The sequence below is a fragment of the Citrobacter sp. MGH106 genome, from assembly GCF_001037495.1.
Lineage (GTDB): Bacteria > Pseudomonadota > Gammaproteobacteria > Enterobacterales > Enterobacteriaceae > Citrobacter > Citrobacter murliniae.
In genome coordinates this window covers 3,621,667-3,679,337 of record NZ_KQ089822.1, presented here as the reverse complement: position 1 = coordinate 3,679,337, position 57,671 = coordinate 3,621,667, and the positions used below count along the sequence as shown (strand labels likewise).

The window sequence follows — 57,671 nt, the reverse complement described above, 5'->3', positions numbered from 1 at the left end:
GATGAGCCGCGTAAGCCAAAACCAGGACTCACACGCATTAAACGTAATCTGTATCGTCGCGGTATTCTCAGCCGCAGCTAAGTCTCCTCTGCAGTATGCGCCGGTAGGATACCCTTCTGGCGCTATCAAATATCAATTATCAGAAATAACCTCATTATAATTAAGAATATTCTTTAGAATTATCTGAAATTCATTTCTTAATTACCTCGATTTAAAATACTGCCGTCTGTTTTTGGGTTATTGATACGTAACGACGCGTTACTGTTGTATTATTTTGTTACATGCTTGTGTGGAATTGCCGAATTAACAAACACTTTGCTTCTTTATTGCAGATAATTCTCGTATATCTCTGTCGTACGGGGCGTACAGACCGATTAACTGGCACTGTTATCTCGCTGCATATTGTCCTAAAATGCCGCTCGCGTCGCAAACTGACACTTTATATTTTCTTTAGATGATATTGAGTTGTTTTAAACAGTGATGAGTTGTTGGATCTTTTTCTTACAAATATTCATGACGTTAATTTGCTTCGTTTGCTGTACGAAATCTGTTCAACGCTGATATTAGCCGTAAACATTGGGTTTTTTGCTCCGCTAAGCGCCGTGACTTGCTTGACAAGGTTTTCCTCCGCTCCGTAAACTCCTTTAAGTGGGAATTTGTGGGATAAAGTGGTAATCGGGGGTGAGGCTGGCATGTTCCGGGGAGCAACGTTAGTTAATCTCGACAGTAAAGGGCGCTTATCTGTGCCTACCCGTTATCGGGATCAACTGCTCGAGAGTGCTGCCGGTCAAATGGTTTGTACCATTGACATCCATCACCCGTGCCTGCTGCTGTACCCCCTGCCTGAATGGGAAATTATCGAGCAGAAGTTATCGCGCCTGTCGAGCATGAATCCGGTTGAGCGCCGCGTACAGCGCTTACTGTTAGGGCATGCCAGCGAATGTCAGATGGACAGCGCTGGTCGATTACTGATCGCTCCCATTCTGCGACAACATGCAGGGTTGACGAAAGAAGTGATGCTGGTTGGGCAGTTCAATAAGTTTGAGCTGTGGGATGAAACGACCTGGTATCAACAGGTCAGGGAAGATATCGACGCTGAGCAGTCTGTTACTGGCGCGCTGTCGGAACGATTGCAGGATTTGTCTCTATAAGATGATGGAAAATTATAAACATACAACGGTGTTGCTGGATGAAGCCGTAAACGGCCTGAATATTCGTCCAGACGGCATCTACATTGACGGGACATTTGGTCGCGGTGGTCACTCACGTTTGATTCTCTCGCAGCTCGGCGAAGAGGGACGTTTGCTGGCAATCGATCGCGATCCGCAGGCTATTGCCGTTGCCCAGACCATTAACGATCCCCGTTTCTCCATCATTCATGGACCTTTCTCTGCGCTGGCTGAATATGTAGCCGAGCGCGGACTTACCGGCAAGATCGATGGAATCCTCCTTGATCTTGGCGTGTCTTCACCGCAGCTTGACGATGCTGAACGCGGCTTTTCATTTATGCGTGATGGTCCATTAGATATGCGTATGGACCCAACACGTGGTCAGTCTGCCGCCGAGTGGCTGCAAACCGCCGATGAAGCTGATATTGCCTGGGTGATTAAAACCTTTGGTGAGGAGCGCTTTGGCAAGCGCATTGCCCGCGCCATCGTGGAGCGTAACCGCATTGAACCGATGACTCGTACTAAAGAGCTGGCGGAAGTGATTGCGGCGGCAATGCCGGTAAAAGACAAATTTAAACATCCCGCGACCCGTACCTTCCAGGCGGTGCGCATATGGGTGAACAGTGAACTGGAGGAGATAGAGCAGGCGCTAAAAAGCTCGCTCAGCGTGCTGGCACCAGGTGGTCGGCTTTCAATCATCAGTTTCCACTCGCTCGAAGACCGTATTGTAAAACGCTTCATGCGTGAACAAAGCCGCGGTCCGCAGGTTCCGGCTGGAATACCGATGACGGAAGCGCAGATCAAAAAGTTGGGCGGCCGTGAGTTGAGAGCACTAGGCAAGTTGATGCCGGGTGAAGAAGAGGTAGCTGAAAATCCTCGTGCCCGTAGTTCAGTTCTGCGTATTGCAGAGAGGACGAACGCATGATCAGCAGAGTGACAGAAGCCCTCAGCAAAGTTAAAGGATCGATAGGAAGCAACGAGCGCCATGCCTTGCCTGGCGTGATCGGTGACGATCTTTTGCGGTTTGGGAAGCTGCCACTCTGCTTGTTCATTTGCATTATTTTGACGGCGGTCACCGTCGTAACAACAGCGCACCATACGCGCTTACTGACCGCGCAACGCGAACAACTGGTTCTGGAACGAGATGCGCTGGATATTGAATGGCGCAACCTGATCCTTGAGGAGAACGCGCTCGGCGACCATAGCCGTGTTGAACGGATCGCAACGGAAAAACTGCAAATGCAGCATGTTGATCCCTCACAAGAAAATATCGTAGTACAAAAATAAGGATAAACGCGACGCATGAAAGCAGCGGCAAAGACGCACAAACCAAAACGCCAGGAAGAACAAGCCAACTTTATCAGTTGGCGTTTTGCGTTACTGTGCGGTTGTATTTTGCTGGCGCTGGGGTTCCTGCTGGGGCGCGTTGCCTGGCTGCAAATCATCGCGCCTGACATGCTGGTGCGCCAGGGCGACATGCGCTCTCTGCGCGTCCAGGAGGTTTCCACATCGCGCGGTATGATTACCGACCGTTCAGGACGTCCGTTGGCGGTGAGTGTGCCGGTTAAGGCTATCTGGGCTGATCCAAAAGAAGTGCATGATGCGGGCGGCGTTAGCGTTGGTGAACGCTGGAGAGCGCTTTCGACTGCGTTGAACATTCCGCTTGATCAACTGGCCTCCAGAATTAACGCTAACCCGAAAGGGCGTTTTATCTACCTCGCACGTCAGGTCAACCCTGACATGGCTGACTACATCAAGAAACTGAAGCTACCGGGGATCCATCTGCGTGAAGAATCCCGTCGTTACTACCCTTCCGGGGAAGTGACCGCTCACCTCATTGGTTTCACCAACGTCGACAGCCAGGGGATTGAAGGCGTTGAGAAGAGTTTTGATAAATGGCTCACCGGTCAACCTGGCGAGCGTGTGGTGCGTAAAGATCGCTATGGCCGTGTTATTGAAGACATCTCGTCGACCGATAGCCAGGCGGCGCATAATCTTGCATTAAGTATTGATGAGCGCTTGCAGGCGCTGGTCTACCGCGAACTGAACAACGCTGTTGCCTTTAACAAAGCAGAATCGGGCAGCGCCGTGTTAGTCGATGTTAACACGGGTGAAGTGCTGGCGATGGCGAATAGCCCTTCCTATAACCCAAACAACCTCACCGGTACGCCGAAGGATGCAATGCGTAACCGTACCATCACTGACGTGTTCGAGCCGGGTTCTACCGTCAAACCGATGGTGGTGATGACGGCACTGCAGCGCGGTGTGGTTCGCGAAAATACCGTACTGAACACTATTCCCTACCGAATTAATGGTCACGAAATTAAAGACGTGGCGCGTTATAGCGAATTGACCCTCACAGGGGTCTTGCAGAAGTCGAGTAACGTCGGTGTTTCCAAGCTGGCGTTAGCGATGCCGTCCTCAGCGTTAGTAGATACTTACTCACGTTTTGGGCTGGGAAAAGCGACCAATTTGGGGTTGGTCGGAGAACGCAGTGGCTTATATCCTCAAAAACAACGGTGGTCTGACATAGAGAGGGCCACCTTCTCTTTCGGCTATGGGCTAATGGTAACCCCGTTACAGTTAGCGCGAGTCTATGCAACCATCGGCAGCTATGGCGTTTATCGTCCGCTGTCGATTACCAAAGTTGATCCTCCTGTTCCGGGCGAGCGTATCTTCCCGGAGTCGACCGTACGCACCGTGGTGCACATGATGGAAAGCGTCGCGCTGCCTGGCGGCGGCGGCGTGAAGGCGGCGATTAAAGGCTATCGCATCGCTATTAAAACCGGTACGGCGAAAAAAGTAGGGCCGGATGGCCGCTACATCAATAAATACATTGCTTATACCGCAGGTGTTGCGCCTGCGAGTCAGCCGCGCTTCGCGCTGGTTGTTGTTATCAACGATCCGCAGGCGGGTAAATACTACGGTGGCGCCGTTTCCGCGCCGGTCTTTGGTGCCATCATGGGCGGCGTACTGCGTACCATGAACATCGAACCGGATGCGCTGGCAACGAGCGATAAAAATGAATTTGTGAATAATCAAGGCGAGGCAACAGGTGGCAGATCGTAATTTGCGCGACCTTCTTGCTCCATGGGTGCCGGGTGCACCGGAGCGAGCACTGCGGGAGATGACACTCGACAGCCGTGTGGCTGCATCGGGGGATCTCTTTGTGGCAGTGGTAGGTCATCAGGCGGACGGGCGTCGATATATCCCGCAGGCGATAGCGCAAGGTGTAGCTGCCATAATTGCAGAGGCAAAAGACGAGGCAACCGACGGTGAAATCCGTGAAATGCACGGTGTGCCTGTAATCTATCTTAGCCAGCTTAATGAACGTTTATCTGCACTGGCGGGTCGCTTTTACCACGAGCCATCTGAGAATATGCGCCTGGTCGGTGTGACCGGGACCAACGGTAAAACCACCACCACCCAACTGCTGGCGCAATGGAGTCAGTTGCTTGGTGAGACCAGTGCAGTGATGGGCACGGTAGGCAATGGTCTGCTGGGCAAAGTGATCCCGACCGAGAATACCACCGGTTCAGCTGTTGACGTTCAGCACGTGCTGGCGGGACTAGTTGAGCAGGGTGCAACGTTTGGAGCAATGGAAGTCTCGTCCCACGGTCTGGTTCAGCATCGCGTGGCGGCTTTGAAATTTGCCGCATCGGTATTTACCAATTTAAGTCGTGATCACCTCGACTATCACGGCGATATGGAGCATTACGAAGCGGCTAAATGGCTGCTGTACTCCACCCATCATTGCGGTCAGGCCATCGTCAATGCCGATGATGAAGTTGGTCGTCGCTGGCTGGCAAAACTGCCGGATGCGGTTGCCGTTTCGATGGAAGACCATATCAACCCTAACTGTCACGGACGTTGGTTGAAAGCAGTAGACGTGAATTACCACGACAGCGGCGCGACAATTCGTTTCACTTCTTCGTGGGGCGACGGTGAAATTGAAAGCCGCCTGATGGGGGCATTCAACGTCAGCAACCTGCTGCTGGCGCTGGCAACGCTGCTGGCGCTCGGGTATCCGTTAGCAGAATTACTGAAAACGGCTGCGCGCCTGCAACCGGTTTGTGGACGTATGGAAGTGTTCAGCGCGCCGGGCAAAACCACGGTGGTGGTTGATTATGCCCACACGCCGGATGCGCTGGAAAAAGCGTTGCAGGCAGCACGTCTACACTGTGCCGGTAAACTGTGGTGCGTCTTTGGCTGCGGCGGCGATCGTGACAAAGGTAAACGCCCGCTGATGGGGGCTATTGCAGAGCAGTTTGCTGATGTAGTCGTGGTGACGGACGACAACCCGCGCACCGAAGAACCACGCGCCATCATTAACGACATTCTGGCAGGTATGCTGGATGCCGGGCATGCGAAGGTGATGGAAGGGCGCGCTGAAGCGGTGACAAACGCCATCATGCAGGCGAAAGAAAACGACGTGGTGCTGGTGGCAGGGAAAGGTCACGAGGATTACCAGATCGTCGGGTCTCATCGCCTTGACTACTCTGACCGTGTTACGGCAGCCCGCTTGCTGGGGGTGATCGCATGATTAGCGTAACCCTCAGCCAACTGACGGAGATCCTCCGCGGCGAACTGAAAGGGGCCGATCTGACCCTGGATGCAGTTACAACCGATACGCGTAAAGTCACGCCGGGCTGTTTGTTTGTGGCGCTGAAAGGCGAACGCTTTGATGCTCACGATTTTGCTGAACAAGCAAAAGCGAGCGGGGCTGGCGCACTGCTGGTTAGCCGTCCGCTGGAAATCGATTTGCCGCAATTGATTGTGAAGGATACGCGACTGGCGTTCGGTGAGCTGGCAGCGTGGGTTCGCGCGCAAGTTCCGGCTCGCGTGGTAGCGCTGACCGGTTCATCCGGTAAAACGTCTGTCAAAGAGATGACCGCTTCTATTCTGAGCCAGTGCGGAAATACCCTGTACACGGCTGGCAACCTGAATAATGACATTGGCGTACCAATGACGCTGCTGCGGTTAAACAACGATTATGACTATGCCGTGATTGAACTTGGCGCCAATCATCAGGGTGAGATCGCGTGGACTGTCGGTCTGACGCGTCCAGAAGCTGCGCTGGTTAACAATCTTGCTGCGGCTCACCTGGAAGGGTTTGGTTCGCTTGCGGGTGTGGCCAAAGCCAAAGGCGAAATCTTTACCGGTCTGTCGGCGAACGGCATTGCCATTATGAATGCTGATAACAACGACTGGCTGAACTGGCAGAACGTTATTGGCGATCGCAAAGTCTGGCGCTTTTCCCCGAATGCGGCCAACAGCGATTTTTCTGCAACCAACATTCATATCACCTCGCACGGTACTGAGTTTTCTCTGCAAACGCCTGTGGGCAGCATTGATGTCCTGCTGCCATTACCGGGCCGCCACAACATTGCCAACGCATTGGCTGCGGCCGCGCTCTCAATGGCAGTTGGCGCTACGCATGAGGCAATTAAAACCGGTCTGAAGGATCTGAAAGCAGTGCCGGGGCGTCTGTTCCCGATTCAACTTGCTGAAAATCAGCTGCTGCTGGACGACTCCTATAACGCGAACGTTGGTTCGATGACCGCGGCGGTACAGGTTCTGTCCGAAATGCCGGGCTACCGTGTGCTGGTGGTGGGGGATATGGCAGAGCTTGGTGCGGAAAGTGAAGCATGCCACGTACAGGTAGGTGAAGCAGCGAAAGCGGCAGGCATTGACCGTGTACTGAGTACAGGGAAACTGAGCAAGGCAATTAGCGATGCCAGCGGGGTTGGCGAGCATTTTGCGGATAAAACCGTGCTGACCGCGCATCTTAAAACGCTGATTGCAGAGCATCAGGTAATGACGATTTTAGTGAAGGGTTCACGTAGTGCCGCTATGGAAGAGGTAGTACGCGCATTACAGGAGAATGGAACATGTTAGTTTGGCTGGCCGAACATTTGGTCAAATATTATTCCGGCTTTAACGTCTTTTCCTATCTGACGTTTCGCGCCATCGTCAGCCTGCTGACCGCGCTGTTCATCTCTTTGTGGATGGGCCCGCGCATGATTGCCCGTCTGCAAAAAATGTCTTTTGGTCAGGTCGTTCGTAACGACGGCCCGGAATCACACTTCAGTAAACGCGGTACGCCGACTATGGGCGGCATTATGATCCTCACCGCGATTGTCATCTCCGTTCTGCTGTGGGCCTATCCATCGAATCCTTACGTCTGGTGCGTGTTAGTGGTTCTGATTGGCTACGGCATTATCGGTTTCGTAGATGATTACCGCAAAGTCGTGCGTAAAGACACCAAGGGTCTGATAGCCCGCTGGAAGTACTTTTGGATGTCGGTGATTGCGTTAGGTGTTGCGTTCGCGCTGTATCTGGCGGGGAAAGATACTCCGGCAACTGAGCTGGTGGTGCCGTTCTTTAAAGATGTGATGCCGCAGTTGGGTCTGTTCTATGTCCTGCTGGCGTATTTCGTCATTGTTGGTACCGGTAATGCGGTTAATCTGACCGATGGTCTGGATGGTCTGGCGATTATGCCTACCGTGTTCGTCGCGGCCGGATTTGCGCTGGTGGCGTGGGCGACCGGTAACATGAACTTTGCCAGCTATCTGCATATTCCCTATTTGCGCCATGCCGGTGAACTGGTGATCGTCTGTACGGCGATTGTGGGCGCGGGCCTTGGCTTCCTGTGGTTTAACACCTATCCGGCTCAGGTCTTTATGGGCGATGTCGGTTCGCTGGCACTGGGTGGCGCGCTGGGCATTATTGCTGTGCTGCTGCGTCAGGAATTCCTGTTGGTGATCATGGGTGGCGTATTTGTGGTAGAAACCCTGTCGGTTATTTTGCAGGTTGGTTCCTTCAAGCTGCGTGGACAGCGCATCTTCCGAATGGCGCCGATTCATCATCACTATGAATTGAAAGGCTGGCCGGAGCCGCGCGTGATTGTGCGCTTCTGGATTATTTCGCTGATGCTGGTGCTGATTGGCCTGGCAACGCTGAAGGTACGTTAATCATGGTTGATTACCAGGGTAAAAAAGTCGTCATTATCGGTCTGGGTTTGACCGGGTTGTCCTGCGTAGATTTCTTCCTCGCGCGTGGTGTAACGCCGCGCGTAATGGATACCCGTGCGACACCGCCGGGCCTGGATAAATTACCTGAAGCAGTTGAGCGTCATGTCGGCAGTCTGAATGATGACTGGCTGCTGGCTGCGGATTTAATCGTCGCCAGCCCTGGTATTGCCCTGGCGCATCCTTCGTTAAGCGCTGCCGCGGATGCGGGTATTGAAATTGTCGGCGATATAGAACTGTTCTGCCGTGAAGCGCAGGCACCGATCGTCGCGATTACTGGCTCCAATGGTAAAAGTACGGTTACCACATTAGTTGGCGAGATGGCGAAAGCGGCCGGTGTGAACGTGGGGGTGGGTGGCAACATTGGTTTACCCGCACTCATGCTACTGGACGCTGAACGTGAACTGTATGTTCTGGAGCTCTCCAGCTTCCAACTGGAGACAACCTCCAGCCTGCAGGCCGTGGCAGCAACCATTTTGAACGTTACTGAAGATCATATGGACCGCTATCCGTTTGGGTTGCAGCAGTATCGTGCCGCCAAACTGCGCGTCTATGAGAACGCGAAAGTCTGCGTCGTAAACGCAGATGATGCGTTAACCATGCCGGTTCGTGGCGCCGATGAGCGTTGTGTGAGCTTTGGCGTCAATATGGGCGATTATCACCTTAACCGTCAGCAAGGGGAGACCTGGCTGCGGGTGAAGGGTGAAAAAATATTGAACGTGAAAGAGATGACTCTTTCCGGTCAGCATAACTATACCAACGCACTTGCGGCGTTGGCGCTGGCTGATGCAGCGGGTCTGCCTCGCGCCTCTAGTCTGAAAGCGCTGACGACATTCACCGGTCTGGCGCACCGCTTCCAACTGGTACTGGATCATAACGGCGTGCGGTGGATCAACGACTCGAAAGCCACCAATGTGGGCAGTACTGAAGCCGCGTTGAATGGACTACATGTTGATGGCACTTTGCATCTGCTCCTCGGTGGCGATGGAAAATCAGCAGATTTCTCTTCACTGGAGCGTTATTTGCACGGTGATCGTGTGCGTCTGTACTGCTTTGGGCGAGATGGTGGACAGCTGGCGGCACTGCGTCCGGACATCGCCGAACAGACTGAAACGATGGAAGAGGCGATGCGTTTGCTCGCTCCCCGCGTGAAGCCGGGTGATATGGTGCTGTTGTCGCCAGCTTGTGCCAGCCTTGATCAGTTCAAGAATTTTGAACAACGAGGCGATGTCTTTACCCGCCTGGCGAAGGAGTTGGGTTGATGCGATTATCTCTCCCTCGTCTGAGAATGCCGCGCTTACCAGGATTTGGTGTCCTGGCGTGGATCTTCGCGGCACTTAAAGGCTGGGTGATGGCTTCGCGTGACAAAGACGCGGATAGCCTGATCATGTACGACCGTATGCTGTTGTGGTTGACGTTCGGTCTGGCAGCGATCGGTTTTATCATGGTCACATCTGCGTCAATGCCTGTGGGGCAACGTCTGGCGGGCGATCCCTTCCTGTTCGCCAAGCGTGATGCACTGTACATTTTTCTGGCGTTCTGTCTGGCCATGGTTACGCTGCGTCTGCCTATGGAATTCTGGCAAAAGTACAGCACCACAATGCTGATCGCGTCGATCATCATGTTGCTGATCGTGCTGGTGGTTGGTAGCTCCGTTAACGGGGCATCACGCTGGATCGCACTGGGACCGCTGCGTATTCAGCCTGCGGAATTTACTAAGCTGTCTCTGTTTTGTTATCTCGCCAACTATCTGGTGCGTAAAGTTGATGAGGTACGTAACAACCTTCGCGGCTTCTTAAAACCGATGGGCGTGATTCTGGTGCTGGCCGTGCTACTGCTGGCACAGCCTGACCTCGGAACGGTAGTGGTGCTATTTGTCACTACGCTGGCGATGTTGTTCCTTGCCGGGGCTAAGTTGTGGCAGTTCATTGCCATCATCGGTATGGGGATTTCGGCGGTGGTGCTGCTGATCCTCGCGGAGCCGTATCGTATTCGCCGTGTAACCTCTTTCTGGAACCCATGGGAAGATCCGTTTGGCAGCGGTTACCAGCTGACGCAATCTTTGATGGCTTTCGGACGTGGTGAGATTTGGGGTCAGGGGCTGGGTAATTCAGTACAAAAACTGGAGTATTTGCCGGAAGCGCACACTGACTTTATCTTCGCCATTATTGGGGAAGAACTGGGTTATATCGGTGTGGTACTGGCACTTTTAATGGTATTCTTCGTCGCTTTTCGCGCGATGTCGATTGGTCGTAAGGCGCTGGAAATTGACCACCGTTTTTCAGGTTTCTTAGCCTGCTCCATTGGGATCTGGTTCAGTTTTCAGGCGCTGGTCAACGTCGGCGCGGCAGCAGGTATGCTGCCAACGAAAGGTCTGACGCTGCCGCTGATCAGTTATGGTGGTTCCAGTTTGTTGATCATGTCGACAGCCATCATGTTTTTGTTACGTATTGATTATGAAACGCGTCTGGAAAAAGCCCAGGCGTTTACACGAGGTGCACGATGAGTGGTCAACCGAAGCGGTTAATGGTGATGGCGGGCGGTACCGGCGGGCATGTGTTCCCGGGGCTGGTAGTCGCCCACCATTTAATGGCCCAGGGCTGGCAGGTTCGTTGGCTCGGCACCGCCGATCGTATGGAAGCGGACTTAGTGCCGAAGCATGGCATTGAAATTGACTTTATTCGCATCTCCGGTTTGCGTGGAAAGGGCATTAAAGCATTGCTGGCTGCGCCATTACGTATTTTTAATGCCTGGCGTCAGGCTCGCGCCATCATGAAGCAGTTTAAACCTGACGTGGTGCTCGGTATGGGCGGTTATGTGTCAGGTCCCGGTGGGCTGGCAGCCTGGTCGTTAGGTATTCCGGTGGTGCTGCACGAACAGAACGGCATCGCGGGATTGACCAATAAATGGCTGGCGAAGATTGCAACGACGGTCATGCAGGCATTTCCTGGCGCCTTCCCTAAAGCGGAAGTGGTGGGTAACCCGGTGCGGACCGATGTGCTGGCGTTACCGTTACCCCAGGTTCGTCTGGCCGGACGTGAAGGCCCGGTTCGCGTGCTGGTTGTTGGTGGATCTCAGGGCGCGCGAGTGCTGAATCAGACGCTGCCGCAGGTTGCCGCAAAACTTGGTGACGCGGTGACTATCTGGCATCAGAGCGGCAAAGGCGCACAGCAAACCGTTGAACAGGCTTACGCCGAAGCGGGGCAGCCGCAGCATAAGGTCACCGAGTTTATTGATGATATGGCCGCAGCCTATGCGTGGGCGGATGTCGTCGTGTGTCGTTCTGGTGCACTGACGGTGAGTGAGGTTGCTGCTGCAGGTTTACCAGCGCTGTTTGTGCCGTTTCAACACAAAGACAGGCAACAGTACTGGAATGCGCTTCCACTGGAAAAAGCGGGCGCAGCAAAAATTTTAGAGCAGCCGCAGTTTACTGTGGATGCCGTCGTAAGCACCCTTTCCGGGTGGTCGCGAGAAACTTTATTAACCATGGCAGAACGTGCACGCGCTGCATCCATACCGGATGCCACTGAGCGTGTGGCAAATGAAGTCAGTCGGGCTGCCCGGGTGTAATTGTGGTGATGCCTTTTGCATCACAGGATATTTCGAAGTTAATGGCGTAAAGAATGAATACACAACAATTGGCAAAACTGCGTTCCATCGTGCCCGAAATGCGTCGCGTTCGGCACATTCACTTTGTCGGCATCGGTGGTGCTGGTATGGGCGGTATTGCCGAAGTTTTGGCCAATGAAGGTTATCAGATTAGCGGTTCTGACTTAGCGCCGAATCCGGTTACTCAACAGCTGACGAACCTGGGGGCCACCATTTTCTTCAACCATCGTCCGGAAAACGTGCGTGATGCGAGCGTGGTAGTAGTTTCCAGCGCAATTTCTGCAGATAACCCGGAAATCGTTGCGGCACACGAGGCACGTATCCCGGTGATCCGCCGTGCAGAGATGCTTGCAGAGTTAATGCGTTTTCGTCACGGCATCGCCATTGCCGGGACGCATGGTAAAACCACGACGACCGCGATGGTTTCCAGTATCTATGCGGAAGCGGGGCTGGATCCAACCTTCGTAAACGGTGGTCTGGTGAAAGCGGCGGGCGTGCATGCGCGTCTGGGGCATAGCCGCTATTTGATTGCGGAAGCGGATGAGAGCGATGCGTCATTCCTGCATTTGCAGCCGATGGTGGCGATTGTCACCAATATCGAAGCTGACCATATGGATACTTACCATGGTGACTTCGAAAATTTAAAGCAGACCTTTATTAATTTCCTGCATAACTTGCCGTTTTATGGTCGTGCGGTGATGTGCGTTGACGATCCGGTGATCCGCGAATTGTTACCACGCGTAGGTCGCCAGACAACGACCTATGGTTTTAGCGATGACGCAGACGTACGCGTTGAAGATTATCAGCAGATTGGCCCACAGGGGCACTTCACGCTGATGCGTCAGGGGATGGCCGATCTGCGCGTGACGTTGAATGCGCCAGGGCGTCACAATGCGCTGAACGCGGCGGCAGCTGTTGCCGTGGCAACGGAAGAGGGCATTGAAGACGAGGCGATCCTACGCGCGCTGGAAAGTTTCCAGGGAACCGGACGTCGTTTTGACTTCCTTGGTGAATTCCCACTTGAACCGGTAAACGGTAAAACAGGGACCGCGATGCTAGTGGATGACTACGGGCATCATCCAACGGAAGTGGATGCAACGATTAAAGCTGCACGTGCAGGCTGGCCGGATAAAAATCTGGTGATGTTGTTTCAGCCGCACCGCTTCACGCGTACCCGCGATCTGTACGATGACTTTGCCAACGTACTGACTCAAGTAGACACGCTGCTGATGCTGGATGTTTATGCTGCAGGTGAAGCGCCGATTCCTGGTGCTGACAGTCGTTCACTGTGCCGTACTATCCGTGGTCGCGGTAAGATCGACCCTATTTTAGTGTCCGATCCGGCTCAGGTGGCGGAAATGTTGGCACCGGTATTAACCGGAAACGATCTGATTTTGGTGCAAGGCGCTGGAAATATCGGCAAAATCGCGCGTTCCTTAGCTGAAATCAAACTGAAGCCGCAAAACCCGGAGGAAGAACAACATGGCTGATAAAATTGCGGTCCTGTTGGGAGGAACCTCCGCAGAGCGAGAAGTATCGCTGAATTCTGGTGCAGCTGTACTGGCCGGATTACGTGAAGGTGGTGTGGATGCACACCCGATTGACCCAAAAGAGATTGATGTCACTCTTCTGAAATCTATGGGCTTTCAGAAGGTGTTTATTGCGTTACATGGCCGTGGCGGTGAAGATGGCACCTTGCAGGGCATGTTGGATCTGATTGGCCTGCCGTACACCGGCAGTGGGGTCATGGCTTCTGCTATCTCGATGGACAAACTGCGCAGTAAGTTGCTGTGGCAGGGCGCAGGCTTACCCGTTGCGCCGTGGGTCGCATTGACCCGCGCTGAGTTCGAAAAAGGGCTTGGTGATGAAGTGGTTACGAAAATCTCTGCGCTAGGTTTACCGCTTATTGTTAAGCCAAGCCGCGAAGGCTCCAGCGTGGGGATGTCAAAAGTTGAAGAAGAAAATGCTTTGCAGAGTGCATTAGCATTGGCTTTTCAGCATGATGAAGAAGTACTGATCGAAAAATGGCTAAGTGGCCCGGAATTCACAGTTGCGATACTTGGCGAAGAAATTTTACCGTCAATACGTATCCAACCGGCGGGAACCTTCTATGATTATGAGGCGAAGTATCTGTCTGATGAGACACAATATTTCTGTCCCGCTGGTCTGGAAGACGAACAAGAAGCGGCTTTACAGGCATTAGTCCTGAAAGCATGGACTGCGTTGGGCTGTAAAGGTTGGGGACGCATCGACGTCATGCTGGACAGCGATGGTCAGTTTTATCTGCTGGAAGCGAATACCTCTCCGGGTATGACCAGCCATAGTTTGGTGCCCATGGCGGCGCGTCAGGCGGGCTTAAGTTTCTCGCAGTTGGTGGTACGAATTCTGGAGTTGGCGGACTGATATGTCGCAGGCTGCGCTGAACACGCGAAACGGTGATGAAGAAGAGGTTCTCTCCTCACGCCGCAATAATGGAACGCGTCTTGCAGGAATACTGTTTCTGCTGACAGTGCTGTGCACCGTGTTTGTGAGCGGCTGGGTGGTGTTGGGATGGATGGAAGATGCGCAGCGTTTGCCTTTGTCGAAGCTGGTATTGACCGGTGAACGGCATTACACGCGCAATGACGATATTCGTCAGTCCATTCTGGCGCTAGGCGCACCTGGAACCTTTATGACTCAGGATGTGAATATCATCCAGAGTCAAATTGAACGCCTCCCCTGGATTAAACAGGCGAGTGTCAGAAAGCAGTGGCCCGATGAATTGAAGATTCATCTGGTTGAATATGTGCCGATAGCGCGTTGGAATGACCAGCATATGGTGGATGCTGAAGGAAATACGTTCAGTATACCGGCTGGTCGAGCTAACAAGCAGGTATTACCTATGTTGTATGGCCCGGAAGGCAGCGCAAATGAAGTGTTGCAAGGGTTCCGCGATATGGGGCAGGTGCTGGCTAAGGATAGATTCACCCTGAAGGAAGCGGCGATGACCGCTCGTCGTTCCTGGCAGTTGACGCTGAATAACGATATTAAGCTCAATCTGGGCAGGGGCGATACGATAAAACGTTTGGCTCGCTTTGTGGAACTTTACCCGGTTTTACAGCAGCAGGCGCAAACCGATGGCAAACGGATTAGCTACGTTGATTTGCGTTATGACTCAGGAGCGGCAGTAGGCTGGGTTCCCTTGCCTCCTGAGGAATCTAATCAGCAACAGAATCAGGCACAGGCAGAACAACAATGATCAAGGCGACGGACAGAAAACTGGTAGTTGGACTGGAGATTGGCACCGCGAAGGTAGCCGCTTTAGTAGGGGAAGTTCTGCCCGACGGTATGGTCAATATCATTGGCGTGGGCAGTTGCCCGTCGCGAGGTATGGATAAAGGTGGGGTGAACGACCTTGAGTCAGTGGTGAAGTGCGTACAGCGCGCCATTGACCAGGCTGAACTGATGGCGGATTGCCAGATTTCTTCGGTGTATCTGGCGCTTTCAGGTAAACATATTAGCTGTCAGAATGAAATTGGTATGGTGCCGATTTCCGAAGAGGAAGTGACCCAGGAAGATGTGGAAAACGTTGTGCATACGGCAAAATCCGTACGCGTACGCGATGAGCATCGTGTTTTGCACGTTATTCCACAGGAATACGCCATTGATTACCAGGAAGGTATTAAAAATCCGGTAGGTCTTTCCGGCGTGCGTATGCAGGCAAAAGTTCATCTGATTACCTGCCACAACGATATGGCGAAGAACATTGTTAAAGCCGTTGAACGTTGTGGTCTGAAAGTTGACCAACTTATATTTGCCGGGTTGGCAGCCAGTTATTCTGTTTTGACGGAAGACGAACGTGAGCTGGGTGTCTGCGTGGTGGATATCGGTGGTGGTACAATGGATATCGCCGTTTATACTGGCGGGGCATTGCGTCATACCAAAGTAATTCCTTACGCAGGGAATGTGGTAACCAGCGATATCGCGTACGCCTTTGGTACGCCGCCAAGTGATGCTGAAGCCATCAAAGTTCGTCATGGCTGCGCACTGGGTTCTATCGTTGGTAAAGATGAAAGCGTTGAAGTGCCAAGCGTGGGCGGTCGTCCGCCGCGCAGTCTGCAGCGTCAGACCCTGGCAGAAGTGATTGAGCCGCGTTATACCGAGCTGCTTAACCTGGTCAACGAAGAGATATTGCAATTACAGGAACAGCTTCGCCAGCAGGGTGTGAAACATCACCTGGCGGCGGGGATTGTGTTAACCGGCGGTGCTGCGCAAATTGAAGGCCTTGCAGCCTGCGCTCAGCGCGTGTTCCATACGCAGGTACGTATTGGCGCACCGCTGAATATCACCGGTCTGACAGATTATGCCCAGGAGCCGTATTATTCAACGGCTGTGGGGCTGCTTCACTACGGGAAAGAATCCCATTTGAGTGGTGAGGCTGAAGTTGAAAAACGCGTTACGGCATCGGTTGGCTCGTGGATCAAACGACTCAATAGCTGGCTGAGAAAAGAGTTCTAATTTTTATGAGGCTGGCAAATATTACGGCCTCAGGCGACAGGCACAACGGAGAGAGAAACTATGTTTGAACCTATGGAACTAACCAATGACGCGGTGATTAAAGTCATCGGCGTCGGCGGCGGCGGCGGTAATGCCGTTGAACACATGGTGCGCGAGCGCATCGAAGGTGTTGAATTCTTCGCGGTGAATACCGACGCTCAGGCGTTGCGTAAGACGGCGGTTGGACAGACCATTCAGATTGGTAGCGGCATCACCAAGGGTCTGGGCGCGGGTGCAAACCCGGAAGTCGGTCGCAATGCGGCAGATGAAGATCGTGAAGCTCTGCGTGCAGCGCTTGACGGCGCAGACATGGTGTTTATCGCAGCAGGCATGGGTGGCGGTACCGGAACCGGTGCAGCGCCAGTGGTTGCTGAAGTAGCAAAAGATTTAGGTATTCTGACCGTTGCTGTCGTCACCAAGCCTTTTAACTTCGAAGGCAAGAAGCGTATGGCATTCGCGGAGCAGGGGATCACTGAGTTGTCCAAACATGTGGACTCTCTGATCACCATCCCGAACGATAAACTGCTGAAAGTGCTGGGACGCGGTATTTCTCTGCTGGACGCGTTTGGTGCAGCGAACGATGTGCTGAAAGGCGCAGTTCAGGGTATCGCCGAACTGATCACCCGTCCGGGTCTGATGAACGTTGACTTTGCAGACGTGCGCACAGTGATGTCCGAAATGGGCTACGCGATGATGGGTTCCGGTGTGGCGAGCGGTGAAGACCGTGCAGAAGAAGCGGCTGAAATGGCTATCTCTTCTCCGCTGCTGGAAGACATCGATCTGTCGGGTGCGCGTGGCGTGCTGGTCAACATTACTGCGGGCTTCGACCTGCGTCTGGATGAGTTCGAAACTGTAGGTAACACCATCCGTGCATTTGCATCGGATAACGCGACCGTGGTTATCGGTACCTCTCTGGACCCGGATATGAACGACGAACTGCGCGTCACCGTTGTTGCCACTGGAATTGGTATGGACAAGCGTCCTGAAATCACTCTGGTGACCAACAAGCAGGTACAGCAACCAGTAATGGATCGTTACCAGCAGCACGGTATGGCACCGTTGACGCAAGAACAGAAACCGGTAGCAAAAGTGGTAAACGACAATACGCCGCAGACCACCAAAGAGCCGGATTATCTGGATATCCCCGCATTCCTGCGTAAGCAAGCTGATTAAGAATTAGCTGGAATTTGGGAATTGTGCCTCTTTGTGCTAAACTGGCCCACCGAATGTATAGTACACTTCGGTTGGATAGGTAATTTGGCGAGATTATACGATGATCAAACAAAGGACTCTTAAACGTATCGTTCAGGCGACTGGCGTCGGTTTGCATACCGGCAAAAAAGTCACCCTGACATTACGCCCTGCGCCGGCCAACACCGGGGTCATCTATCGTCGCACCGACTTGAATCCTCCGGTAGATTTCCCGGCCGATGCCAAATCTGTGCGTGATACCATGCTCTGTACGTGTCTGGTCAATGAGCATGATGTACGGATTTCAACCGTTGAGCACCTGAATGCTGCTCTGGCGGGCTTAGGTATCGATAACATTGTTATTGAGGTTAATGCCCCGGAAATCCCGATCATGGATGGCAGTGCTGCTCCGTTCGTTTACCTGCTGCTTGATGCTGGTATTGAAGAACTGAACTGCGCCAAAAAATTTGTACGCATCAAAGAGACTGTTCGTGTCGAAGATGGCGACAAGTGGGCTGAATTCAAACCGTACAATGGTTTCTCGTTGGACTTTACCATCGACTTTAACCATCCGGCGATTGACTCCAGTACACAGCGCTATGCGATGAACTTCTCTGCGGATGCGTTCATGCGCCAGATTAGCCGCGCGCGTACTTTCGGTTTCATGCGTGATATCGAATATCTGCAGTCCCGTGGCCTGTGCCTGGGCGGCAGCTTCGATTGTGCCATCGTTGTTGACGATTATCGCGTATTGAACGAAGACGGTCTGCGTTTTGAAGATGAATTCGTTCGTCACAAAATGCTCGACGCGATTGGTGATTTGTTCATGTGTGGTCACAATATTATTGGTGCATTTACCGCGTATAAATCCGGTCATGCATTGAATAACAAATTGTTGCAGGCCGTCCTGGCAAAACAGGAAGCCTGGGAATTTGTGACCTTCCAGGACGATGCAGAACTGCCGTTGGCGTTCAAAGCACCTTCGACCGTACTGGCGTAACGACACAAGCTGTCGTATAAATTCGACTGGTAAATCTGGCACTCTCTCCGGCCAGATGAGCCAGTCGTTTTTTTATTGTATTGATTGACCACTACCTTTCCCGATGCAATTTTTTCTCTGTCACGACATTAAAATACAGTGCGTTCGCTGCTTTCTTAAGCATATTTAGCTGTGACTTATCGTCATTACTGCTGTGGAGCGTACACTTTAATGATAAGATTTGTGCGCAAAAAAAGTTTTGAATTCATAACCCCAAATTCAGGGTATATCAGGTGGCAATAACGTGAGTGGAATACTGACGCGATGGCGACAGTTAGGCAGACGGTACTTCTGGCCGCATCTCCTGTTGGGGATGGTCGCGGCGAGTTTTGGCCTGCCTGCGCTCGGTAATACTGCTGAACCTAATACTCCCGCAAAAGCGACAGCCAGTAATCACGATCAATCAGCTAAGGTTAACTTTAGCCAGCTCGCATTGCTGGAAGCGACTAATCGTCGTCCGAATTTTACCGTCGATTATTGGCATCAGCATGCTATTCGTACGGTCATTCGCCACCTATCTTTTGCCATGGCCCCTCAGGCGCTTCCCGTTGCCGAAGAGCCCTTGCCAATTCAGGCGCATCATCTTGCTTTGCTGAATACGCTCAGCGCGATGCTGACGCAAGAAGGCCGACCGCCAGCGACCGTAAGTCGCGTGACGTATGCACATTTTACTTCTCAAGCCGCGTTTAGCATCCCTGTCTGGATAAGCCAGCGACAGGGGATCCGCGCTGGCCCCCAACGCCTCAGCTAAAAAAGAACCTTCCAACTTATAATTTTTGACTCCGCACCGCGGGGCGTTTGAGATTTTATTATGCTAATCAAATTATTAACGAAAGTATTCGGTAGCCGTAACGAACGTACGCTGCGTCGTATGCGTAAAGTGGTTAACGTCATTAATGCGATGGAACCGGAGATGGAAAAACTCTCCGATGACGAACTGAAAGCAAAGACCGCCGAATTCCGTGCGCGTCTGGAAAAGGGCGCAAGTGTTGAAAGCCTGATCCCTGAAGCGTTTGCTGTTGTCCGTGAGGCGAGTAAGCGCGTGTTTGGCATGCGCCACTTCGACGTCCAGTTGCTGGGCGGTATGGTCCTCAACGATCGCTGCATCGCCGAAATGCGTACCGGTGAAGGTAAAACTTTGACCGCAACGCTGCCCGCTTACCTGAATGCGTTAAGTGGTAAGGGCGTACACGTTGTCACCGTCAACGACTATCTGGCGCAGCGTGACGCCGAAAATAACCGCCCGCTGTTTGAATTCCTCGGCATGACCGTGGGTATCAACATGTCAGGATTACCTGCACCTGCTAAGCGTGAAGCTTATGCGGCAGATATCACCTACGGTACCAACAACGAATACGGCTTTGACTACCTGCGCGACAACATGGCATTTAGCCCGGAAGAGCGTGTTCAACGTAAACTGCACTATGCGCTGGTGGATGAGGTCGACTCCATCCTGATCGATGAAGCGCGTACTCCGCTGATCATTTCCGGCCCGGCAGAAGACAGCTCGGAAATGTACAAAAAAGTGAACAAAATCATCCCGCATCTGATCCGTCAGGAGAAGGAAGATTCTGATACTTTCCAGGGCGAAGGCCACTTCTCTGTCGATGAGAAAGCACGTCAGGTGAACCTGACGGAACGTGGTCTGGTACTGATTGAAGAACTGCTGGTGAACGAAGGCATTATGGATGAAGGTGAGTCACTGTACTCTCCGGGCAACATTATGCTGATGCATCACGTGACTGCTGCTCTGCGTGCGCACGTCCTGTTCACTCGCGATGTGGACTACATTGTGAAAGACGGTGAAGTTATCATCGTCGATGAGCACACCGGTCGTACTATGCAGGGGCGTCGCTGGTCCGATGGCCTGCATCAGGCTGTCGAAGCGAAAGAAGGGGTGGATATCCAGAACGAAAACCAGACTCTAGCTTCCATCACATTCCAGAACTACTTCCGTTTATACGAAAAACTGGCCGGTATGACCGGTACAGCAGATACCGAAGCGTTTGAATTCAGCTCTATCTACAAACTTGATACTGTTGTCGTGCCGACGAACCGTCCGATGATCCGTAAGGATTTACCGGATCTGGTGTACATGACTGAAGCTGAAAAAATTCAGGCAATCATTGAAGATATTAAAGAGCGTACCGCTAATGGCCAGCCGGTGCTGGTGGGTACTATCTCCATTGAAAAATCTGAAGTGGTCTCTAATGAGTTGACCAAAGCGGGTATCAAGCACAACGTTCTTAACGCCAAGTTCCACGCTAACGAAGCGGCGATTGTCGCGCAGGCGGGCTATCCGTCAGCCGTGACGATCGCAACTAACATGGCGGGGCGTGGTACGGATATCGTGTTGGGTGGTAGCTGGCAAGCCGAAGTCGCTGAGCTGGAAAACCCAACTGAAGAGCAGATCGCGAAGATTAAAGCTGACTGGCAGGTTCGCCATGACGCAGTATTAGCATCTGGCGGGTTGCACATTATTGGTACTGAGCGTCACGAGTCACGTCGTATCGATAACCAGCTGCGCGGTCGTTCTGGTCGCCAGGGGGATGCGGGTTCCTCTCGTTTCTACCTGTCGATGGAAGATGCGCTGATGCGTATTTTTGCCTCTGACCGTGTGTCTGGCATGATGCGTAAACTGGGTATGAAGCCGGGTGAAGCGATTGAACACCCGTGGGTAACTAAAGCGATTGCTAACGCCCAACGCAAGGTTGAAAGCCGTAACTTCGATATTCGTAAGCAACTGCTTGAATACGATGACGTCGCCAACGATCAGCGTCGCGCAATTTACAGCCAACGTAACGAGCTGCTGGACGTATCCGACGTAAGCGAAACCATCAACAGTATCCGTGAAGATGTCTTCAAAGCGACAATTGATGCGTACATTCCGCCTCAGTCACTGGAAGAGATGTGGGATATTCCGGGCCTGCAGGAACGTTTGAAAAACGACTTCGATCTCGAAATGCCGATCTCAGAGTGGCTGGATAAAGAGCCTGAGCTGCATGAAGAAACGCTGCGCGAACGTATTCTGGCGAATGCCATTGAAGTTTATCAGCGTAAAGAAGAAGTTGTGGGCGCTGAAATGATGCGTCATTTCGAAAAAGGAGTGATGCTGCAAACCCTCGATTCCCTGTGGAAAGAGCACCTTGCCGCGATGGACTACCTGCGCCAGGGTATTCACCTGCGTGGTTACGCACAGAAAGATCCGAAGCAGGAATACAAACGCGAATCTTTCTCTATGTTTGCTTCAATGCTGGAATCACTTAAATATGAAGTGATCAGCACCCTGAGTAAAGTTCAGGTGCGTATGCCTGAAGAGGTGGAAGCGATGGAGCAGCAGCGTCGCGAAGACGCTGAGCGTTTAGCGCAGATGCAGCAGTTGAGCCATAAAGATGACGAGTCTGCTGTTGCAGAAGAGCTGGCAGCGCAAACCGGCGATCGTAAAGTCGGTCGTAACGATCCTTGCCCTTGCGGTTCTGGTAAAAAATACAAACAGTGCCATGGTCGTCTGAGCTAAAAAAATAACTTACTGAAAAGGCGCAGAATTCTGCGCCTTTTTTATGGACGTACAATATGAAAACACTGCAAATCGCTGTTGGAATTATTCGTAATCAGCAGAATGAGATTTTTATTACTCAGCGCGCCGCTGATGTTCATATGGCTAACAAGCTGGAATTTCCCGGTGGGAAAATTGAATCAGGTGAAACACCTGAACAAGCTCTGATTCGTGAGCTACAGGAAGAGGTTGGGATTACGCCAATTCAGAGACGGTTGTTCGAAAAACTGGAATATCAGTTTCCGGATCGGCATATCACATTGTGGTTTTGGCTGGTAGACAGTTGGGAAGGCACGCCGTGGGGAAAAGAGGGACAACCGTCTCAGTGGATTGCGCAAAACGCGCTGAATGCGGAAGATTTTCCGCCGGCAAATGAACCCGTTATTACGAAGTTAAAGCAAAATATGTAGTTCTTATGCCGGATGAGGCGACGCTGCCATCCGGCATAAAGCATGTATACCTGATGGCGCGCGGGTTTAAGTCTTACTATTCTTTTTCTTCGCTCCAGTCATCGCTTTCTGACAGATCGCCGGAACTGGGGATACGTTTCTCTTCTGCTGCCCACTCACCTAAATCAATTAGCTGGCAGCGTTTGCTGCAGAATGGGCGAAACGGACTGGTTTCAGCCCACACGACAGGCTTTCCACAGGTTGGACAGTTGACGATAGTTTGTTCAGACATATTCATTCCTTAACAGCATGCCAGGTCAAAATCGAGACGCTCGGGTACCTGGCCATTCTCACTATCCAGTGGCATAAAGCGGATGGCAAAACGGCTTTTATGGCCAGATATTTGCGGATAAAGCTGCGAATCAAGCGGCAATTGCAAACGCAGCAAATCTGCATCTTCGCCATTATCCTGATAAAATCCGTTCAAACTGGTCTGTTTGCGAAACGGTGCAGAATTACGGATTAAATCAAGAACCAGCGTCAGCGCCTGATTGAGGGGCTCCAGGCTGGCAATCCAGCGCCCGACCTGTTCGTCACGCTGCGCCTGCGATGAGTGCAACCAGATATGCAGAGTTGGTAAATCAAAACTGCAACACCCACCAGGAATACTTAAACGCTGGCGAACCAGACCAATTAAGCGATCTTCACGCAATGTTTGTCCGATGCGCGGGGCCGAAATTAAAATACTGCCTGCGTTTTTTAACTGCTGGCGCAGAGAGTCAATTCGGTTTTGATCGACGCCGGGAACTTCAACCCAGGCCTGAAGTTTACGCTGTTGTCGCTCCAGTTCTTTGAGGAGTTCGGTACGCACTTCACCCCGTTCAAAGACATCCAGTAAATCCCCAATGTTGCGGAAAAAATGCAGTGCATCTGCATGGTCTGCAATGGGTAAATTAACGGAGAGTTGCTGAGTTAGAAATTCAATGCGCAGCCATGTACGCATCTTCTCATTGAGAGGGTGTTCAAAAAGGACCTGGGTGTGCATTACGGTTTTTCCTGTGAGACAAACTGCGACGCGCATTGCAAATAGAGCGCGTGCAGGCGGGCAACATCCGAGACGATGGCATCCGGTGCGCCATTATTATCAATAACATCGTCTGCCACGGCAAGACGCGCTTCACGCGAGGCCTGGGCAGCCAGAATTTGTTCTACATGCTGGCGAGTCACATCATCACGCAGCATGGTGCGTCTGAGCTGTGTCTCGGGAGTAACATCAACCACGAGCACGCGATTGGCTTTTTTATACAATGAATTCTCAACCAGCAGAGGTACAACCCATAACAGATAAGGAGAGGTTGCTTGTTGAAACTGGCGCTGAGTTTCCTGCTGAATAAGCGGATGGAGCAGGGCATTCAGCCAGGCTTTTTCATCAGGATCGGAAAAAATACGTTCGCGTAAAATTCGCCGTTGTAACGATCCATCTGCAGCAATGAGTTCGGAGCCAAAATGTTCGGCAATCGCCTTGAGCGCTGGCATACCTGGTTCGACCACCTGACGCGCAATAATATCTGCATCAATCACGTTTATTCCGAGGTCAGCGAACGCATTCGCAACGGTACTTTTACCACTGCCAATACCGCCGGTTAAGGCTACCGTATACCTCATAGATCCAGATCCTGGAGTTTAAGTTTGATTATCAAACAGTTAAAAGTTAAGCATGCGAAGGCGAGGCTGTTGCAGGATTAACCTACTATTCGCCAGGTAAATTTATGGGATTGTAGCGTAAAAAAAGAGAATTTCGCAGTCTTGCGCGGTATTGATTAGTGCGTATGATAGCGTCACTGGAGTTGTGAGTTTCGATTTTTAGCCATTAACCCCAGGAATCCGCACATGCGTATCGAAGAAGATCTGAAGTTAGGTTTCAAAGACGTTCTTATCCGCCCTAAGCGTTCTACTCTCAAAAGCCGTTCCGATGTTGAGCTGGAACGTCAATTTACCTTTAAACATTCAGGTCAGACCTGGTCCGGCGTACCTATTATCGCCGCGAATATGGACACCGTCGGGACATTTGCAATGGCTACGGCACTTGCATCCTTCGACATCCTGACCGCTGTGCACAAACACTATTCTGTAGAAGACTGGGCTGCTTTCATCGCGGGTACTTCTGCTGATGTACTGAAACACGTGATGGTTTCAACCGGGACCTCTGACGCTGATTTTGAAAAAACCAAACAAATCCTGGCCCTGAATCCTGCGCTGAACTTTATCTGCATCGATGTGGCAAATGGTTACTCAGAGCATTTTGTGCAGTTTGTGTCGAAAGCGCGCGAAGCATGGCCGACAAAAACGATTTGCGCGGGCAATGTCGTTACCGGCGAAATGTGTGAAGAACTGGTGCTTTCTGGTGCTGATATTGTCAAAGTTGGTATTGGTCCAGGTTCTGTTTGTACCACGCGTGTAAAAACCGGTGTGGGCTATCCACAGCTTTCTGCTGTTATTGAATGTGCTGATGCCGCTCACGGTCTGGGCGGAATGATTGTCAGCGACGGCGGCTGCACGATGCCCGGTGATGTGGCAAAAGCGTTTGGTGGCGGTGCAGACTTTGTGATGCTTGGTGGCATGCTGGCCGGTCACGAAGAAAGCGGTGGTAAAGTGGTCGAAGAGAACGGTGAAAAATTCATGCTGTTCTATGGTATGAGTTCTGAATCCGCCATGACGCGCCACGTTGGTGGTGTAGCACAATACCGTGCAGCGGAAGGCAAAACCGTTAAGCTACCGCTGCGTGGCCCGGTTGATAATACGGCTCGTGACATCCTTGGTGGTCTGCGTTCTGCCTGTACTTACGTAGGTGCATCCCGCCTGAAAGAGCTGACTAAACGTACAACGTTTATTCGTGTTCAGGAACAAGAAAACCGTGTTTTCAATAGTCTGTAAAAACAGATAGTCAATCGTAAAATGCCTGATGGTGTGCTGCTTGAAGGCCTACGTTATGTGCTTCGTAGGCCGGATAAACCGTTTACGCCGCCATCCGGCATCTGAGGATTACCCCACACCGCTCATCGCATCTCCCAGGTGAAAAATCGGTAAATACATCGCGACAACCAGTGTACCGATAATCAACCCTGTAATGACAAGCAGCGCAGGCTCAAGTAGCGCAGCCAGGTTCTCTGCCTGTGACATTGTGTTCTCGCTATGATGTCGTGCCAGATTTTGCAACATTGCATCCAGCGAGCCGGACGTTTCTCCTGTTCTCACCAGCTGTAAACACAATGGACTGAATTCTCCGGCATTTTTGAGTGCCAGCCAGATCGGTTTTCCGGCACTGATGTCTCGGTGCGCTTGCGCTAAACGTTGCGACCAGAAAGGGCAAGCCAGCGTTTCGGCCACACTCTCCAGACCTTGCAAAAAGGGAATGCCTGCACTTTGTGTTAACGCCAGGACGGTAAAGATCTGCGTGAGTTTTTGGCCCCTTACCAGTGGCCCTATGATAGGGCAACACAGAAGAAATCTCTGACGCTGAATAAGGTAGTAGGGTTTCTGCTTTACCAGACAGTATGCCAGCCCCAATGCCAGTCCGAGTAATCCCGCCAGCCACCCCCATCGACTACTGTATTGTGCGACAGCAATAATTCCCTGCGTCAGTGCCGGCAACGGGGTGTTGAATGTACGATAGATGGCAGCAAATTCAGGCAGTACAAAATGCAGCATGGCGAGCACCACCATGACAGCCATTGTGAGAATGATGACCGGATAACGAAGCGCTTTTTTAACTTTATCAGTAAGCTGTTGCTGTTCTTTCTGTTGTCGGGCGAGTTCAAAACAGCAGTCGTCCAGCTTACCGGTGAGTTCTCCCGTGCGAATCATCGCCTGGTACAATGGAGGGAATACGTGCTGCCATTGTGAAAGTGAAGTGGAAAGTGAAATGCCCTGTTCCATATCGTAAGCCAGTGTGCGTAGTAACGCCTGCCATTGGCTGCTGGGATGTTGCTCGGCAAGTAGCGCTAATCCTTCGGAAAGTGTCAGTCCTGCTTTAAGTAACGTGGCTAACTGGTGTATCGCTTCGCGACTTCTTGTTCTGCTCCATTGTGAGGTTTTAACCTTCATGCGCTTAACGCGTATCGGTGTAATATGCGAATGCTCCAACGCCAATATTAGCGAAGGGCGAGTATCCGCCCAAAGAGCCCCCTCCATTGGTTGTCCCTCGTTGTTAATTCCATGCCAGCGCCAGAGTTGTTTAGCTGACATGGGGCATACCCAGTACGCGGATCAGCTCTTCAAACGTTGTTAATCCTTGTTCAACGGCCTGACATCCATTACCGAAAAGTGTGAGCATCCCCGCCTGCTGTGCATCCGATTCCACGATGTCGATGGATGTGCCGCTGGCGATGCACTGTCGTAATGCTGGTGTGACGGGCAGGACTTCAAACAATGCACTGCGGCCATAATAACCGTGATAACAGTGTTCGCAGCCAGGCGCCAGCCAGCGTGGAAGTGGGGTGGGCCACAGCGTAGCCGGGAGTGTGATGGGGGAGTCAAGACGTTGTCGACAATAGGGACACAGTTTTCTGACGAGTCGCTGCGCAATCACCAGCGTCAACGCTGAGGCGATCATCCACCGTGCTACGCCCATTTGCTGCAGGCGTATCAGCGTTTCACTGGTGGAGTTGGTATGCAGAGTTGAAAGGACCAGATGACCGGTTTGCGCGGCTTTGAGGGCAATCTCAGCCGTCTCGCCGTCGCGGATTTCACCCACCATGATAATGTCGGGGTCCTGTCGCAGTAGCGCACGTAATACGCTCTGAAACGTGAGACCTGCGCGTGGGTGAATTTGAGTCTGGTTGAGTCCTTCGATCGGGATCTCTATTGGGTCTTCCACGCTACAGATATTCACATCCGGGGAGTTTCTGGTTTGCAGCGCGCTGTACAGCGTAACCGTTTTGCCACTCCCGGTAGGCCCGGTTACCAGAACCAGCCCCTGAGGTTGCTGTAATGCTTGTGAAAATGCCGCCAGTTGCGCGTTCTGCATTCCCAACGCCTTGATCTACAGCGTCTGCTCAACCTGATGCAGCAATCTCAGCACCACTTTTTCACCATGACGACAGGGTAACGTCGCGATGCGAAACGAGATCGGTTCTCCTGAAATATCAATGGTAAACTGCCCATCTTGTGGAAGCCGGTGCTCAGCAATGTCCAGACTCCCTAATACTTTTAACCTTGCAGTGAGGGCAATGCCTGTATCCGTCGCGATATCTGGTAAGGTGTGAAGAACACCATCCACGCGTAACCTTATTCGGTAGCGATGTTCTGCTGGTTCAATGTGAATATCAGAAGCGCGTTTCGCCAGAGCGGATTGCAACGTCTGATCCAGCAATTCTGCTGCGGTAACACTGCTTTCAGGGACGATTGCCGGAAGCCTCGCCCGTGTATTGTGCGAGTGACCTTCCATTTGCTGACGAGTCCAGCACACGATGTCGATGCGTCTTGTAGTCGCAAAATGCAAAGCGTCCAGCAGTTCGTGAGATGGGGCATCCACGACGGCAATATGCACCACGTCATGGTCTGCATCCAACAATATGCCCTGATAACGCTGGCACAGTGCTGTCAGTTGTGTGGTATTCATCTCTTGTCCTCTTACTGCGCATCAAATCGGAAAACGTCTTCACAGGCCTGCTGCAAAGCGCTGTCATTTGAGATGCCGCAGTTACGGCTCCAGCCGGTAATACCGTTGGCATTTTCCCAGTTTGGCGTCATGGTGATGTTCAAACCGTTCAGGCTTTCCTGCCCGGTGAGGGTAACCACGCCCTTTTCAACGCTCATGCCGGAGACATAGCGGGTCGTGGCTGGAGAGGGAATACCATTGGTCCCGGCATCACAGGTCTCAGTTCCGCCATGCTCCAGTGCGCAGAGTTCGACTGCCGTACGATAGGGGACAAAGGTTTGCAGCATGTCTGTTAGTGCTGCTTTGCGCAGATAATTTTGATAGGCCGGAATACCAATAGCACTGAGAATGGCAATGATGCCAATGACTACCATAAGTTCGATAAGCGTGAAGCCTCGTTGCTTGTCCATTGTTCTCTCCTTGAGTTAGCTGGCGCTACTTTGGCAAACAGGAGGGAGCGTTTGCGAGAGGCAAAAAACAAAACGGGAAGGTGGGTTCAGAGATATCTATATTTCTTTCAACGCAAGATGGCGTATTTGCGAAAAGGCTCGAAGAAATTGCCGAATAAGCGGGGAAGAAGGCCCGATACGCGAAGCGCCATCGGGCAATACACTTTGCTATTAACGAAAACGCATAGAGAGATCGAGGGCGCGAACGTGCTTTGTCAGTGCACCTACGGAGATGAAATCCACGCCGGTTTCGGCAAATTCGCGTAGCGTTTCGTGGGTGACGTTCCCTGAGACTTCCAGACGGGCCTGGCCGTTGGTGCGTTTAACCGCTTCGCGCATTTGATCGGTCTCAAAATTGTCCAGCATGATAATGTCCGCCCCAGCTTTCAGCGCGTCGTCCAGTTCATCCAGATTTTCAACTTCGACTTCGACCGGTACGTCCGGATGCAGCCAGAAGGCTTTTTCGACAGCCTGACGTACCGATCCGGAAGCAATAATGTGGTTTTCTTTAATCAGGAATGCATCCGAAAGCCCTAGTCGATGATTTGCGCCGCCGCCGCATAGTACGGCATATTTCAGCGCTGTCCGGAGTCCCGGCAGGGTTTTACGCGTATCGAGAAGTTGGGTATTTGTCCCTGCCAGCAGGTCGACGTAACTGCGCACCACGCTGGCGACACCGGACAGCGTTTGCACAAAATTGAGCGCGGTGCGTTCACCTGTAAGTAATACACGGGAAGGACCGTCCAGTTCAAACAGCGGCTGGTTAGCTTTAATACTGTCGCCATCTTCGACATGCCAGGTGACGCTTACATCATCGCCAGCAAGCTGAATAAAGACCTCTTCCACCCAGCGTTTTCCACAAAAAACGCCATCTTCACGCGTAATTACGGTAGCGTGGGAACGCATATCCTCAGGCAAAAGTTGCGCGGTGATATCGTTATTGGCATTAACTTCCCCACCTAAATCTTCGCACAGTGCCTGGGCAACAGCAGCAGGGATATCGAGGTTTATGCGTTCCAACAGCGCGTCACGTCGGTAGTCAGGGTTATAGCGGCGAGGCGGCATGATAAAACTCCAAATTGCTAACGAATCATAAGGTAGAAACATGCTACCCTGAACCTGATATGAGCACCACCAATAAGGAGATTCTGCATGTTGTTAGATGAGGGCTGGCTGGCTGAGGCACGACGCGTTCCTTCTCCACATTACGATTGCCGCCCGGACGACGAAACCCCTTCTTTGCTGGTGGTTCATAACATCAGTCTGCCGCCTGGTGAATTTGGTGGTCCGTGGATAGACGCGTTATTCACTGGAACAATTGATCCCAATGCCCACCCTTTTTTTGCAGAGATCGCCCATTTGCGCGTTTCTGCCCATTGTCTGATTCGTCGCGACGGCGAGATTGTGCAGTATGTCCCTTTTAATAAACGCGCCTGGCATGCAGGTGTATCGAACTATCAGGGACGTGAACGCTGTAATGACTTTTCGATTGGTATTGAGCTGGAGGGAACGGATACGCTGGCCTATACCGATGCGCAGTACCAGCAACTGGCAGCCGTTACGCATGCTCTGATTCAGCGTTATCCGGAAATTGCCAGTAACATAACCGGGCATTGTGATATTGCGCCTGAGCGTAAGACCGATCCCGGTCCGTCTTTTGACTGGGCAAGGTTTCGCGCCCTGGTCACCCCCTCGTCACACAAGGAGATGACATGACGCTGTTTACAACATTGCTGGTGTTGATGGTTGAACGCCTGTTTAAGCTGGGTGAACACTGGCAGCTTGACCACAGGCTCGAAGCCTTCTTCCGCCGGATAAAACATTTTTCTATGGCGCGCACATCAGGAATGACAATTATCGCGATGGCGGTGACGTTTTTGCTGCTGCGAGCCCTGCATGGGCTGCTGTTTAATGTCCCGCTGCTGGTGGTTTGGATCTCAATTGGCTTGCTGTGCATTGGCGCAGGTAAGGTTCGTCTTCATTACCATGCATACCTGAATGCGGCTTCGCGTAATGATGCACATGCCCGTGAGGCGATGGCCAGCGAACTCACGCTTATCCATGGTGTTCCACCGGACTGTGATGAGCGTGAGTTTTTGCGTGAACTGCAAAATGCGCTGTTATGGAACAACTTTCGCTTTTACCTGGCGCCGTTATTCTGGTTGATCGTCGGTGGCCCATGGGGACCGGTGACGCTGGTAGGCTATGCTTTTCTGCGCGCGTGGCAGTCCTGGTTGGCGCGTTATCAGACACCTCATCAGCGTTTACAATCGGGTATTGATGCGATTCTGCATGTGCTGGATTGGATCCCGGTACGTCTTGCCGGTGTGGTCTATGCGCTGCTGGGGCATGGTGAAAAGGCGCTACCTGCCTGGTTTGCCTCGCTGGGAGATCTGCATACTTCGCAATATCAGGTGTTAACTCGCCTGGCGCAGTTCTCGCTGGCGCGTGAATCTCACACCGATAAAGTAGAAACACCTAAAGCCGCTGTTTCAATGGCCAAGAAAACTTCGTTCGTAGTGGTGGTCGTTATTGCGCTGCTGACGATTTACGGGACGTTGATTTAACGTATTGTTGCCGGACGGCGTAGGTAATACCCCCTACCTTATGCAGGTAGGGGGTATAATTAATGCGCTTTAACAGCCCTGGCTGTTTTTTGTTTGCACAGATAGCCAATACCAAGAATGGCAATCCACACCGGGATCAGGTAAACAGAGATTGCCATGCCTGGTGTCATCAGCATAATCACCAGTACAGCTGCCATGAAAATCAGGCAGATCCAGTTACCCATCGGATAGAACAGCGCCGGGAAGCGGGTGGCAACGCCCTGTTGTTGTTTCGCTTTGCGGAACTTCATGTGCGCGAGGCTGATCATTGCCCAGTTGATCACCAGTGCAGAAACCACCAGTGCCATCAGTAAACCAAATGCGGATTCCGGTGCCAGATAGTTAATCAGTACGCATAAAGCCGTAACCAGCGCAGAGACCAGGATCGTGTTGACTGGTACACCGCGTTTATCCACGCTCATCAGTACTTTTGGCGCATTACCCTGCTGAGCCAGACCGAACAGCATACGACTGTTGCAATATACACAGCTGTTATAAACAGAAAGAGCAGCGGTCAGCACCACGACGTTCAGCGCATTAGCGACGAATGTGTCTCCCAGTTCGTGGAAGATCAGTACGAACGGGCTGGTATCTGCTGTCACACGCGTCCACGGCATCAAAGAGAGCAGAACGGCCAGGGAGCCTACGTAGAAAATCAGGATACGGTAAATAACCTGGTTGGTCGCTTTGGGGATGCTTTGTTCCGGGTTATCCGCTTCTGCAGCCGTGATGCCAACCAACTCAAGTCCACCGAAGGAGAACATGATAATAGCCATCATCATGACCAGACCGGTGAAACCGTGTGGCAGGAAGCCACCTTGATCCCACAAGTTACTGACGCTGGCCTGCGGGCCACCGTTGCCGCTAAACAGCAACCAGCCGCCGAACAGGATCATCGCCACGACCGCAATGACTTTAATAATGGCGAACCAGAACTCCATCTCACCGAACACTTTAACGTTGGTCAGGTTGATGGCGTTGATAGCAACGAAAAAGACCGCAGCAGAAACCCAGGTTGGAATTTCTGGCCACCAGAACTGAATGTATTTCCCGACGGCAGTCAACTCGGCCATGGCAACCAGTACGTACAGTACCCAGTAGTTCCAGCCGGAGGAAAAACCTGCGAAACCGCCCCAATATTTATAAGCAAAGTGGCTGAAGGAGCCTGCAACTGGCTCTTCAACCACCATTTCACCCAACTGACGCATTATCAAAAAGGCAATAAAGCCGGCGATAGCGTAACCCAGAATAATACCCGGCCCTGCAGACTGAATAACGGATGCGCTCCCGAGGAATAACCCGGTGCCTATCGCGCCACCCAGCGCGATAAGCTGTATATGGCGGTTTTTAAGGCCGCGCTTTAGCTGATCGCCATGCTGTTGACTTTCCATCATGAAACCTCGTGTGTGGTTTTACTCTTTATATTCGAGTACCTATTTTTTGAACCACGCAGTGACGCGTGTGTAAGTTTGCAATTCCGTTTGTTGTATTGTTTTGTTTACGGCAGTGGTAGGTAAAATGTTGCCTAAATACTTTTGTCCTGGACAGAATAATGTTATGCGGACGCGAATGCACCTGCTTTATGAAGGGGGGATGACGAGTTGAATAAAAAGAAACCATTTGTAAACACAGGATTATCTACCACAAAATTTCCGATATGAATTTTTATTCGAAAATTGTGCTTACAAAATCGATAAATTGAGAGTTGAATCGGTTCAGATAAGATATTTTTTCGTTTCAATTACGTTAAAACTACTCCGTGATGGGTAAATTTAACATTTGTGCATAGTTACATGTTTGAAACGTTATTTCTGTAATGTTGTTAAAATGTGCCCGCTTTACTGATTTCAATCAAAACCTGTATGGACAGAAGGTGAATACTTTGTTACTTTAGCGTCAAGAACATGAAATTGGTAAGACCAATTGACTTCGGGCAAATGGCTTAAGACAGGAAATCATGGCCTACAGCAAAATCCGCCAACCAAAACTCTCCGATGTGATTGAGCAGCAGCTGGAGTTTTTAATTCTTGAGGGGACACTTCGCCCCGGAGAAAAACTCCCACCGGAACGCGAGCTGGCAAAACAGTTCGACGTATCCCGCCCCTCTTTACGCGAGGCGATCCAACGCCTTGAAGCGAAGGGTTTGCTGCTTCGTCGTCAGGGCGGTGGCACTTTTGTGCAGAGTAGCCTGTGGCAGAGCTTTAGCGACCCACTGGTCGAACTGCTCTCCGACCATCCTGAATCCCAGTTTGACCTGCTTGAGACGCGTCATGCGCTGGAAGGTATTGCTGCATATTACGCAGCACTGCGCAGCACGGATGAAGATAAAACGCGTATCCGTGAACTCCACCATGCAATCGAGCTTGCTCAACAGTCCGGCGATCTTGACGGCGAGTCTGATGCGGTTCTCCAGTATCAAATTGCTGTCACTGAGGCGGCACACAATGTAGTGCTCCTCCATTTGCTAAGGTGTATGGAGCCCATGTTGGCCCAGAACGTCCGCCAAAACTTTGAATTGCTGTATGCGCGTCGGGAAATGCTGCCACTGGTTAGCAGTCACCGCACCCGTATTTTTGAGGCAATTATTGCCGGTAAGCCAGAAGAGGCACGCGAAGCGTCCCACCGTCATCTGGCGTTTATCGAAGAAATTTTGCTGGACAGAAGTCGTGAGGAAAGCCGTCGTGAACGCGCCTTACGCCGTCTGGAGCAACGAAAGAATTAGTGATTTTTCTGGCAGAAAGTTAACCAGAAGATGTTGTAAATCATGCGCCAATTAAAGTGCGCGGCAACTAAACGCAGAACCTGTCTTATTGTGCTCTTGCGAGCAAGAACACAATGGGACAGGTTCCAGATAACTCAACGTACTAGATAGATAAGGAATACCCCCATGTCAGAACGTTTCCCAAATGACGTGGATCCGATCGAAACTCGCGACTGGCTACAGGCGATCGAATCGGTCATCCGTGAAGAAGGTGTTGAGCGTGCTCAGTATCTGATCGACCAACTGCTTTCAGAAGCCCGCAAAGGCGGCGTGAAAGTAGCGGCAGGTGCAGGGGCCAGCAATTATATAAACACTATTGCCGTTGAAGATGAACCGGAATACCCGGGCAATCTGGAGCTGGAGCGTCGTATTCGTTCTGCTATCCGCTGGAACGCCATCATGACCGTACTGCGTGCGTCTAAAAAGGACCTCGAGCTGGGTGGCCACATGGCATCCTTCCAGTCCTCCGCAACGGTATATGATGTTTGCTTCAACCATTTCTTCCGTGCACGCAACGAGCAGGATGGCGGCGACCTGATTTACTTCCAGGGCCACATCTCTCCGGGCATCTATGCACGCGCATTCCTGGAAGGTCGTCTGACTGAAGAGCAGATGAACAACTTCCGTCAGGAAGTTCATGGCAAAGGCCTGTCTTCCTACCCGCACCCGAAACTGATGCCAGAATTCTGGCAGTTCCCGACCGTTTCTATGGGTCTGGGTCCAATCGGTGCTATCTACCAGGCTAAATTCCTGAAGTATCTGGAACACCGTGGTCTGAAAGATACCTCTAAACAAACCGTTTACGCCTTCCTGGGCGACGGCGAGATGGATGAGCCAGAATCTAAAGGTGCGATCACCATCGCGACCCGTGAAAAACTGGACAACCTGGTCTTTGTTATCAACTGTAACCTGCAGCGTCTTGACGGCCCGGTCACCGGTAACGGCAAGATTGTTAACGAACTGGAAGGCATCTTCGCGGGCGCTGGCTGGAACGTGATCAAAGTCATGTGGGGCGGTCGTTGGGATGAGCTGCTGCGTAAAGACACCAGCGGTAAACTGATCCAACTGATGAACGAAACCGTTGATGGCGACTACCAGACCTTCAAATCCAAAGATGGCGCTTACGTTCGTGAGCACTTCTTCGGTAAATACCCGGAAACCGCAGCACTGGTTGCTGACTGGACTGACGAACAGATTTGGGCTCTGAACCGTGGTGGTCACGATCCGAAGAAAGTCTACGCAGCACTGAAAAAAGCGCAGGAAACCAAAGGCAAAGCAACTGTAATCCTCGCCCATACCATCAAAGGTTACGGCATGGGTGACACCGCTGAAGGTAAAAACATCGCGCACCAGGTTAAGAAAATGAACATGGACGGCGTGCGTTACATCCGCGACCGTTTCAACGTTCCTGTAACCGATGAGCAGGTTGAAAACCTGTCTTACATTACCTTCCCGGAAGGTTCTGAAGAGCATACCTATCTGCACGCTCAGCGTCAGAAACTGCACGGTTACCTGCCGGCTCGTCAGCCGAACTTCACCGAGAAACTGGAGCTGCCGGCTCTGGAAGACTTCGGTGCGCTGCTGGAAGAGCAGAACAAAGAAATCTCCACCACTATCGCTTTCGTTCGTGCCCTGAACGTGATGCTGAAGAACAAGTCGATCAAAGATCGTCTGGTGCCGATCATCGCCGACGAAGCACGTACTTTCGGTATGGAAGGTCTGTTCCGCCAGATCGGTATCTACAGCCCGAACGGCCAGCAGTACACTCCGCAGGACCGTGAGCAGGTTGCTTACTACAAAGAAGACGAGAAAGGTCAGATCCTGCAGGAAGGTATCAACGAACTGGGTGCTGGCGCGTCCTGGTTGGCTGCTGCGACCTCTTACAGCACCAACGATCTGCCGATGATCCCGTTCTACATTTACTACTCCATGTTCGGGTTCCAGCGTATCGGCGACCTGTGCTGGCAGGCGGGCGATCAGCAGGCGCGCGGCTTCCTGATCGGTGGTACTTCCGGTCGTACAACGCTGAACGGTGAAGGTCTGCAGCACGAAGATGGTCACAGCCATATTCAGTCTCTGACTATCCCGAACTGTATCTCTTACGATCCGTCTTACGCGTACGAAGTTGCAGTCATCATGCATGATGGTCTGGAGCGCATGTACGGCGAGAAACAAGAGAACGTTTACTACTACATCACCACGCTGAACGAAAACTACCACATGCCGGCAATGCCAGCAGGTGCCGAGGAAGGTATCCGTAAAGGTATCTACAAACTCGAAACCCTCGAAGGTAGCAAAGGTAAAGTTCAGCTGCTGGGCTCCGGTTCTATTCTGCGTCACGTACGTGAAGCAGCGCAGATCCTGGCGAACGACTACGGCGTAGGTTCTGACGTGTATAGCGTCACGTCCTTCACTGAACTGGCGCGTGATGGCCAGGATTGTGAGCGCTGGAACATGCTGCATCCGCTGGAAACCCCACGCGTTCCGTACATTGCTCAGGTGATGAACGACGCGCCGGCTGTAGCATCTACTGACTATATGAAACTGTTTGCCGAACAGGTTCGTACTTACGTACCGGCTGATGATTACCGTGTACTGGGTACTGACGGCTTCGGTCGCTCTGACAGCCGTGAAAACCTGCGTCACCACTTCGAAGTTGACGCTTCTTATGTGGTTGTAGCGGCACTGGGCGAACTGGCTAAACGTGGCGAAATCGATAAGAAAGTGGTTGCTGACGCTATCACTAAATTCAATATCGATGCAGATAAAGTTAACCCGCGTCTGGCGTAAGAGGTAAAAGAATAATGGCTATCGAAATCAATGTACCGGACATCGGGGCTGATGAAGTTGAAATCACCGAGATCCTGGTCAAAGTGGGCGACAAAGTTGAAGCTGAACAGTCGCTGATCACCGTAGAAGGCGACAAAGCCTCTATGGAAGTTCCGTCCCCTCAGGCGGGTATCGTTAAAGAGATTAAAGTCTCTGTTGGCGATAAAACTGAGACCGGCAAACTGATCATGATTTTCGATTCCGCCGACGGTGCAGCAGCTGCTGCACCTGCTCCGGCAGAAGAGAAGAAAGAAGCCGCTCCTGCAGCTGCTCCTGCTGCTGCGGCAGCGAAAGATGTACACGTACCGGACATCGGCGGTGACGAAGTTGAAGTCACTGAGATCATGGTCAAAGTGGGCGACACCGTTGCGGCTGAACAGTCTCTGATTACTGTAGAAGGCGACAAAGCCTCTATGGAAGTCCCGGCACCGTTCGCGGGCACCGTGAAAGAGATCAAAATCAGCACTGGCGACAAAGTGTCTACCGGCTCCCTGATCATGGTCTTCGAAGTAGCAGGCAGCGCGCCTGCAGCTGCTCAGGCTGCTGCACCAGCCGCAGCGGCGGCTCCGGCTGCCACGGGTTCTAAAGAAGTTAATGTACCGGACATCGGCGGTGACGAAGTTGAAGTGACCGAAGTGATGGTGAAAGTGGGCGATAAAATTGCCGCTGAGCAGTCACTGATCACCGTTGAAGGTGACAAAGCGTCTATGGAAGTGCCGGCTCCGTTCGCGGGTACCGTTAAAGAAATCAAAATCAGTACTGGCGACAAAGTGAAAACCGGTTCTCTGATTATGATCTTCGAAGTAGAAGGCGCAGCACCAGCTGCCGCTCCGGCACAAGCCGCTGCCCCGGCTCCGGCCGCAGCACCTGCACAGGCTGCTGCACCTGCTCCGGCGGCGAAAGCTGAAGGTAAATCTGACTTCGCAGAAAACGATGCTTACGTCCACGCGACTCCGCTGATTCGTCGCCTGGCGCGCGAATTTGGTGTGAACCTGGCGAAAGTGAAAGGGACGGGCCGTAAAGGTCGTATCCTGCGCGAAGACGTTCAGGCTTACGTGAAAGATGCGGTTAAACGCGCTGAATCTGCACCGGCAGCTGCGGCTGGCGGCGGTATTCCGGGCATGCTGCCTTGGCCGAAAGTGGACTTCAGCAAGTTTGGTGAAATCGAGGAAGTGGAACTGGGCCGTATCCAGAAAATCTCTGGTGCTAACCTGAGCCGTAACTGGGTGATGATCCCGCATGTTACTCACTTCGACAAAACCGATATCACCGATCTGGAAGCGTTCCGTAAACAGCAGAACGCCGAAGCTGAGAAACGTAAACTGGACGTGAAATTCACACCAGTTGTCTTCATCATGAAAGCCGTTGCCGCTGCTCTTGAGCAGATGCCACGCTTTAACAGCTCCCTGTCCGAAGATGGCCAGAAGCTGACGCTGAAGAAATACATCAACATCGGTGTTGCGGTTGATACCCCGAATGGTCTGGTCGTTCCGGTCTTTAAAGACGTGAACAAGAAGAGCATTACCGAGCTGTCTCGTGAACTGACTACGATCTCCAAGAAAGCGCGTGATGGTAAGCTGACTGCTGGCGAAATGCAGGGCGGTTGCTTCACTATCTCCAGCATCGGCGGCCTGGGTACTACCCATTTCGCACCGATTGTGAACGCGCCTGAAGTGGCTATTCTCGGCGTGTCCAAGTCTGCTATTGAACCGGTGTGGAACGGTAAAGAGTTTACTCCGCGTCTGATGATGCCGATTTCACTCTCCTTCGACCACCGCGTGATTGACGGTGCTGATGGTGCTCGCTTTATCACCATCATCAACAACACGCTGTCTGACATTCGCCGTCTGGTGATGTAAGCGAAAAAGCCGGCCCGACGGCCGGCTTTTTTCTGGTAATCTCATGAAGTCAGTGAGGTTATTGTGCGAAAGACAAATCGGTTGCCGTTTGTTGTTTCAAAATTGTTAACAATTTTGTAAAATACTGGCGGATAGAACGACCCGGTGGACGACGGGTATAAATTAAGAGGTCATGATGAGCACTGAAATCAAAACTCAGGTCGTGGTACTTGGGGCAGGCCCTGCAGGTTACTCTGCTGCCTTCCGTTGCGCAGATTTAGGTCTGGAGACCGTCATCGTAGAACGTTACAGCACCCTCGGTGGTGTTTGTCTGAACGTCGGCTGTATCCCTTCTAAAGCACTGTTGCACGTAGCAAAAGTTATCGAAGAAGCCAAAGCACTGGCAGAGCACGGTATTGTTTTCGGCGAGCCGAAAACCGATATCGACAAGATTCGTACCTGGAAAGAAAAAGTTATCACCCAACTGACTGGCGGGCTGGCTGGTATGGCCAAAGGCCGTAAAGTGAAAGTGGTAAACGGTCTGGGTAAATTTACCGGGGCGAACACCCTGGAAGTTGAAGGCGAAAACGGCAAAACCGTGATCAACTTCGACAACGCGATCATCGCGGCGGGTTCCCGTCCGATCGAACTGCCGTTTATTCCGCATGAAGATCCGCGCGTGTGGGATTCCACCGACGCGCTGGAGCTGAAAACCGTACCAAAACGCCTGCTGGTTATGGGTGGCGGTATCATCGGTCTGGAAATGGGTACTGTGTACCATGCGCTGGGTTCAGAGATCGACGTGGTTGAAATGTTTGACCAGGTTATCCCGGCTGCCGATAAAGACGTGGTTAAAGTCTTCACCAAACGTATCAGCAAGAAATTCAACCTGATGCTGGAAACCAAAGTGACTGCCGTTGAAGCAAAAGCAGACGGTATTTACGTTTCCATGGAAGGCAAAAAAGCGCCGGCAGAAGCACAGCGTTATGACGCCGTGCTGGTGGCTATCGGTCGTGTGCCGAACGGTAAGAACCTCGACGCTGGTAAAGCTGGCGTGGAAGTTGATGACCGTGGCTTCATCCGTGTTGACAAACAACTGCGTACCAACGTACCGCACATCTTTGCAATCGGCGATATCGTCGGTCAGCCGATGCTGGCGCACAAAGGTGTTCACGAAGGTCACGTTGCTGCTGAAGTTATCGCCGGTAAGAAACACTACTTCGATCCGAAAGTTATCCCATCCATTGCGTACACTGAACCAGAAGTTGCATGGGTTGGCCTGACTGAGAAAGAAGCGAAAGAAAAAGGCATCAGCTATGAAACCGCCACCTTCCCGTGGGCTGCTTCTGGCCGTGCTATCGCTTCCGACTGCGCAGACGGTATGACCAAACTGATTTTCGACAAAGAATCTCACCGTGTTATCGGTGGCGCGATTGTCGGCACCAACGGCGGCGAGCTGCTGGGTGAAATCGGTCTGGCGATCGAAATGGGCTGTGATGCTGAAGATATCGCGCTGACCATCCACGCGCACCCGACTCTGCACGAGTCTGTGGGCCTGGCGGCAGAAGTGTTCGAAGGTAGCATTACCGACCTGCCGAACCCGAAAGCGAAGAAAAAATAATCTTCCCACTTTTGTGAAAACGCCTCTTCGGAGGCGTTTTTTTTGCCTGAAGCATAACAGCAACTAATCTGACGCTTTAGATCCGTATAGCCAAAGTGCTGGAGACTCAGGGCGCTACAGGTTGCCAGGATTTATCAGGGCTGTATTCGGTCATTGCCTGCGCTTTCTGCTGGGATGTTGCGCCAAGATTGGCCTGATAAACCGTATCATCCCCACTAATAATAAAGCTCATTACACCGGTATGACTGTAACTGATGGGCCAGGCAATCATCGCAAAACCACTGGCTTTGTCGGGAAGTATGCGGAAATGATAACCGTGATAACCCGTACCTGGTTCCTGTGGACTGAAGGCGGGACCCAGAGGGCTGGGTGCTTCACCGGGGGCTACCGGCCAATAAAGACCGTCCTTTTTGCCATCTGAGCTGACAATTTTCTTTGCATATTTCTGGTTCATCGCAAAATAGCTTTGCTGCGCATCAACATACGCGTGAAGTGCTTCAATCGCGGCAAGCTCGTTGCGACCGATCTCGCGGGTCTGGATCTCTTCGGCAGCTTCCTGCATATCAAATTGCCATCCATCGGCAGTTTTGATCACAGGGATTGGGAGCTGCCAGTCACTGTCTCCGACGATCAGATGTGCCATATCACCGTTGATGACGGTGTCATGTTTCACTTTCCAGTCGCGCAGGAAGAGATCAACGGCATCAGGATCCACACCTTCCGGCGGCAGAAAGTCGCGCCAGTTCTCCCCAAGCAGGTTGCTCATGGCACCTTCATTTTGCTCGCTGATGGCATTAACCAGAGCATCGGTTGCCTGAGCTGGTGTGCTGAATTGTTGTTGCGCCATCGCGACGGACGAAACCATGAACAGCACTATCACACTGAGTAATTGTATTTTCATGTCGGCTCCCTTAACGATGACGGAATTCACGGTGTTCAGTACGCCCGGCTGGTGCCTGGCGCGATGCCTGGTTGCGGGATATTTGCCGGCTCTGGGCGCCTCGCTGTTGCTGTGCCTGCCAACTTCCTGAACGGCTATCATTGCCACTTAACGCATTGGCGCGTGGCTGGCTGGTTCGTTGTTGCATATTTCGCTGTTGATGACCGCGTTGTTGCGCCGTTTGCGAAACCCGTTTTTCCTGTCTCTGCGGTGTTGCCTGGCGGTTCTCTCGCTGTTGTGAGGATGTCCGCTTCGCGGTTTGCGGTTTTGTGTCGTAACCACGATAGTTATTACGCTGGGAAATCTGCTTCAACTGTTGGTTTGAAGCCAGGCGCTGTGCATCTTTAGTCCCCGGACGCGTTGTTTGAGGGAATGTTTTCCCCGTCGATTTCTCCATCTGGGACATGGCCGCCTGACGCTGGCTATCACGGTTGACTGGTTTTTGCTGTGTAGCACTGAGCCCGGTCGCTGAGTTGGTGGAGTGGAAACGGTTATTGAGCTGGTTATTAGGGTACGGTACACCTTCGCGATACGCCGGATTATGCTGCCAGGTGCGGTTGGCATCAGTTAGACGCTGCCCACTGATTTTATTGAAGTTATCAACGTTGATATTGATGTTGTTATCACCGTTGCGGTTATAACTGCCATGGTGGTTGTAATCATTATCGTGGTGGTGATCCCAGTCGTCGTCATCATCATCCCAGTCGATGTTGCTGAAGATTGCATAGGTTGTCGCCACACCGAGGCTGAAGCCCAGACCGTTAACAAAGCTGTTGCCAAATTGCTCGCCGGGTGATGGCGGTAAATAGGTCGGCGGATAGGCGGTGTTTGGCCAGGTCCCGTAAACTGTGTTTGGGTTATAGGTGGGGACGTAAACCACCTGTGGGTCGGCAGACTCAATCTTGATAACCGTCGGGCTGGTCGTGGTAGTCGTGGCACTTGTTGTCGACTCGCTGCTGGTGGTTTTAGCGGGTGCCGGTTTTGTCACGGTGGTGACAGTCTGCTGCGGCGTTGATTGTAATGCACCAGTTTGCTGCGCCAGTAAGCGCAGGCGTTGAACAGAATCCATGACGTCTTTTGGTTGCGCGAGGAAAGCATCGCCCAGATTTTGTACCCACGGCGGATTTTCTCCCAGCAGCGACATCAACTGAGGAAACGCGACCAGCGATTTCACGCTAGGATCCCACGGTTGTCCGGCTACGGCCTGAATAGCGGCATCACCCTGCATTTTGGGATTGTCTTTCGACCATTGCGCAGCCTGAATAACGTTGGCCGGGTAGGTTGAGGCCATCAATATTTGCGACAACAACGCATCGGGATAGAGCGCAATTGGCGCAACCCACTGATCGATTTGCGCGGCGGAGTATGTTGGCGTTACGGTCGGTGCAGGTTGATCGGCTGGCGCGGCTGCGGGGGCCGCTGCGGCAGGGGCTTGCTCGACAGGCGCAGGAGCTGCAGGTTCCGTTGTGCGACTTTTGACGAGCATTACGCCTGAGGCGGCAAACAGCCCGGCACTGCACAAAAGGACGAGCAGGTGTGGCTTAATGGGCAACTTCATAAAATGACTCCAACGAGACAAGCGTTGTGCCGTGAGGCGTTCTTGTTGCCGCGAGTATCAATCACCCGTGTTTTACAGTTTTGACTTTTATTGGGAAACCGCCCGTAGTGTCCGGATAAAGAGTGTGAACATTTATTACACAATTATATCTGATGGTTGAAAAGCCGCTGGAATATTCGGAAGGTCACTCTTGCAAGTTACGGCTGCACAGCGTTTTTTGTGCTCGAATTTTGCCCTTTCTTTCCGCTATACCATTCTTAACGATTCAGCCAATTTTTTATGTTACTTTTTTGTAAACAGATTAACACTTAATGAAAATCCTGTTATTGTGCCCTATGCGGTACCGGGCATTTACCCTACAAACTGCTGTCTCACAGGAGCGTGAAGAGAATCGCCTACCGCATATGACAATGAGAGCGAGGAGATACCGTCGTGCTAGAAGAATACCGTAAGCACGTAGCTGAGCGTGCCGCCCTTGGGATTGTGCCAAAACCTTTAGATGCAACCCAAATGGCCGCACTTGTCGAGCTGCTGAAGACTCCGCCTGTGGGCGAAGAAGAATTCCTGTTAGACCTGTTGATCAACCGCGTTCCTCCTGGCGTAGATGAAGCCGCTTATGTAAAAGCCGGTTTTCTTGCCGCTGTCGCGAAAGGCGACACAACCTCCCCGCTGGTGACACCAGAAAAAGCCATTGAACTGCTGGGTACTATGCAGGGTGGTTACAACATTCATCCGCTGATTGATGCTCTGGATGATGCAAAACTGGCGCCGATTGCCGCCAAAGCCCTCTCTTCAACACTGCTGATGTTCGATAATTTCTATGATGTAGAAGAGAAAGCCAAAGCAGGCAACGAATATGCAAGGCAGGTGATGCAATCCTGGGCTGATGCAGAATGGTTCCTGAATCGGCCTGCACTGGCTGAGAAAATCACCGTTACCGTGTTTAAAGTGACGGGTGAAACCAACACCGATGACCTGTCCCCGGCGCCGGATGCCTGGTCTCGTCCGGATATCCCTCTGCACGCTCTGGCAATGCTGAAAAACGCCCGTGAAGGTATCGAGCCGGATCAGCCGGGCAGCGTTGGCCCGATCAAACAGATCGAAGAGTTGCAGAAAAAAGGTTACCCGCTGGCTTACGTAGGTGATGTTGTCGGCACCGGTTCTTCACGTAAATCTGCAACCAACTCCGTGTTGTGGTTCATGGGCGATGATATTCCTCATGTCCCGAACAAGCGCGGCGGCGGTTTGTGTCTCGGCGGCAAAATTGCGCCCATCTTCTTCAATACCATGGAAGATGCGGGCGCACTGCCAATCGAAGTCGATGTGTCTAACCTGAACATGGGCGATGTGATTGACGTTTACCCGTTCAAAGGTGAAGTGCGTAACCACGCAACAGGTGAACTGCTGGCAAGCTTTGAGCTGAAAACTGAAGTACTGATCGACGAAGTGCGTGCCGGTGGCCGTATTCCGTTGATTATCGGCCGTGGCCTGACAACCAAAGCGCGTGAGGCGCTTGGTCTGCCGCACAGCGACGTATTCCGTCAGGCGAAAGATGTGGCTGAAAGCAGCCGTGGCTTCTCTCTGGCACAGAAAATGGTTGGTCGCGCTTGTGGCGTGAAAGGTGTCCGTCCGGGCGCGTACTGCGAACCGAAGATGACCTCCGTAGGTTCTCAGGATACCACCGGCCCAATGACCCGTGATGAACTGAAAGATCTGGCGTGTCTGGGCTTTTCTTCAGATCTGGTTATGCAGTCGTTCTGTCATACCGCGGCGTATCCGAAGCCGGTAGACGTGACCACGCACCATACACTGCCTGACTTCATCATGAACCGTGGCGGCGTATCGCTTCGTCCGGGCGATGGTGTTATCCACTCCTGGCTGAACCGCATGCTGCTGCCGGATACCGTGGGTACTGGTGGTGACTCTCATACCCGTTTCCCGATCGGTATCTCCTTCCCGGCAGGCTCTGGCCTGGTAGCGTTTGCTGCTGCGACTGGTGTAATGCCACTGGATATGCCGGAATCCGTTCTGGTGCGTTTCAAAGGCAAAATGCAGCCGGGTATCACCCTGCGCGACCTGGTTCACGCCATTCCGCTGTACGCGATCAAACAGGGTCTGCTGACCGTTGAGAAGAAAGGTAAGAAAAACATCTTCTCTGGTCGCATTCTGGAAATCGAAGGTCTGCCGGATCTGAAAGTTGAACAGGCGTTTGAGCTGACCGATGCCTCTGCTGAGCGTTCCGCTGCGGGCTGTACCATCAAGCTGAACAAAGAGCCGATCATTGAATACCTCAGCTCTAACATCGTTCTGCTGAAGTGGATGATCGCAGAAGGTTACGGCGATCGCCGTACGCTGGAGCGTCGTATTCAGGGTATGGAAAAATGGCTGGCCGATCCGCAACTGCTGGAAGGCGATGCTGACGCCGAATATGCGGCAGTGATCGATATCGATCTGGCTGATATCAAAGAGCCAATCCTGTGCGCGCCGAACGATCCGGACGATGCGCGTCTGCTGTCTGACGTGCAGGGCGAGAAGATCGACGAAGTGTTCATCGGTTCCTGCATGACTAACATCGGTCACTTCCGTGCGGCAGGTAAACTGCTGGATGCGCATAAAGGCCAACTGCCGACGCGCCTGTGGGTGGCTCCGCCAACCCGTATGGATGCCGCGCAATTGACTGAAGAAGGCTACTACAGCGTCTTTGGTAAGAGCGGGGCGCGTATCGAGATCCCTGGCTGTTCACTGTGCATGGGTAACCAGGCGCGTGTGGCTGATGGCGCGACGGTAGTTTCTACCTCTACCCGTAACTTCCCGAACCGTCTGGGTACTGGTGCTAACGTCTTCCTGGCTTCTGCTGAGCTGGCGGCTGTTGCGGCGCTTATTGGTAAACTGCCAACGCCGGAAGAGTACCAGAACTATGTGGCACAGGTGGATAAAACGGCCGTGGATACTTACCGTTATCTGAACTTTGACCAACTTTCTCAGTACACCGAGAAAGCGGATAGCGTGATTTTCCAGACGGCGGTGTAACGCCATAAGCTGCTGCACCTGATTTTTGTGCACAAACTCACCAATGCCCGGTAAACCTTGCGTTACCGGGCATTTTTATTTCCAATCCTTATGCCTGCTCTGCTTTTTTTCTTTCGTTGTGCTGCGATAATTACAGCATAGGCGCAATGCGGTATTGGCGCATTGCCGGGAGTAGAGGAACACATTATGGATTACGAATTTCTGCGCGATATTACCGGAGTGGTAAAAGTGCGTATGTCCATGGGCCACGAAGTAGTGGGGCACTGGTTTAATGAAGAAGTGAAAGAGAACCTGGCCTTACTTGATGAAGTGGAACAGGCGGCACGTGCGGTAAAAGGCAGTGAACGTTCCTGGCAACGGGCAGGGCATGAATACACGCTCTGGCTGGATGGCGAAGAGGTGATGGTGCGTGCCAACCAACTGGAGTTCACGGGCGACGAAATGGAAGAAGGGATGAATTACTACGACGAAGAGAGCTTTTCGCTGTGTGGCGTAGAGGATTTTCTTCAGGTCGTGGCGGCATATCGCGAATTTGTACAGCAGGGGAAATGATTAACGCCAGATGAGTCTTTACCTGCCGGATAAGGCACTTGTGCCGCCATCCGGCTTCACATTATTTAACGTAGGCCAACAGGCTCAGGGAATCTCGTGCCAGCGCTTTGCATTTTTTTGCGACCGGAATACCAATACCGCTCAAATCGCGATAACTGTCTTCACCGAGTGATTTCATATCGAAGGTGTCGTAATTACTGAGGTCCCACTGGTTCTGTTGGGCAAAAAAGACCAGTGCGCGTCGGATCTGCCCGTTGGGCAAATTCTGGTATCCACAGTCATTTTTCAGAAAAACAAAAACTGCCGTTAAATCGGCCATATCTTCGGCTTCGGACTCGCTAAGCGCGTAGCTGTTTGCGCATACGGCCATCAGGCTGCCGAACAACACTGTTCTGAAAAACGTCTTCATTGCTTCTACCACTGCATCACGGAAATTAAACGTTAGCATACTGTGAGCGAAGCGACGACCTTTATTATCAGCCGTTCACTTGACCTTCCCGTAAGGGGAGGGCTTATGCTTAAAAGATAGCCTGCTTAAGCTGCTGAATATAAGGAAGTGATTATGCAACGTCGTGACTTTTTAAAGTACTCCGTGGCGCTGGGCGTCGCGTCAGCGTTACCTCTCTGGAGTCGTACTGTTTTTGCGGCCGACCGTCCCGTGTTGCCTGTTCCAGACCTGTTAACGGCGGATGCCTCTAATCGTATGCAACTGATCGTTAAGGCTGGGCAATCGACCTTCGGCGGTAAAACCGCTACAACCTGGGGATATAACGGTAATTTACTTGGACCTGCGGTGAAACTGCATAAAGGCAAGTCGGTGACCGTTGATATCTATAATCAGTTGGCTGAAGAGACCACATTACACTGGCACGGACTGGAGATACCTGGCGAAGTCGACGGTGGCCCGCAAGGGATTATTCCGGCGGGCGGAAAACGTTCCGTAACCTTCATCCCCGATCAACGGGCAGCAACCTGCTGGTTCCACCCGCACCAACACGGGAAAACGGGCCGTCAGGTGGCGATGGGGCTGGCTGGACTGGTGCTGATTGAAGACGATGACATCCGCAAACTGATGTTGCCGAAGCAGTGGGGAATTGATGATGTTCCGGTGATTATTCAGGACAAACAATTTTCTGCCGACGGACAAGTTAACTATCAACTGGATATGATGACAGCCGCCGTGGGTTGGTTTGGTGATACGCTGCTGACCAATGGTGCAATTTATCCGCAGCATTCCGCGCCGCGTGGGTGGTTACGTCTGCGTTTGCTAAACGGTTGTAACGCTCGCTCGCTTAACGTGGCTGCCAGCGATAATCGCCCTCTGTATGTTATTGCCAGCGATGGTGGACTGTTGGCTGAGCCGGTTAAAGTTACTGAACTTCCTATGCTGATGGGCGAACGCTTTGAAGTGCTGGTGGATATTAGCGACGGTAAAGCCTTCGATCTGCTGACCTTACCCGTGACTCAAATGGGGATGGCTATAGCGCCATTTGATAAGCCGCATCCTGTGATGCGCATTCAGCCGCTCCTTATTACTGCTTCCGGTACGCTGCCGGATACGCTGACGACAATGCCATCACTGCCTTCGCTTGATGGCCTGACTGTGCGCAAACTGCAACTATCAATGGATCCGATGCTCGACATGATGGGAATGCAAATGCTGATGCAGAAGTATGGCGAACAGGCCATGACGGGAATGGGGCATGGGCAGATGATGGGGCATATGGATAACGACGGTATGAACCACGGTAATATGAACCACGGTAATATGGGTAATATGAAACATGGCGGGAAGTTTGATTTCCATAATGCCAACCGGATCAATGGCCAGGCATTTGATATGAATAAACCCATGTTTGCGGCAACGAAAGGTCAGCATGAACGCTGGGTGATTTCCGGGCAAGGGGACATGATGCTGCATCCGTTCCACATTCACGGTACTCAGTTCCGCATTTTGTCAGAGAACGGTAAAGCGCCAGCCGCGCATCGCGCAGGCTGGAAGGACACAGTACGTGTCGAAGGTGGTGTCAGCGAGGTACTGGTGAAGTTTGACCACGACGCGCCAAAAGAAAATGCCTACATGGCGCACTGCCATCTGCTGGAGCATGAAGATACTGGTATGATGCTCGGCTTTACTGTGTAAGGGTTTCATTGCCGGATGGAATTACCGTCCGGCGATTAACATACCGACAATCCTGCTAACTATCAGAGGAACGCGGCTTCTTTACTGGTATACTTCACCCACTGAATTGTTTGTATGCTGTCGCAAGTTTTGTGGTTAGTGCGAGCCACCGTCTGTCAGTCGGTGTATCAACATAAGCGCTTTCTTTCGATTTGCATGATGTGTTAACTGATAAAAATCAGTGAGTTATATTTTTTATGAAACATACTGTAGAAGTCATGATCCCGGAAGCGGAGATCAAAGCGCGTATTGCTGAACTCGGGCGTCAGATTAACGAACGCTACAAGGACAGCGGCAGTGACATGGTGCTGGTCGGGCTGTTACGTGGCTCGTTTATGTTTATGGCAGATCTGTGCCGTGAAGTGCATGTCTCCCACGAAGTCGATTTCATGACCGCCTCCAGCTACGGCAGCGGCATGTCAACCACGCGTGATGTTAAAATCCTGAAAGACCTGGATGAAGATATTCGTGGTAAGGATGTGCTGATTGTCGAAGACATTATCGACTCCGGCAACACGCTGTCAAAAGTGCGTGAAATCCTTAGCCTGCGCGAGCCGAAATCGCTGGCGATCTGTACGCTGTTGGACAAACCTTCCCGTCGAGAAGTGAATGTCCCGGTTGAGTTTATCGGATTCTCTATCCCGGATGAGTTCGTTGTCGGCTACGGCATTGACTATGCCCAGCGTTATCGCCACCTGCCATATGTTGGCAAAGTCGTGCTGCTGGACGAGTAATTCTGTGCGAGCGCCTGATGGCGCTCTGCTTATCCGGTCTACAGGTATGTACCTCGTAGGCCGGATAAGATGGAGTCGCCGCCCGGCAATACTGCGTTATTTATGGTTTATGTGTTTTTTACTGAGGTTAGACAGACCTTGTCTGTAGCGTTGTTCCAGTGATTCACGACTGGTGGCCGTAACTTCCAGATCGCGAAGCAGACCATCATGAATACCGTAAGCCCATCCGTGAATGGTAACTTTCTGACCACGTTTCCAGGCGGACCGCATAATTGTTGAGTGGCCCAGGTTGTACACCTGTTCCATTACGTTCAGTTCGCACAGTGTATCAATACGGCGTTCCTGCGGCATCTCACCCAGCAGAGAGCTGTGTTTAAACCAGATATCGCGGATATGCAGCAACCAGTTATCAATCAGTCCCAGTTCCGTATTTTCAATGGCTGCCTGTACGCCACCGCATCCGTAATGACCACAAATAATAATATGTTCCACTTCCAGCACATCAACCGCATACTGAACGACAGAGAGACAGTTCAGATCGGTATGAATAACCAGATTGGCAACATTACGGTGGACAAATAATTCGCCCGGCTCAAGACCGGTTAAACGTTCCGCGGGAACGCGACTATCGGAACATCCAATCCATAGAAAACGTGGATTCTGCGCATGCGTCAGCGTTTCAAAAAATCCGGGATCCTCTTCTACCAGCATCTTTGACCATAGTGCATTGTTGCTGATGAGTGTATCTATGTCTTTCATGGAGGTTTCGACCCGAAGCCAGATAAATGCGATGGGCTAATATAGGGTAACTCCAGGATTAATTAAACTATATATAAAATGTCAGAACGTAAGGTAAGCAAAAAACCATGACCATTGCTCTGGAACTTCAGCAACTTAAGAAAACCTATCCCGGTGGCGTTCAGGCGCTACGTGGCATAGATTTGCAAGTCGAAGCGGGTGATTTCTATGCGCTTTTAGGCCCCAATGGCGCAGGGAAGTCCACCACTATCGGGATTATCAGTTCCCTGGTGAATAAAAGCTCCGGACGGGTTAGCGTCTTCGGATACGATCTTGAAAAAGATACGGTTAACGCTAAACGACAGCTTGGGCTGGTACCGCAGGAATTTAACTTTAACCCGTTTGAAACGGTGCAGCAGATCGTGGTGAATCAGGCGGGGTATTACGGCGTTGAGCATAAAGAGGCTGTAAAGCGCAGTGAAATATATTTAAAGCAGCTCGACCTGTGGGAAAAGCGTAGTGAGCGAGCGCGTATGCTGTCTGGCGGTATGAAGCGCCGTCTGATGATTGCCCGTGCATTGATGCATGAACCAAAGCTGCTGATCCTCGATGAACCGACAGCGGGCGTTGATATTGAATTACGTCGCTCAATGTGGGGTTTTTTAAAGGATTTAAACGACAAGGGTACGACGATTATTCTGACAACACACTATCTCGAAGAAGCGGAAATGCTGTGCCGTAATATTGGCATTATTCAGCATGGCGAGCTGGTGGAAAATACCTCAATGAAAAACCTGCTCTCCAAACTCAAGTCCGAGACCTTTATTCTCGATCTGGCGGCGAAAAGTCCGCTGCCCAAGCTGGAAGGATATCAATACCGTCTGGTTGATACCTCGACGCTGGAAGTCGAAGTGCTCAGAGAGCAAGGTGTTAACAGCGTATTTTCCCAACTGAGCGCGCAGGGGGTTCAGGTGTTGAGTATGCGTAACAAGGCAAACCGACTGGAAGAGTTGTTCGTTTCCCTGGTTCATGAAAAGCAAGGAGATCGCGCATGATGCAGCTTTACTGGGTCGCGCTGAAAAGTATCTGGGCGAAAGAGATCCACCGTTTTATGCGCATCTGGGTCCAGACTCTGGTCCCACCCGTTATCACCATGACGCTCTATTTTATTATCTTCGGTAATTTAATTGGTTCGCGTATCGGTGAAATGCACGGTTTTAGCTACATGCAATTTATTGTGCCGGGTCTGATTATGATGGCGGTTATCACTAACTCCTACGCCAACGTAGCGTCGTCATTCTTTAGTGCCAAATTTCAACGTAACATTGAAGAATTGCTGGTCGCACCGGTTCCGACGCACGTTATCATCACGGGGTTTGTCGGCGGCGGCGTGGCGCGCGGCCTGTGCGTAGGAATATTGGTTACGGCTATTTCACTGTTCTTCGTTCCGTTCCAGGTGCATTCATGGGTCTTTGTGGCGCTAACGCTGGTGCTGACGGCGGTTCTGTTTTCGTTGGCTGGGTTATTGAATGCCGTCTTTGCCAAAACCTTTGACGACATCAGCCTGATCCCAACTTTCGTACTGACGCCGTTGACCTACCTGGGGGGCGTTTTCTACTCGTTAACGTTGTTGCCGCCATTCTGGCAGGGGTTGTCGCATCTCAACCCGATTGTTTACATGATCAGTGGATTCCGCTACGGCTTCCTGGGCATCCATGATGTGCCGCTGGTCACGACATTCGGTGTACTGGTGGTGTTTATCGCGGCATTTTATTTGCTGTGCTGGTACCTGATTCAGCGTGGGCGCGGGTTACGTAGCTAATTATTTCTTCCTCTCCCATCACGGGAGAGGAAGACCTTTGATGTTTATCACCGTTAAGTTTTTATCACTCTGATAAACTACTTGCCTGCTAAGGAGGTGGGCAATGTTAGGTTGGGTAATTACCTGTCATGATGATAACGCACAGGATATGCTGCATCGTCTGGAAGAAAAGTACGGCCCTCTGGCGCAATGCCAGGTGGTCAGTTTTTGGCATGGTCTAAGTTCGAATATGTTAAGCCGGATGATGTGCGATGCTCTGCATGCTGCCGATTCTGGTGATGGCGTGATATTCCTGACAGATATTGCTGGCTCTGCGCCATACCGCGTGGCCGCGTTGATGAGTCATAAGCATCCGGCCTGTGAAGTGATTTCCGGGATAAGCTATCCATTGCTGGAGCGAATGCTTTTGTCGCGAGAGTCGATGAGCAGTTCTGCGTTTCGTGATGAAATAGTCTCTCTTGGAGGCCCTGGCGTTACGAGTTTGTGGCATCAACAACAGAAAAATCCGCCTTTTGTTTTACTGCATGATTTGTATGAGTATTAATCATTGGTATTGATGATGCTTTTGCTACAATAGCTGAGGTTCTTCGCCTCGGTTAACTCATATGGCTACGCGCGTCCTGCTCATACTGTTGTTCCTGTTCTCTGGTTGTGCTGCTGCCGCTTTGCCTGCTCGTTATATGCAAACTACTGAAGATGCTGCCGTCTGGGCGCAGATTGGCAATAAAATGGTGACGGTAGGCCATATTCGCGCAGGTCAAATCCTCTCAGTCATCCCCACTGGCGAAGACTATTACGCATTTACATTTGGATTTGGCCGAGGGTTTATCGATAAAGGCCATCTGGATCGCGTACAGGGGCGGCAGAAGGTGGAAGATGGCCTGGGTGATCTCAATAAACCGCTGAGCAATCAGAACCTGGTTACCTGGAAAGCGACACCTGTTTACAATGCCCCTGACGCCGGTAGCGCACCGTTTGGCGTGCTGGCGGACAATCTGCGATATCCCATAATTAACAGATTGAAGGACAGGCTAAACCAGACGTGGTACCAAATTCGTATTGGTGACAGGCTGGCCTACGTTAGCGCGCTGGATGCGCAGCAAGACCACGGTATTCCGGTACTGACCTATCACCATATTCTGCGTGATGAAGAGAACACCCGTTTTCGTCATACCTCTACTACCACCTCCGTACGCGCTTTCAGCAACCAGATGACATGGCTGCGCGATATGGGTTACACCACGCTGACCCTGTATCAGTTGGAAGACTATGTGCGTAACCGCTCTAATTTGCCTGCGCGGGCGGTAGTGATTACCTTTGATGATGGTTTGAAGTCGGTGAGCCGTTATGCATACCCGGTACTGAAACAGTATGGAATGAAGGCGACGGCATTTATTATCTCATCACGTATTAAGCGCCATCCGCAGAAGTGGGATCCGAAATCGCTGCAGTTTATGAGTATTTCTGAACTGAATGAGATCAGGGATGTGTTCGACTTCCAGTCACATACCCATTTTTTACATCGTGTGGATGGTTATCACCGACCGATCCTGCTTAGCCGTAGCTATCACAATATTCTTTTTGATTTTGCGCATTCTCGTCGGGCGCTGGCGCAATTTAACCCGCATGTTCTTTATCTATCTTATCCGTTTGGCGGTTATAACGTGACGGCCGTGAAGGCGGCGAATGATGCAGGGTTTCATATGGCTGTGACCACGGTGAAAGGAAAGGTAAAACCAGGAGATAACCCAATGCTGTTAAAACGGTTGTATATCTTAAGAACGGATTCGTTAGAGACCATGTCGCGGCTGGTCAGCAACCAGCCGCAGGGGTAGCCTTTATCAAGCTACCTGTACCGGGATGGCTTTCGCAGTACGTTTCATTTCATTGTCACCTTCAAAGTAGGCAACTTTTGGCCGCCAGGTACGCGCTTCTTCATCAGACATCGTGACGAAGCTGGCGATAATCACAATATCGCCAACCTCGGCACAGTGCGCGGCCGCACCGTTCACCGAGATGATTTTAGAACCGCGTTCAGCCGCAATGGCGTAGGTCGAGAAACGTTTACCATTAGTCACGTTCCAGATATCAATGGCTTCGTTTTCCAGGATGCCGGAAGCATCAAGGAAATCCTGGTCAATGGCGCAGGAGCCTTCGTAATGCAGGTCCGCCTGTGTGACTTTCACGCGGTGGAGCTTGCCTTGCAGCATGGTGCGAATCATAACGTCTACCTTTAACGCTTATCAGAAGCAAAGCAGGCGGTACCTGCTTTGAGTAATTTCTTAGGCAGTATTGCCCTATTTTTAACCCCTGTCTACTGGGCTAATGTTACACTCAGATTGTCGATCAAACGTGCCTGACCCAGCCATGCAGCGACCAGAATCACCGCGCGTTTGCTGCTGTCAGTCAGCTCGAGCAGCGTATCAGCATCGCGGATTTGAATGTCGTCGGCACGAAAACCTTTTTCATTCAGTTCTTGTTCAGCAATGGCAATTATCTCTTCCTGCTCACGTTCACCAGCCTGTAATTTTTCACCAATACTGCTCATCACTTTGAACAATCCGGGCGCGATTTTTCGCTGCTCTGCGGTCAGATAGCCATTGCGTGAACTGAGGGCCAGGCCGTCTTTAGCGCGAATAATGGGAACGCCGACGATCTCAATGTCATATCCCATGTCGGCAACCATTTTGCGGATCAGCGCCAGTTGCTGAAAATCCTTCTCGCCAAAACATGCGATATCCGGTTGGATCAGATTGAACAGTTTGCTGACGATGGTAGCAACACCACGGAAGTGACCAGGACGACTTGCGCCTTCCAGCATGGTGGAAAGCCCCGGAACTTCTACATAGGTTTGGCTATCTGTCCCTTGCGGGTAGATTTCTTGCGCTGCAGGAGCAAAGACAAAATCAACTTTGCGCTTGTTCAGCTTTTCGCAGTCTTCTTGCAGCGTACGCGGGTAGCGCACCAGATCGTCCGGACGGTCGAACTGCATTGGGTTGACGAAAATACTGACGATCACCACATCAGCCTGAGCTTTTGCTTCATCGACCAGCTTCATGTGACCGTCGTGTAGGTTTCCCATGGTAGGGACCAGAGCCACACGTTTACCTTCCTGACGCAGACGACGAATGTGCTGGCGTAACAGCGGCAGGGTTTCAATAATTAGCACAACAAGACTCCTTTAGTTGCCTGATGATCTGTAGGCCAGGAAAGCGCAACGCCTTATTTGGCCTACAAATTCCAAACTTTGCTTAATGGAAGCTATGTTCTTCACCCGGGTAGACGCCGGATTCAACCTCCGCAATATACTGCCGCACTGCGGCGCGCATGTCGCCTGCTTCATTGAGGAAATTTTTAGCAAATTTTGGAATATGGCCGCCTGTGATACCAAACGCGTCATGCATCACCAGGATCTGACCATCGGTGACATTGCCTGCGCCTATACCGATGACCGGAATGGACAGAGCTTCAGTCACGCGTTTAGCCAGCTCAACCGGAACGCATTCCAGCACCAGCAACTGTGCTCCTGCGGCTTCTAACGCCAGCGCATCGTCGAGCAATGTCTGGCCCGCATCTCCGCGACCCTGCACCTTATAGCCACCGAAGATGTTAACTGACTGAGGGGTTAAGCCCAGATGGCCGCATACCGGTACCGCGCGATCGGTGAGCATTTTCACCGTATCAACCAGCCACGCACCGCCTTCAATCTTGACCATATTCGCGCCCGCGCGCATAACAACGGCGGCGTTTTCAAAGGCCTGTTGCGGTGTGGCATAGGCCATAAACGGCAGGTCGGAAAGCAGCAGGCAGTTTGGCGCACCACGACGCACAGCACGGGTGTGATAGGCAACGTCTTCGACGCTGACCGGCAAGGTGGAGTCGTGCCCTTGTACCGTCATCCCCAGTGAATCGCCTACCAGCATCACATTGATACCTTCGTCGGCAAATAATTTGGCGAAGCTGTAGTCGTAGGCCGTAATAGTCGCGAAGTGCTTTTTCTCTTGCTTACATTTTTGCAGCAATGAGATAGTCGTTGGTTTCATAACATTTCCTGAATGTGGAAGTCATATTTAACGGCATTCTAGCAGTCAGATTCAGGGCGGCAATTGTTTTAAGCAACCGTTTGGCGCAAAAGTAGTAAACTTTTTAGGTGAGAGTATGCTTTACCAGTGCGCAGGTTTTGCTACGGCGAGGCGGGTGAGATGCTGATGTAAGCTGATACCATCCGGGAAGGTCAGGTCGGGCGCGATTTCAAATAGCGGCCACAACATAAAGCCCCGGTTTTTCATATCGTAATGCGGAACCGTCAGGCGCTCGGTGTTAATCACGTCATTGCCAAATAACATGATGTCGAGATCCAGCGTACGCGGACCCCAGCGCTCGGCTTTGCGTACCCGACCTTGCTGCAACTCAATACGTTGAGTGTGATTAAGCAATTCTTCAGGTTCGAGGGTTGTTTCCAGCGCAACGGCAGCATTCAGATAATCAGGTTGATCCTGAGGACCTAATGGCGGCGTGCGGTAGAAGGATGAAACGGCGATGATCCGGCTGTCCGGGATTTCTCCCAGCGCCTGCACGGCAGCATTTACCTGCTCAAGAGGAGAGGCTAAATTACTGCCGAGCGCGATATATACCCGTTGTCTTTCAAGCTGCATTTGTGTTGGCTTTCCTTACTCATCCCAGTCACGTACTGATGTACGCTCCTGGGCATTCGCTATGTCGCCGCCTTGATGCAACTCGAAATCTATTGGGTATACGCGATTGGTCACGCGGTTCCCTCGCGGCGTGGGGCGCGTTTACGCGGGCGACGATGACGGCGGCGGGTATCTGGTTCTTCATCAAGTTCGTTCAGCATGCCTTTTTGCTCTGGCGGAGCCGAAACCTGGAATTCACCCCACCACTGCGCCAGACGTTGCAGTTCGGCGTTGTTTTCCACTTCGGCACGCAGGGCCAGTAAATCGTAGGCTGCGCGGAATTTCGGATGCTCCATCAGTTTCCAGGCGCGTTTACCCTGGCGGCGGGACATGCGTAACTGAAGCTGCCAGATATCGCGGGTTAGCGACGTCAGGCGTTTTGGAATTGCCAGCGAGCGGCACGCTTCGTCCAGGACATCGTTCATCGCCAGTGCGAAGGCATCGTAGTAGGCCAGACCGCTTTCCTGGGCAATTTTCTGTGCCGTTTCCAGTAACGGATACCAGAACATGGCGGCAAACAAGAATGCCGGGTTAACACGCATATCGTTGTGAATGCGGGTATCGGTATTCTTCAGAACCTGGGCAATGATGCGTTCCATTGCGCTGTCACCGTCTTCGGTGAAATAGCGGGTAATGGTCGGGAACAGCGGCTGGAACAGGCTGTACTCACGCAGCTTTTTATAGGTTTCATAGCCGTAGCCCGCCTGTAATAGCTTGAGGGCTTCTTCAAACAGGCGCGCTGGCGGGATATCGTTAAGCAACGTAGCCAGACGCGGGATCGGCTCTGCGGTTTCCGGGCTGATGCGCATGTCGAGTTTTGCTGCAAAGCGGACAGCGCGCAGCATGCGTACGGGATCTTCACGATAACGCGTTTCCGGATTACCAATCAGGCGAATGACGCCATCTTCCAGATCCTGCATACCGCCAACGTAGTCGCGAACGGTGAAATCAGCAACGCTATAATAGAGGCTGTTGATCGTGAAATCGCGGCGTTGAGCATCTTCTTCGATAGAACCGAAGATGTTATCGCGCAGTAGCATACCGTTTTGTCCGCGCTGAGATGTCGCACGATCGGCTTCGCTGCCTTCATGATGTCCGCGAAAAGTTGCCACTTCGATAATTTCCGGGCCGAACATTA

At 51.8% G+C, this 57,671-nt stretch carries 51 protein-coding genes and 1 pseudogene (2 of these 52 only partly in view); 35 read left to right on the top strand and 17 right to left on the bottom strand.

Annotated features, from left to right (window positions below; translation table 11 throughout):
- The 20 genes from cra to mutT all read left to right on the top strand — a co-directional run.
- Window positions 1-81, top strand: the end of a protein-coding gene (gene cra / locus SK36_RS17210; protein WP_045439785.1) for a catabolite repressor/activator. Its footprint begins 924 nt before the window's first position; only the last 81 of its 1,005 coding nucleotides appear in the window; its start codon lies off the left edge, out of view; the stop codon is at window positions 79-81.
- Window positions 82-692: 611 nt separating this feature from the next.
- A complete protein-coding gene (gene mraZ, locus SK36_RS17205) occupies window positions 693-1,151 on the top strand; it encodes a division/cell wall cluster transcriptional repressor MraZ (protein ID WP_045439788.1) in 459 nt (152 codons plus the stop codon).
- A 1-nt stretch (window position 1,152) separates the two neighbouring features.
- Complete coding sequence (gene rsmH / locus SK36_RS17200; protein ID WP_045439790.1) at window positions 1,153-2,094, top strand: 16S rRNA (cytosine(1402)-N(4))-methyltransferase RsmH; 942 nt, start codon at window positions 1,153-1,155, stop codon at window positions 2,092-2,094.
- The gene (gene ftsL, locus SK36_RS17195; RefSeq protein WP_000625651.1) at window positions 2,091-2,456 is read left to right on the top strand and encodes a cell division protein FtsL; all 366 of its coding nucleotides are present in this window, start codon (window positions 2,091-2,093) and stop codon (window positions 2,454-2,456) included. Before rsmH ends, ftsL begins: the two co-directional genes overlap by 4 nt.
- Before the next feature lie 15 nt (window positions 2,457-2,471).
- Complete coding sequence (ftsI, locus tag SK36_RS17190) at window positions 2,472-4,238, top strand: peptidoglycan glycosyltransferase FtsI (RefSeq protein WP_045439796.1); 1,767 nt, start codon at window positions 2,472-2,474, stop codon at window positions 4,236-4,238.
- The gene (gene murE / locus SK36_RS17185; RefSeq protein WP_048222059.1) at window positions 4,225-5,712 is read left to right on the top strand and encodes a UDP-N-acetylmuramoyl-L-alanyl-D-glutamate--2,6-diaminopimelate ligase; all 1,488 of its coding nucleotides are present in this window, start codon (window positions 4,225-4,227) and stop codon (window positions 5,710-5,712) included. Before ftsI ends, murE begins: the two co-directional genes overlap by 14 nt.
- The gene (gene murF / locus SK36_RS17180; RefSeq protein WP_045439800.1) at window positions 5,709-7,067 is read left to right on the top strand and encodes a UDP-N-acetylmuramoyl-tripeptide--D-alanyl-D-alanine ligase; all 1,359 of its coding nucleotides are present in this window, start codon (window positions 5,709-5,711) and stop codon (window positions 7,065-7,067) included. Before murE ends, murF begins: the two co-directional genes overlap by 4 nt.
- Window positions 7,061-8,143, top strand: a complete 1,083-nt coding sequence (mraY, locus tag SK36_RS17175; protein ID WP_045439803.1) for a phospho-N-acetylmuramoyl-pentapeptide-transferase — start codon at window positions 7,061-7,063, stop codon at window positions 8,141-8,143. Before murF ends, mraY begins: the two co-directional genes overlap by 7 nt.
- Window positions 8,144-8,145: 2 nt before the next feature.
- Entirely contained in the window at window positions 8,146-9,462 is a 1,317-nt protein-coding gene (gene murD / locus SK36_RS17170; protein WP_045439806.1) for a UDP-N-acetylmuramoyl-L-alanine--D-glutamate ligase, read from the top strand.
- Entirely contained in the window at window positions 9,462-10,706 is a 1,245-nt protein-coding gene (gene ftsW, locus SK36_RS17165) for a cell division protein FtsW (RefSeq protein WP_045439809.1), read from the top strand. Before murD ends, ftsW begins: the two co-directional genes overlap by 1 nt.
- The gene (gene murG / locus SK36_RS17160; protein WP_048222058.1) at window positions 10,703-11,770 is read left to right on the top strand and encodes an undecaprenyldiphospho-muramoylpentapeptide beta-N-acetylglucosaminyltransferase; all 1,068 of its coding nucleotides are present in this window, start codon (window positions 10,703-10,705) and stop codon (window positions 11,768-11,770) included. Before ftsW ends, murG begins: the two co-directional genes overlap by 4 nt.
- Window positions 11,771-11,823: 53 nt before the next feature.
- The gene (gene murC / locus SK36_RS17155; protein ID WP_045439815.1) at window positions 11,824-13,299 is read left to right on the top strand and encodes a UDP-N-acetylmuramate--L-alanine ligase; all 1,476 of its coding nucleotides are present in this window, start codon (window positions 11,824-11,826) and stop codon (window positions 13,297-13,299) included.
- Window positions 13,292-14,212 carry a D-alanine--D-alanine ligase gene (locus SK36_RS17150; protein WP_048222057.1) on the top strand — a complete coding sequence of 307 codons (921 nt, stop codon included), beginning with the start codon at window positions 13,292-13,294 and terminating at the stop codon, window positions 14,210-14,212. Before murC ends, SK36_RS17150 begins: the two co-directional genes overlap by 8 nt.
- A 1-nt stretch (window position 14,213) precedes the next feature.
- Window positions 14,214-15,047, top strand: a complete 834-nt coding sequence (ftsQ, locus tag SK36_RS17145) for a cell division protein FtsQ (protein ID WP_045439820.1) — start codon at window positions 14,214-14,216, stop codon at window positions 15,045-15,047.
- The gene (ftsA, locus tag SK36_RS17140) at window positions 15,044-16,306 is read left to right on the top strand and encodes a cell division protein FtsA (RefSeq protein ID WP_003018755.1); all 1,263 of its coding nucleotides are present in this window, start codon (window positions 15,044-15,046) and stop codon (window positions 16,304-16,306) included. Before ftsQ ends, ftsA begins: the two co-directional genes overlap by 4 nt.
- 60 nt (window positions 16,307-16,366) lie before the next feature.
- Window positions 16,367-17,518 carry a cell division protein FtsZ gene (gene ftsZ, locus SK36_RS17135; RefSeq protein ID WP_003018753.1) on the top strand — a complete coding sequence of 384 codons (1,152 nt, stop codon included), beginning with the start codon at window positions 16,367-16,369 and terminating at the stop codon, window positions 17,516-17,518.
- A gap of 100 nt (window positions 17,519-17,618) precedes the next feature.
- Window positions 17,619-18,536: a UDP-3-O-acyl-N-acetylglucosamine deacetylase gene (gene lpxC, locus SK36_RS17130; RefSeq protein WP_045439825.1), complete on the top strand. Its 918-nt coding sequence runs from the start codon at window positions 17,619-17,621 to the stop codon at window positions 18,534-18,536.
- A gap of 283 nt (window positions 18,537-18,819) precedes the next feature.
- The gene (gene secM, locus SK36_RS17125) at window positions 18,820-19,326 is read left to right on the top strand and encodes a secA translation cis-regulator SecM (RefSeq protein WP_048222056.1); all 507 of its coding nucleotides are present in this window, start codon (window positions 18,820-18,822) and stop codon (window positions 19,324-19,326) included.
- A 60-nt stretch (window positions 19,327-19,386) separates the two neighbouring features.
- On the top strand, window positions 19,387-22,092 hold the full coding sequence (gene secA, locus SK36_RS17120; protein WP_045439831.1) for a preprotein translocase subunit SecA: 2,706 nt from the start codon (window positions 19,387-19,389) through the stop codon (window positions 22,090-22,092).
- A 56-nt stretch (window positions 22,093-22,148) separates the two neighbouring features.
- A complete protein-coding gene (gene mutT, locus SK36_RS17115; protein WP_048222055.1) occupies window positions 22,149-22,541 on the top strand; it encodes an 8-oxo-dGTP diphosphatase MutT in 393 nt (130 codons plus the stop codon).
- Window positions 22,542-22,617: 76 nt separating this feature from the next.
- On the opposite strand, the gene yacG is transcribed toward mutT, so the two are convergent.
- From yacG to coaE, 3 genes are read right to left on the bottom strand one after another with little or no spacing between them, the layout of a single operon-like run.
- On the bottom strand, window positions 22,618-22,812 hold the full coding sequence (yacG, locus tag SK36_RS17110; RefSeq protein ID WP_045439835.1) for a DNA gyrase inhibitor YacG: 195 nt from the start codon (window positions 22,810-22,812) through the stop codon (window positions 22,618-22,620).
- A 9-nt stretch (window positions 22,813-22,821) separates the two neighbouring features.
- The gene (zapD, locus tag SK36_RS17105) at window positions 22,822-23,565 is read right to left on the bottom strand and encodes a cell division protein ZapD (protein WP_045439837.1); all 744 of its coding nucleotides are present in this window, start codon (window positions 23,563-23,565) and stop codon (window positions 22,822-22,824) included.
- Window positions 23,565-24,185 carry a dephospho-CoA kinase gene (gene coaE, locus SK36_RS17100; RefSeq protein ID WP_048222054.1) on the bottom strand — a complete coding sequence of 207 codons (621 nt, stop codon included), beginning with the start codon at window positions 24,183-24,185 and terminating at the stop codon, window positions 23,565-23,567. The genes zapD and coaE overlap by 1 nt, the downstream gene beginning before the upstream one ends.
- 225 nt (window positions 24,186-24,410) lie before the next feature.
- Between coaE and SK36_RS17095 the strand changes: the two genes are divergently transcribed.
- Window positions 24,411-25,454 carry a GMP reductase gene (locus tag SK36_RS17095; protein WP_048222053.1) on the top strand — a complete coding sequence of 348 codons (1,044 nt, stop codon included), beginning with the start codon at window positions 24,411-24,413 and terminating at the stop codon, window positions 25,452-25,454.
- A gap of 108 nt (window positions 25,455-25,562) precedes the next feature.
- Here the strand turns inward: SK36_RS17095 and hofC are convergent, their stop codons facing one another.
- From hofC to nadC, 4 genes and pseudogenes are all read right to left on the bottom strand, one after another.
- Window positions 25,563-26,765 carry a protein transport protein HofC gene (gene hofC / locus SK36_RS17090; RefSeq protein ID WP_048222052.1) on the bottom strand — a complete coding sequence of 401 codons (1,203 nt, stop codon included), beginning with the start codon at window positions 26,763-26,765 and terminating at the stop codon, window positions 25,563-25,565.
- Window positions 26,755-28,140 (bottom strand): annotated as a pseudogene (gene gspE, locus SK36_RS23925) (type II secretion system protein GspE). The gene hofC and the pseudogene gspE overlap by 11 nt, the downstream one beginning before the upstream one ends.
- A gap of 11 nt (window positions 28,141-28,151) precedes the next feature.
- On the bottom strand, window positions 28,152-28,589 hold the full coding sequence (ppdD, locus tag SK36_RS17075; RefSeq protein WP_045439856.1) for a prepilin peptidase-dependent pilin: 438 nt from the start codon (window positions 28,587-28,589) through the stop codon (window positions 28,152-28,154).
- 210 nt (window positions 28,590-28,799) lie between these two features.
- Window positions 28,800-29,693 (bottom strand): carboxylating nicotinate-nucleotide diphosphorylase, encoded by an 894-nt coding sequence (gene nadC, locus SK36_RS17070; protein WP_045449439.1) that lies wholly within the window; start codon window positions 29,691-29,693, stop codon window positions 28,800-28,802.
- An 87-nt stretch (window positions 29,694-29,780) separates the two neighbouring features.
- On the opposite strand from nadC, the gene ampD reads away from it, so the two are divergent.
- Together ampD and ampE are read left to right on the top strand one after the other, a co-directional pair.
- Complete coding sequence (gene ampD, locus SK36_RS17065) at window positions 29,781-30,344, top strand: 1,6-anhydro-N-acetylmuramyl-L-alanine amidase AmpD (protein WP_048222049.1); 564 nt, start codon at window positions 29,781-29,783, stop codon at window positions 30,342-30,344.
- Window positions 30,341-31,195 (top strand): beta-lactamase regulator AmpE, encoded by an 855-nt coding sequence (ampE, locus tag SK36_RS17060; protein WP_048222048.1) that lies wholly within the window; start codon window positions 30,341-30,343, stop codon window positions 31,193-31,195. The genes ampD and ampE overlap by 4 nt, the downstream gene beginning before the upstream one ends.
- A gap of 59 nt (window positions 31,196-31,254) precedes the next feature.
- Here the strand turns inward: ampE and aroP are convergent, their stop codons facing one another.
- Window positions 31,255-32,628: an aromatic amino acid transporter AroP gene (gene aroP, locus SK36_RS17055; RefSeq protein WP_167493945.1), complete on the bottom strand. Its 1,374-nt coding sequence runs from the start codon at window positions 32,626-32,628 to the stop codon at window positions 31,255-31,257.
- Between the two features lie 563 nt (window positions 32,629-33,191).
- Between aroP and pdhR the strand changes: the two genes are divergently transcribed.
- From pdhR to lpdA, 4 genes are all read left to right on the top strand, one after another.
- On the top strand, window positions 33,192-33,956 hold the full coding sequence (gene pdhR, locus SK36_RS17050) for a pyruvate dehydrogenase complex transcriptional repressor PdhR (RefSeq protein WP_003018699.1): 765 nt from the start codon (window positions 33,192-33,194) through the stop codon (window positions 33,954-33,956).
- A 165-nt stretch (window positions 33,957-34,121) separates the two neighbouring features.
- Complete coding sequence (aceE, locus tag SK36_RS17045; RefSeq protein WP_045439866.1) at window positions 34,122-36,785, top strand: pyruvate dehydrogenase (acetyl-transferring), homodimeric type; 2,664 nt, start codon at window positions 34,122-34,124, stop codon at window positions 36,783-36,785.
- Between the two features lie 14 nt (window positions 36,786-36,799).
- Window positions 36,800-38,683: a pyruvate dehydrogenase complex dihydrolipoyllysine-residue acetyltransferase gene (gene aceF, locus SK36_RS17040; RefSeq protein ID WP_048222047.1), complete on the top strand. Its 1,884-nt coding sequence runs from the start codon at window positions 36,800-36,802 to the stop codon at window positions 38,681-38,683.
- 175 nt (window positions 38,684-38,858) lie between these two features.
- Window positions 38,859-40,283 carry a dihydrolipoyl dehydrogenase gene (lpdA, locus tag SK36_RS17035; protein WP_045439872.1) on the top strand — a complete coding sequence of 475 codons (1,425 nt, stop codon included), beginning with the start codon at window positions 38,859-38,861 and terminating at the stop codon, window positions 40,281-40,283.
- Window positions 40,284-40,389: 106 nt separating this feature from the next.
- On the opposite strand, the gene SK36_RS17030 is transcribed toward lpdA, so the two are convergent.
- Entirely contained in the window at window positions 40,390-41,184 is a 795-nt protein-coding gene (locus SK36_RS17030; RefSeq protein WP_048222046.1) for a DUF2950 family protein, read from the bottom strand.
- A gap of 10 nt (window positions 41,185-41,194) precedes the next feature.
- A complete protein-coding gene (locus SK36_RS17025; protein WP_048222045.1) occupies window positions 41,195-42,781 on the bottom strand; it encodes a DUF3300 domain-containing protein in 1,587 nt (528 codons plus the stop codon).
- A 432-nt stretch (window positions 42,782-43,213) separates the two neighbouring features.
- Here SK36_RS17025 and acnB point away from each other — a divergent pair, with 432 nt between their 5' ends.
- Both acnB and yacL read left to right on the top strand, forming a co-directional pair.
- The gene (gene acnB, locus SK36_RS17020) at window positions 43,214-45,811 is read left to right on the top strand and encodes a bifunctional aconitate hydratase 2/2-methylisocitrate dehydratase (RefSeq protein ID WP_048222044.1); all 2,598 of its coding nucleotides are present in this window, start codon (window positions 43,214-43,216) and stop codon (window positions 45,809-45,811) included.
- Window positions 45,812-45,997: 186 nt separating this feature from the next.
- Window positions 45,998-46,363, top strand: a complete 366-nt coding sequence (gene yacL, locus SK36_RS17015; protein ID WP_045439883.1) for a protein YacL — start codon at window positions 45,998-46,000, stop codon at window positions 46,361-46,363.
- A 61-nt stretch (window positions 46,364-46,424) separates the two neighbouring features.
- On the opposite strand, the gene SK36_RS17010 is transcribed toward yacL, so the two are convergent.
- Window positions 46,425-46,772, bottom strand: a complete 348-nt coding sequence (locus SK36_RS17010) for a YacC family pilotin-like protein (protein WP_000846617.1) — start codon at window positions 46,770-46,772, stop codon at window positions 46,425-46,427.
- Window positions 46,773-46,925: 153 nt separating this feature from the next.
- Here SK36_RS17010 and cueO point away from each other — a divergent pair, with 153 nt between their 5' ends.
- Window positions 46,926-48,506 carry a multicopper oxidase CueO gene (gene cueO / locus SK36_RS17005; protein WP_048222043.1) on the top strand — a complete coding sequence of 527 codons (1,581 nt, stop codon included), beginning with the start codon at window positions 46,926-46,928 and terminating at the stop codon, window positions 48,504-48,506.
- Window positions 48,507-48,742: 236 nt separating this feature from the next.
- Window positions 48,743-49,279: a hypoxanthine phosphoribosyltransferase gene (gene hpt, locus SK36_RS17000; RefSeq protein ID WP_003018658.1), complete on the top strand. Its 537-nt coding sequence runs from the start codon at window positions 48,743-48,745 to the stop codon at window positions 49,277-49,279.
- A 96-nt stretch (window positions 49,280-49,375) separates the two neighbouring features.
- Here the strand turns inward: hpt and can are convergent, their stop codons facing one another.
- Window positions 49,376-50,038, bottom strand: coding sequence for a carbonate dehydratase (can, locus tag SK36_RS16995; protein ID WP_045439892.1), 663 nt, complete (start codon window positions 50,036-50,038; stop codon window positions 49,376-49,378).
- Window positions 50,039-50,145: 107 nt separating this feature from the next.
- Here can and SK36_RS16990 point away from each other — a divergent pair, with 107 nt between their 5' ends.
- From SK36_RS16990 to SK36_RS16975, 4 genes are all read left to right on the top strand, one after another.
- Window positions 50,146-51,072, top strand: coding sequence for an ABC transporter ATP-binding protein (locus tag SK36_RS16990; protein ID WP_048222042.1), 927 nt, complete (start codon window positions 50,146-50,148; stop codon window positions 51,070-51,072).
- Entirely contained in the window at window positions 51,069-51,839 is a 771-nt protein-coding gene (locus tag SK36_RS16985) for an ABC transporter permease (RefSeq protein ID WP_045439897.1), read from the top strand. The genes SK36_RS16990 and SK36_RS16985 overlap by 4 nt, the downstream gene beginning before the upstream one ends.
- A 103-nt stretch (window positions 51,840-51,942) precedes the next feature.
- Complete coding sequence (locus tag SK36_RS16980; RefSeq protein ID WP_045439900.1) at window positions 51,943-52,383, top strand: PTS sugar transporter subunit IIA; 441 nt, start codon at window positions 51,943-51,945, stop codon at window positions 52,381-52,383.
- Window positions 52,384-52,444: 61 nt separating this feature from the next.
- Entirely contained in the window at window positions 52,445-53,674 is a 1,230-nt protein-coding gene (locus SK36_RS16975) for a polysaccharide deacetylase family protein (protein WP_048222041.1), read from the top strand.
- 6 nt (window positions 53,675-53,680) lie between these two features.
- Here SK36_RS16975 and panD read toward each other — a convergent pair whose 3' ends face one another.
- The 5 genes from panD to pcnB form a co-directional block, all read right to left on the bottom strand.
- Entirely contained in the window at window positions 53,681-54,061 is a 381-nt protein-coding gene (panD, locus tag SK36_RS16970) for an aspartate 1-decarboxylase (protein ID WP_023178331.1), read from the bottom strand.
- Between the two features lie 92 nt (window positions 54,062-54,153).
- Entirely contained in the window at window positions 54,154-55,008 is an 855-nt protein-coding gene (gene panC / locus SK36_RS16965) for a pantoate--beta-alanine ligase (RefSeq protein WP_045439910.1), read from the bottom strand.
- Window positions 55,009-55,090: 82 nt separating this feature from the next.
- Window positions 55,091-55,882 carry a 3-methyl-2-oxobutanoate hydroxymethyltransferase gene (panB, locus tag SK36_RS16960; RefSeq protein WP_048222040.1) on the bottom strand — a complete coding sequence of 264 codons (792 nt, stop codon included), beginning with the start codon at window positions 55,880-55,882 and terminating at the stop codon, window positions 55,091-55,093.
- 120 nt (window positions 55,883-56,002) lie between these two features.
- Window positions 56,003-56,494, bottom strand: a complete 492-nt coding sequence (folK, locus tag SK36_RS16955) for a 2-amino-4-hydroxy-6-hydroxymethyldihydropteridine diphosphokinase (RefSeq protein ID WP_048222039.1) — start codon at window positions 56,492-56,494, stop codon at window positions 56,003-56,005.
- Window positions 56,495-56,604: 110 nt separating this feature from the next.
- Window positions 56,605-57,671, bottom strand: the 3' portion of a protein-coding gene (gene pcnB, locus SK36_RS16950; RefSeq protein ID WP_205689181.1) for a polynucleotide adenylyltransferase PcnB. Its footprint extends 331 nt past the window's final position; 1,067 of the gene's 1,398 nt are visible here — the last part of the coding sequence; the start codon falls outside the window, past its right edge — the gene reads right to left on this strand; it ends in the stop codon at window positions 56,605-56,607.

Bases quoted from the DNA above. Each gene is read 5' to 3' on its own strand.
- panD (WP_023178331.1), bottom strand. From the start codon at position 54,061: ATGATTCGCACCATGCTGCAAGGCAAGCTCCACCGCGTGAAAGTCACA.
- SK36_RS17010 (WP_000846617.1), bottom strand. From the start codon at position 46,772: ATGAAGACGTTTTTCAGAACAGTGTTGTTCGGCAGCCTGATGGCCGTA.
- lpdA (WP_045439872.1), top strand. From the start codon at position 38,859: ATGAGCACTGAAATCAAAACTCAGGTCGTGGTACTTGGGGCAGGCCCT.
- mutT (WP_048222055.1), top strand. From the start codon at position 22,149: ATGAAAACACTGCAAATCGCTGTTGGAATTATTCGTAATCAGCAGAAT.
- yacL (WP_045439883.1), top strand. From the start codon at position 45,998: ATGGATTACGAATTTCTGCGCGATATTACCGGAGTGGTAAAAGTGCGT.
- SK36_RS16975 (WP_048222041.1), top strand. From the start codon at position 52,445: ATGGCTACGCGCGTCCTGCTCATACTGTTGTTCCTGTTCTCTGGTTGT.
- murF (WP_045439800.1), top strand. From the start codon at position 5,709: ATGATTAGCGTAACCCTCAGCCAACTGACGGAGATCCTCCGCGGCGAA.
- SK36_RS17025 (WP_048222045.1), bottom strand. From the start codon at position 42,781: ATGAAGTTGCCCATTAAGCCACACCTGCTCGTCCTTTTGTGCAGTGCC.
- nadC (WP_045449439.1), bottom strand. From the start codon at position 29,693: ATGCCGCCTCGCCGCTATAACCCTGACTACCGACGTGACGCGCTGTTG.
- murD (WP_045439806.1), top strand. From the start codon at position 8,146: ATGGTTGATTACCAGGGTAAAAAAGTCGTCATTATCGGTCTGGGTTTG.
- ftsQ (WP_045439820.1), top strand. From the start codon at position 14,214: ATGTCGCAGGCTGCGCTGAACACGCGAAACGGTGATGAAGAAGAGGTT.
- mraY (WP_045439803.1), top strand. From the start codon at position 7,061: ATGTTAGTTTGGCTGGCCGAACATTTGGTCAAATATTATTCCGGCTTT.
- ftsZ (WP_003018753.1), top strand. From the start codon at position 16,367: ATGTTTGAACCTATGGAACTAACCAATGACGCGGTGATTAAAGTCATC.
- ampD (WP_048222049.1), top strand. From the start codon at position 29,781: ATGTTGTTAGATGAGGGCTGGCTGGCTGAGGCACGACGCGTTCCTTCT.
- ftsA (WP_003018755.1), top strand. From the start codon at position 15,044: ATGATCAAGGCGACGGACAGAAAACTGGTAGTTGGACTGGAGATTGGC.
- SK36_RS16985 (WP_045439897.1), top strand. From the start codon at position 51,069: ATGATGCAGCTTTACTGGGTCGCGCTGAAAAGTATCTGGGCGAAAGAG.
- ppdD (WP_045439856.1), bottom strand. From the start codon at position 28,589: ATGGACAAGCAACGAGGCTTCACGCTTATCGAACTTATGGTAGTCATT.
- aceE (WP_045439866.1), top strand. From the start codon at position 34,122: ATGTCAGAACGTTTCCCAAATGACGTGGATCCGATCGAAACTCGCGAC.
- SK36_RS16990 (WP_048222042.1), top strand. From the start codon at position 50,146: ATGACCATTGCTCTGGAACTTCAGCAACTTAAGAAAACCTATCCCGGT.
- panB (WP_048222040.1), bottom strand. From the start codon at position 55,882: ATGAAACCAACGACTATCTCATTGCTGCAAAAATGTAAGCAAGAGAAA.
- murG (WP_048222058.1), top strand. From the start codon at position 10,703: ATGAGTGGTCAACCGAAGCGGTTAATGGTGATGGCGGGCGGTACCGGC.
- cueO (WP_048222043.1), top strand. From the start codon at position 46,926: ATGCAACGTCGTGACTTTTTAAAGTACTCCGTGGCGCTGGGCGTCGCG.
- can (WP_045439892.1), bottom strand. From the start codon at position 50,038: ATGAAAGACATAGATACACTCATCAGCAACAATGCACTATGGTCAAAG.
- SK36_RS17030 (WP_048222046.1), bottom strand. From the start codon at position 41,184: ATGAAAATACAATTACTCAGTGTGATAGTGCTGTTCATGGTTTCGTCC.
- ampE (WP_048222048.1), top strand. From the start codon at position 30,341: ATGACGCTGTTTACAACATTGCTGGTGTTGATGGTTGAACGCCTGTTT.
- zapD (WP_045439837.1), bottom strand. From the start codon at position 23,565: ATGCACACCCAGGTCCTTTTTGAACACCCTCTCAATGAGAAGATGCGT.
- secA (WP_045439831.1), top strand. From the start codon at position 19,387: ATGCTAATCAAATTATTAACGAAAGTATTCGGTAGCCGTAACGAACGT.
- mraZ (WP_045439788.1), top strand. From the start codon at position 693: ATGTTCCGGGGAGCAACGTTAGTTAATCTCGACAGTAAAGGGCGCTTA.
- ftsW (WP_045439809.1), top strand. From the start codon at position 9,462: ATGCGATTATCTCTCCCTCGTCTGAGAATGCCGCGCTTACCAGGATTT.
- SK36_RS16980 (WP_045439900.1), top strand. From the start codon at position 51,943: ATGTTAGGTTGGGTAATTACCTGTCATGATGATAACGCACAGGATATG.
- hofC (WP_048222052.1), bottom strand. From the start codon at position 26,765: ATGTCAGCTAAACAACTCTGGCGCTGGCATGGAATTAACAACGAGGGA.
- aroP (WP_167493945.1), bottom strand. From the start codon at position 32,628: ATGATGGAAAGTCAACAGCATGGCGATCAGCTAAAGCGCGGCCTTAAA.
- SK36_RS17150 (WP_048222057.1), top strand. From the start codon at position 13,292: ATGGCTGATAAAATTGCGGTCCTGTTGGGAGGAACCTCCGCAGAGCGA.
- yacG (WP_045439835.1), bottom strand. From the start codon at position 22,812: ATGTCTGAACAAACTATCGTCAACTGTCCAACCTGTGGAAAGCCTGTC.
- rsmH (WP_045439790.1), top strand. From the start codon at position 1,153: ATGATGGAAAATTATAAACATACAACGGTGTTGCTGGATGAAGCCGTA.
- lpxC (WP_045439825.1), top strand. From the start codon at position 17,619: ATGATCAAACAAAGGACTCTTAAACGTATCGTTCAGGCGACTGGCGTC.
- ftsL (WP_000625651.1), top strand. From the start codon at position 2,091: ATGATCAGCAGAGTGACAGAAGCCCTCAGCAAAGTTAAAGGATCGATA.
- coaE (WP_048222054.1), bottom strand. From the start codon at position 24,185: ATGAGGTATACGGTAGCCTTAACCGGCGGTATTGGCAGTGGTAAAAGT.
- pdhR (WP_003018699.1), top strand. From the start codon at position 33,192: ATGGCCTACAGCAAAATCCGCCAACCAAAACTCTCCGATGTGATTGAG.
- hpt (WP_003018658.1), top strand. From the start codon at position 48,743: ATGAAACATACTGTAGAAGTCATGATCCCGGAAGCGGAGATCAAAGCG.
- SK36_RS17095 (WP_048222053.1), top strand. From the start codon at position 24,411: ATGCGTATCGAAGAAGATCTGAAGTTAGGTTTCAAAGACGTTCTTATC.
- ftsI (WP_045439796.1), top strand. From the start codon at position 2,472: ATGAAAGCAGCGGCAAAGACGCACAAACCAAAACGCCAGGAAGAACAA.
- aceF (WP_048222047.1), top strand. From the start codon at position 36,800: ATGGCTATCGAAATCAATGTACCGGACATCGGGGCTGATGAAGTTGAA.
- folK (WP_048222039.1), bottom strand. From the start codon at position 56,494: ATGCAGCTTGAAAGACAACGGGTATATATCGCGCTCGGCAGTAATTTA.
- murC (WP_045439815.1), top strand. From the start codon at position 11,824: ATGAATACACAACAATTGGCAAAACTGCGTTCCATCGTGCCCGAAATG.